We start from the raw sequence: 55215 nt of genomic DNA, 5'->3' as shown, positions 1-55215 counted from the left end.
CATTTTCCGCTCCGGATGGTCAAACCAGGCAGCACAGGCTCTGCCGTATGCGATCCGGGTATCCGGCACCAGGATCTGACGATCGCCCAGTCCCAGGTCACGCTCTGCAACCACTGCGGCTGCACCCTGTTCCAGCATCTCCGCTGCTGCATCGTGGCCATCAAACCGGTTGCCCCGGATACAGAAGAACAGACAGCCTGGCTGCACCTTCCGGGTATCGTCTGCAAGACAGGTGATTTCCTGATCCGGCAAAGCAGTAGCTGTTTCTTCCAATACCTGATATAATTTCATCGTTTCATCCGCACTGCCTGGCAATGCGATCTCCTTTCTGATTTCTTCACGATCAGCCGGTCTGGTGATCGTTTACCGCAAATTCGATTTCCATAACACTCCACTTTGCAACCGTGGATCCCGACTCCAGAGACTGGGACACAATGGTCACGTCGCTCCGGTCAGCGGATGCGCCTGCTGTGACATAGTTCAGACCGTGACTGGTCAGCAGCGCATTGGCCTGGGACAGCTTCATGCCCACCACATTGGGAACATCCACCGTGTTTTCCGTTTCGATTGGCTCGGAATACAGGATCACCGTGCCGCCCTTGGGCACCTGCATACCTGTAATGGGCGTCTGGGAGTATACGTTCTCGCCCTCTCCCACGATCTCATATTTCAGCCCCAGGCTATCCAGCTTGGATTTTGCCGTTTCCACCGATTCATCCTCCAGGAAGGGCACCTTTACACCTAGCTTTGCCTGCTCCTCTTCGGTATATTCAGGATAATATCCCAGATACGGCAGAACCTTTTCCAGAACCTTTCTTGCATAGGGTACGACAACTGTACTGCCGTAGTAGGTAATGGCCTTGTTGGGCTCATCCGCCATAATCAGCATGATGATCTCCGGATCATCTGCCGGAGCAAAGCATGCATAAGAAGCCACATACTGCATATCATCTTCATCTCCGGAGGAAATGCTGCCGCCGATCTTCTGGGAGGTACCAGACTTGCCGCCGATCCGGTAGCCCTTGATGTATGCGTTACTGCCGCCCTTGTTGTTCACCACGTCCTCCAGCGCCTTCCGCATAATCGCACTGGTTTCTTCCGAAACCACCTGGCGCCGGATCTCCGGCTCCGTGGTCTTGATGACGTTCCCGTCCGTGTCCACGATCTTGCTGACCACATAGGGCTTCATCAGGTAGCCTCCGTTGATGGCTGCCGCATAGGCAGTGATCATTTCGATGGGGGTTACAATATTGGTCTGACCAAAGGAGCATACCGCCAGATCCACCGGGCCCATATCCTCCAGGTCTTTATAATAGCTGGGTACCTCGCCTGGCAGATCGATGCCGGTTTTTTCCGTCAATCCGAAGGCGGAGAAGTACTGAAAGAATTTGGTGGCACCCAGCCGCTTGCCGATCTCCATAAACGCCGGGTTACAGGAGTTGGTCAACGCTGTGGTAAAATCCTGTACCCCATGACCGGTTCGCTTGCTGCAGTGGATAGGGGGCACGCCATCCACCACTACTACGCCGCCAGTACAGTTAAAGGTATCCGTCAGCTTGATTACCGACTCCTCAAAGCCCGCAGAGGCGGTTATGACCTTGAATACGGAACCCGGCTGGTACAACTCGGTGATGGCTTTGTTTTTCCACTGCTTTTCCCGGGCTTCCACATAAGCGGTCTTGTATTCCCCCTCGGACAGGGTATCCAGATATTCCTGCACAGCAAGATCCGCAATCACATACGGTTCATTCAGATCAAACCCTGGATAAGTGGCCATGGCCAGTACCGCACCGGTTTTGGCGTTCATAATAATGCCGCAGGCACGGTTGTTGACCTGACACTTGGTCACCATCTCCGCCAGGTTAGATTCCAGATAGGTCTGCAAGGTGGTGTCGATGGTCAGGTACAGAGAGTTGCCATCCTGGGCGTCATAGGTCTTGGAGTACCGGTAGGGCATCTCGTTGCCGTTTACGTCCTTTGCGGAAATGGTCTTGCCGTCCGTACCATGCAGATAATCATCATACAAAGCCTCCAGACCATACAGACCGTCGCCGTCGCTGTTGGTAAAGCCAATGACGGAAGCCGCCATAGAATTCTGGGGATAGTACCGCTTTGTATCACTTTCAGTGGTGATGGAAGCAAAGCTGATGGTACGATCCTTGATCTCCCCCGCTTTGTTGACCTCCTGCCCCACTACGATATTGTTTACATACTCCAGGATCTGATCCGCCGTGGGCTTTTCCACCTGGGTCTTGAGCACATAATACTGGGTATTCTTCTCCATTGCCTCCCGGACGGTTTCTTCCTTGATGTCCAGGGTCCGGGCAAGAAACTGCACCAGCTCATCCTTCTTTGCGTTCATATCCACCGGCGTGTAGCTTTCACCGTTTTTTGCCGCATCCGCCATCCGGTCAGTTTCCTTCTGGGTGTATCCAGAAAGCTCCTTGCGAAACAGCACCGGGTCAATGTAGATCTTGTAAACTGTAGCACTCTGGGCAAGGATCTTGCCGTTTGCGTCGTAGATCGAGCCCCGGTTTGCCGGAATGGTGATCGAGCCGAAGTGGTTGTTGTTTGCCATTTCCTGATATTCTTTATTTTGAATGATGGACACCTTGAACAGGTTGATAATAACCGCCAGCGCCAGCACCATCATGGCACCCAGCACCCAGACGTTCATACGGGTTTTCATCTGCGCCGTGGTTTCATCTCTGTTTGACATGTACTGCTCCTTTCCATAGCCGTTATCTGAATACTCCGGTATCCGGGCAAAGCTTCTGCCCACCGGGAAGCACTCAGATAAGGGTTATTGAAACATAAAGGCAAACAGGCAGGGATATTCCGATCTCCCCGCCTGTTGCCGATGCCTCACGACATCCAATTTGATCGGCGAAGGAACATGGGGCTTGATGCAGTACCCCATATTCAATCGAAGCTTTGGCAGCACATCCCGCACCCGTCGGTGCAGGTCTCGCAGCGTGCCGCCTGCATTCTGTTTACACTCGCCTGTTGTCTTTGCTTTCTTTGTTCCGTACTTTGCAGCTGCGCCGTACATATTCTTCGCCGTTTCGTGCGGGGCTTTTGCCCTCTTTCACCGATGCGGCGTTCATTTTCTTCTGTTCCGGTATTTGCGAATGGTTCTTGCTCTCTTCACTATATGTCTTATCCTTTCAGATATTCCATAAAGCTCTCGAATTTGTCCTTAATCCGGACAAACAGGTTCTTTTCCTCATCGGGAATCTCCACCGAATCATCGGTCTGGAGCTGAATGTACTCAATCTGGGACTGATCCAGTTGCTGAAGACCAAGCTCCTGCTCGGCGTATTCCTCCACGCTCTTGATCGCCACCTTTGCCTCCAGATCGGAGTGCATGCGTACATTCTCACTTTGTACGATTTCGTACTCTTTGGTTTCTCTTGCTATTTCGCCATAGATCTCGTTTGTCTGTACCCTGCCATAAATCACGGCGCCAAGCAGTCCCATTGCAAAGGCTGCCGCCAAAAATGTTTTCGGTGCAGAGCCTTTTTTGTGCGTGCTTCTTCTCATACTTATTTCGGGCGTGCTGATATCGCTTCGTCTGGAACGGTGGATCTCCGGCGTAAATTCCGGCTGAGCTTCCGGCTGCAGCTTTGGCGCAGTATTGCCATGCATGTAGCTCTGCTGACATAAGCGGTAACGCTCTTCGGCTGACAATACGTTATCCTGCTGCAGGAATTCATACATTGCTGCATCGTTTGCCACAACAACACCTAACTCCTTTCTATAATTCTGAGTTTAGCACTTCTGCTTCGGTTGTTCTCTTCCAGTTCTTCCGGCTTTGCTTCAATGGGCTTCCGGTTTACCAGTCTGCCCTGCGGTGTGTGTCCGCATACACAAACAGGAAAATCCGGCGGACAGATGCATCCCTTGCACCATCCGGCAAATTTCTGCTTCACCAGTCGATCCTCCAGAGAGTGGAACGTGATTACTGCAAGTCGTCCTCCCGGCTTCAGACATGCAAAAGCAGCGTCAAGCCCGGACGTCAAATGATCCAGCTCGCCGTTGACTGCAATTCTGATTGCCTGGAATGTTTTTTTACACGGATTTTTCTCACGGCGTGCCTTTGCCGGAACACCGGCTTTAATCAGCTCCGCAAGCTGCAAGGTCGTTTCAATCGGTTCCTTCTGACGTGCTTCCACGATCTCCGCCACGATTCGCCGTGCAAACTTCTCCTCTCCGTATTCAAAGAGAATCCGCACAAGCTCCTCCGGGGAGGCTGTGTTCACCAGATCCCGTGCCGAAACACCGGTCTGGCTCATTCGCATGTCCAAGGGCGCATCCACGTGATAGGAAAAGCCCCGGGAACCCGTATCAAGCTGATGGGATGATACGCCCAGATCCAGCAGAACACCGTCCACCAGGGAAATTCCCAGGCTGTCCAGCACCTGTCTGATCTGTGAGAAATTGCTTTGAACCACCACTGCCGGGTATTGAGCAAGACGCTTGTCCGCTGTCTTTACCGCATCAGGGTCTCTGTCGAGTGCGATCAGCTTACCGCCGTCAGTCAGCAGCTTCGCAATCCGCAGTGCATGTCCAGCACCACCGACTGTTCCGTCTACATAAATGCCGTCGGGCTTCACGCCGAGTCCTTCTATTGTTTCTTCCGGCAGAACCGAAATATGATGAAATTTCATTTCATCTCCATTAGACATTGTACTCACCCATGACCTCCATCAGATCCGCTGTATCGAACGAGCCGTTGAAATCGTCCCATGCCGCCTTGTCCCATATTTCAGCCACATTGCACGCACCGATGACCATCACATCCTTATCCAGACCCGCATACTCCCGCAAGTGCTGTGGGATCAGTACCCGACCCTGTTTGTCAGGGTTCAGTTCACCGGCTCCCGAGAACAAAACACGCCGGATATTGGCGCTTTTTGCCTGGGGCAACTGCGCAACCTTGTTTGAAAGCTTCTCCCACTCTTCCTGGGGATACACTGTCAAACAGTGCTTGTCAATGGTTTTGGTGACATAAAACGTTTCGCCAAGTATTTCACGGAGCTTTGTAGGAAAGCTGACTCTGCCCTTGGCGTCCATATTATGCAGGTATTCACCCATCAAAACGTTCGCCAAGTCCTACACCGCCCTTTCATACTCTTCGCCGGCTTTTTCCCCACTTCGTACCACAGAATGGAGTTACAACACCACTTTTCACCGTGTAATATCATTATACAGTATTTTCACATAGAAAGTCAATAAGATTTCATAGAAAGGGCGCACTAAATCCGCCAAATTTCTATTGTAATTTTTGTGAATCATCCATAAAAATATCCCGCATGCCCTTGTGGGACATGCGGGTAAAAGAAAGCGCACAGATTGCTCTGTGCGCCTCCGATCTATTTCATTAAACCAGCTGGATGATTGCCATCTCTGCTGCATCGCCCCGACGGGGACCTGTCTTAATGATTCTGGTATAGCCGCCGTTCTTGTCCGCATACTTCGGTGCGATCTCATCGAACAGCTTCTTTGCAACGCTCTCCTTGGTCACATATGCAAATACCTGGCGCTTAGAGTGCAGGTCATCGTTCTTGCCGATGGTGATCATCTTCTCAGCAACTGCCCGGACTTCCTTCGCCCGTGTTACTGTGGTCTCAATCTGACCGTTCTCCAGCAGGTAGGTAACCATAGCTCTGAGCATAGCCTTTCTATGATCTGTTGTTCTGCCTAACTTTCTCGTACCCGGCATCGTATATCACTCCTTTTCTGGTTATTCTTCCTCGGAACTCAAGTCAAAGCCCAGGGACTGGAGCTTTTCCTTAACCTCATCGAAGGATTTCTTACCGAGGTTCCGAACCTTCATCATTTCTTCTTCAGACTTGTTGATCAAGTCGTCCACTGTGTTAATTCCGGCGCGCTTCAGGCAATTGAAGGAACGCACGGATAAGTCAAGTTCCTCAATGGTCATCTCAAGGATTTTTTCCTTACCCTTATCGTCTTTTTCAACCAAAACTTCTGCAATGCTTGCCTCTTCAGACAGATCCACAAAAAGTTTCAGATGCTCGTTGAGGAGATTGGCTGCCTGTGACAGCGCTTCCTTTGCGGAAATGGTACCATCGGTCCACACTTCCATCGTCAGCTTGTCATAGTCGGTAACCTGACCCAGCCGAGTGTCCTCAACCGTGTAGTTTACCTTCAAAACAGGAGTATAAATACTATCAACCGCAATGACATCAATCGGAAGGTTCGGCATCAGCTGCTTGTTGCGTTCAGCAGATACATAACCTCTGCCCTTATCAAGGGTGATCTCCATGTAAAGGGAAGCGTCCTTGCCCAGGGTTGCAATGTGCATGCCGGGATCCAGGATGTTTACCTCGGAGTCAGTCTTGATATCGCCCGCAGTGACTTCACATTCACCGGTCGCTTCAATGTAAACAGTCTTCGGGCCGTCTCCATACAGCTTTGCAGTCAGACCCTTGATGCTCAGGATGATCTCAGTGACATCCTCCTTTACACCCGGGATCGTGGACAGCTCGTGGTGTACGCCGTCAATCTTTACAGAATTGACTGCAACACCGGGCAGGGAGGAGAGCAGAACTCGTCTGAGGCTGTTGCCGAGCGTAATGCCGTAGCCACGCTCCAGCGGAGCCAAAACGAATTTACCGTATTTCCCGTCACTTCTCAGTTCGACAGTGTCAATTTCCGGCTTCTCTATTTTTTCCAGCATATAAACCCTCCTATTTCGCAATCACTTTTGTTCTTGTGGGGATTTTGCAATGTACGCCAACAATACGAAAATGATTACTTGGAGTACAGCTCGACGATCAGGTGAGCTTCTACCTCGTAGTCGAGATCCTCGACCTTGGGCATACGCGTTACCTTAACAGAGAAGTTTTCCTTGTTTGCTTCCAGCCACAGCGGAACCGGACGGTTTGCAGTCTGCTCCAGAACGTCCTTGAACTTCTGGCTGGATCTGCTGCCCTCGTACAGAGCGATCACATCGCCTTCCTTTACCCGGTAGGACGGAATGTTGACTCTCTGGCCATTTACGGTGAAGTGTCTGTGTGTTACCAGCTGACGAGCTTCTCTTCTGGTCAGAGCCATGCCCATTCTGTAAGCAACGTTGTCGAGTCTGGATTCCAGCAGAGTGATCAGGTTATCGCCGGCCTTGCCTTCCATCTTCTCAGCGATCTCGAAGTAGTGGTAGAAGGGCTTTTCCAGAACGCCGTAGATGAACTTCAGCTTCTGCTTTTCCTTCAGCTGCATGCCGTACTCAGAAACCTTTTTTCTGCTGTTTGCGTTGGGATTTCTGTTAGAATTCTTGGAAATGCCCATAACCATCGGGCTGATTCCCAGATGTCTGCATCTCTTCAGAATCGGTTCTTTACTTACTGCCATTTCATATACCTCCTATAATACTAGACGCGGCGTCTCTTGGGAGGACGGCATCCGTTGTGGGGAATCGGTGTTACATCCTTGATCAGCTTAACCTCCAGACCAACAGTCTGCAGTGCTCTGATTGCAGCCTCACGGCCGGAACCCGGTCCCTTTACATAAACTTCAACAGACTTCAGACCATGCTCCATAGCAGCCTTTGCAGCAGTCTCTGCTGCGGTCTGTGCTGCGAACGGTGTGGACTTCTTAGAACCTCTGAAGCCCATCTCGCCTGCACTTGCCCAAGAAATAACATTGCCCTGGGTGTCGCTGATGGTCACGATGGTGTTGTTGAATGTAGACTGGATATGAACTGCGCCGTTTTCAATGTTCTTACGCTCTCTGCGTCTTCTCACGGTAGTGATCTTCTTACCCTTTTGCTGTGCCAAAGTTCATTCCCTCCTTTACTTCTTCTTGTTAGCGATGGTCTTAACCGGACCCTTCCGGGTTCTTGCGTTGGTCTTTGTGCGCTGACCGCGAACCGGCAGACCCTTACGGTGACGAACGCCACGGTAGCAGCCGATTTCAACCAGTCTCTTGATGTTGAGCGCAACCTCACGACGCAGGTCACCCTCTACGGTGTAGTGCTTGTCGATGTAATCACGGAGCAGTGCTACATCGGATTCAGTCAGATCCTTTACACGAGTATCCGGGTTTACGCCGGTCTCCTTGAGGATGGTTGCCGCAGTATTGCGACCGATGCCATAGATATAAGTGAGGCCGATCTCGACTCTCTTATTCTTCGGCAGATCCACACCAGCAATTCTTGCCATTGGTTTCTTACACCTCCATTATATTGTCAAGGGATCAACCCTGACGCTGCTTATGCTTCGGGTTTTCACAGATGACCATGACTTTTCCCTTGCGCTTAATAACCTTGCACTTTTCGCAAATCGGTTTTACGGAAGGTCTTACTTTCATTGGAAATACCTCCTTCTTCGTATCAGAAATGCATCAGCATCTCACGTTCCTTGTTGGAGCGATTACTTCGCTCTCCATGTGATTCGGCCCTTGGTCAGATCATAAGGGGACATTTCAATGGTCACCTTATCGCCGGGAACGATACGAATGTAGTTCATTCTCAGCTTTCCTGACACATGCGCCAGAATAATGTGCTTGTTGGGAAGCTCCACACGGAACATTGCGTTCGGCAATGCTTCCAGCACAACACCCTCAAGCTCGATTGCGTCTTCCTTCGACATACATAACCTCCTATCAGCCAGCCTGTTCCCCGTAACTTCTCAACAGGGTTCTCAGCTTCTTATCGGTGATCCCGTTCAGATCCATGACCGTACAGGTCCTTCTCAGATGCTTCCGCCGTTTGTGCTTGGGCTTGTCAAGTTTTCTGCGGTCGCCGTCCGCGATCCATACAAACTCGCCGTCCAATGCAGTCACAACAAAATATCCGTCCGCATCCCGCCCGGCAATCGCCCGAACGATCGTGCCAACCTCCAGTTCCACTGTACACCTCCGTTTAGGGCTGTGTCAGAATCACAGGTCCATTCGGTGTTACGGCGATGGCGTGCTCAAAGTGTGCGGAAAGCGAACCGCTCTGTGTCAGAACCGTCCAGCCATCCTTCAGCACTCTCACACCCTCACCCTTGACGTTGATCATCGGTTCAATACAAAAGGTCATGCCGGATACCAGGCGTACCCCATGTCCCGGCTTCCCGTAATTCGGTACTTCAGGTGATTCGTGCAGTTCCCTGCCGATGCCGTGTCCGCAATACTGCTTCACCACAGCATATCCTCTCGAAACGCAATACTCTTCAACCGTATGGGAAACGTCTCCCATCCGTGCGCCCACAACAGCCGCATCGATTCCGGCATACAGGCTTGCTTCTGTCACTTCGAGAAGCTTTTTTGCCTCATCAGAAATATGTCCCACTGCAAAAGTTGCACAGGTGTCGCCGTGAAAGCCATTGTAACAAGCCCCCACATCCACACTGACAATATCTCCGTCTGCAATTTTCCGCTTGGAGGACGGGATACCGTGAATGACCTCGTTGTTGATAGAGATGCAGGCACTGCCCTTAAAGCCGCCGTATCCTAAGAAGGACGGCGTTGCGCCGCAGCTTACAATGTAGTCATGCACGATTTTGTCCAGTTCCTTGGTGGTCATGCCCGCCCGAACGGATTCCCCAGCCAGCTTCAGGGCACGACCGGCAATTCTGCCGGCTGCACGAAGCTTTTCCAGATCTGTATTGGATTTTACGCTAATCATGCGATTACGCCCCCACAGCCTTCAGCGTCAGCTTAGAAGTTTCGGAAACCTCTTCCTGACCGATTACTGTTTCAAGCTTGCCACGCTTTGCGTAGAAATCCTTCAGCGGAGCAGTCTGCTCGTGGTAAACCTTCAGGCGCTCCAGAACGGTTGCAGGCTCATCATCCTTGCGGATCACGGTGTTGCCGCCGCACTTGTCGCACTTGCCAGCCACCCTGGAAGGCTTGAAATCTGTGTGATAGGATGCGCCGCAGCCCTCGCAGACACGTCTGCCGGACAGGCGCTTGGAAATGGTCTCATCCGGAACATAGATCTCAACGACCTTGTCGATGTTCACACCCATAGCCTCCAGAGCTTCTGCCTGGGGAACTGTTCTGGGGAAACCATCAAGAATGAAACCGTTCTTGCAGTCATCCTGTGCGATGCGATCCTTCAGGATCCCGATTACGACCTCATCGGAGACCAGTGCGCCGCTTTCCATTGCAGCCTTGGCCTTCAGACCGAACTCAGTGCCGTTCTTGACAGCCTCACGCAGAATGTTGCCAGTAGAAATCTGCGGAATGGACAATGCCTCGGAAATGACCTCTGCCTGTGTACCCTTGCCGGCGCCCGGAGCGCCCAAAAGAATCAGATTCATATGCAATGTCCTCCTTAACCCAGGAAGCCCTTGTGATGACGCATCATCATCTGGGATTCCATTGTGCGGACAGTCTCAAGTGCTACGCTGACTACGATCAGGATAGAGGTGCCGCCCATGGACAGACCACTCATATCCGGCAGAGCCCGTGCAAAGAAGATCGGGAAGATCGCAATCAGACCCAGGAAGATCGCTCCTGTCAGAGTAATCTTTGACAGGATTCTCTGAATGTAATCAGAGGTGGGCTTACCGGGACGGATGCCGGGGATACCGCCGTTGGACTGACGCAGGTTGTTTGCGATCTCAACCGGATTGTACTGCATGGAAACGTAGAAGTAGTTGAATGCAACAATCAGGATGAAATACAGAGCTGCATAGCCGTAAGACTGTGTCTTGAAGAATGCGATAAAGTAGTAATAAATCTTTGCACCGACAGATGCGCCCTCCGGATTTGCAACCGGTTCTACGAACAGGCTCAAGGTATTCGGCAGGGACATAAACGCCATTGCAAAGATGATCGGCATAACGCCGCTCATGCAAACCTTGATCGGAATGTGTGTGCTCTGGCCGCCGTACTGCTTTCTGCCAACCACACGCTTTGCGTACTGGATGGGGATCCGGCGTTCAGCCTCGTTCATCAGAACGATGAAAGTAATCATCGCAATGAACAGGATGCCTACCAGCGGAACAACAAACACATACTTCTGGGGGTTTGTAAACATCAGCTCGACTGCGGTGCCTACGTCCTTGGGCATTCTCGCAACGATACCGGCGAACAGGATCATGGAAGTACCGTTGCCGATACCGTTTTCACTGATCCGGTTGCCAAGCCACATAACCAGCATGGAGCCGGCTACGAAGCAGCCGATGATGACGATCGCAGCAAAGATGCCGTAACCGCCGGTTGTATACTTGATTGCCGACACCTTGTTCTTCAGTGTCAGGTAATAAGCAAAGGACATAAAGATGGACAGTCCAAAGGAAACAATCGCCGTGATCTTGTTGAGGGTTTTTCTGCCCTCTTCGCCCTCGCTCTGCAGCCGCTCCAAAGGAGGCAGCGCATAGGTCAGAAGCTGGACGATGATGGAGGCGTTGATGTACGGCGTAATAGACAGGGAAAAAATTGTTGCCTGGGACAGGGCGCCGCCCGTCAGGATGTCCAGGTATTCCAGGAAGTTTCCGCCTGTTGCCGCACTGCTCATCCAAGAAGCGATGAGCTGGTTATCCAGGAACGGGACAGTGATGGCACTGCCCACTCTGAAAATGATAATGATAAATAGTGTGTAGAGTAGCTTTTTACGAAGCTCAGGAATAGCCCATGCCTTCCTTATGGTCTGAAACACACTACATCACCTCTGCTTTCCCGCCAGCTTTCTCGATTTTCTCGATTGCGCTCTGTGAGAATTTAGCAGCCTTTACTGTAAGCTTTGCGGTCAGCTCGCCATTGCCGAGGACCTTTACGCCGTCGTATTCCTTCTTGATCAGACCAGAAGCCTTCAGCAGCTCAGCGTCCACAACGGTGCCGTCAACAAACTTGTTCAGATCTGCAACGTTAACGATTGCAAACTTTGTAGCAAAGATATTGTTGAAGCCTCTCTTGGGGATACGTCTGCTCAGAGGCATCTGACCGCCTTCGAAGCCGATTCTTACGCCGCCGCCGGAACGTGCATTCTGTCCCTTGTGGCCCTTACCAGCAGTCTTGCCCTGACCGGAGCCGTGACCTCTGCCGATGCGCTTGGTAGCCTTGGTAGAACCCTCTGCCGGGGATAATTCGTGTAACTTCATTGTTCGCACCTCCTTGCGTTAAGCGTCCTGTACTTCGATGAGGTGGGAAATCTTATTGATTTTTCCCTCTGTCTGAACATTGTCAGGCTGTACGGTGGAATCACCGATCTTTTTAAGACCAAGAGAATGCGCCGTGTCAATCTGGTCCTGCTTTCTGCCAATCAGGCTCTTTACAAGCGTAATCTGTTTAGCCATGTCGCTCTCTCCTTATCCTAAAATTTCCTTAACGGACTTGCCTCTCTTTTCTGCAACTTCCTTTGCAGTTGTGCAGGAAGCGAGACCGTTGATGGTTGCGCGTACCACGTTGCAGGGGTTGTTGGAGCGCAGGGACTTTGTACGGATGTCCTTGATGCCTGCAACTTCAATGACCGCACGAACCGGACCGCCGGCGATCACACCGGTACCGGGAGCAGCGGGCTTCATCAGTACGCGGCCAGCGCCGAATGCACCGATGATCTCGTGGGGAATGGTAGTACCCTTCAGCGCGATCTTCACCAGATTCTTCTTTGCGTCCTCAATGCCCTTGCGGATTGCATCCGGAACTTCACCGGACTTGCCGATGCCGAATCCAACGGTGCCATTGCCGTCACCCACTACAACCAGTGCAGCGAACTTCATGATACGGCCGCCCTTGACTGTCTTGGATACACGGTTGATTGCAACGACCTTTTCTGTAAGCTCCATAGCGGAAGCGTCAATCATAGCCAACGTGTTTTCCCTCCTTACTTGGAATTGGACGGATTCTCAAAGGAAAGTCCGCCTTCTCTTGCGCCGTCAGCAAGCTCCTTCACACGTCCGTGATACAGGTAACCGCCTCTGTCGAATACCACGTTCTTGATACCCTTTGCCAGCGCATTCTTTGCGATCTGCTCGCCAACCTTCTTTGCGCCATCCTTATTGCCGCCATCTGCGTCAAAATCCTTGGAAAGACTGGAAGCAGAAGCAAGTGTCACACCATTTACATCGTCAATGATCTGCGCGTAAATGTGCTTGGAGGAGCGGAAGACATTCAGACGCGGATAAGCCGGAGTACCGGAAATCTTCGCGCGGACTCTGCGGTGTCTTTTAGCTCTGGCCTTGTTGCTGTCTACCTTTTTTACCATAGCGATTCACTCCTTACTTACTTTTTGCCCTTGCCGGCCTTACCTTCCTTGCGGACGATATGCTCACCGGCGTACTTGATGCCCTTGCCCTTATAAGGCTCCGGCGGACGCTTCTCGCGTACTTCAGCTGCGAACTGACCTACAGCCTGCTTGTCAACACCACTGATGACGATCTTGTTGGGCTGGGGCACTTCAATTGCAATGCCGTTGCCTTCAGAAACGATCACCTGGTGGGAGAAGCCCAGGTTCATAACCAGGTCATGACCCTGCTTTGCAGCACGGTAACCAACACCCTCAATCTCCAGGGTCTTGCTGTAACCATTGGTTACACCCTCGATCATGTTGGCGATCAGAGTTCTGGTCAAGCCGTGGAGGCTTCTGTTTACATTGGTATCGTCCGGACGGGTCACGTGGATCACACCGTCAGCGATCTCAATGTTCATTGCTGTGGATAACTGCTTGGAAATTTCGCCCTTAGGACCCTTCACCGTCATAAAGTTGTCGGCGCACTTCACATCGACACCGGCAGGGACACTAATCGGCATTCTACCTATTCTTGACATTACCGTGTCCTCCTTACCAAATAAATGCGAGTACTTCGCCGCCAACGTTCAGCTCACGAGCCTTCTTGTCAGTCACGATTCCCTTAGAAGTGGAAACGATGGCGATACCTAGACCCTTACGAACCTTGGGCATATCTTCACAGCTAGAATAAATACGCAAACCCGGTTTAGAGACCCGACGCAGGCCGGTGATGATGGGTGACTTGTTGTCGCCGTACTTCAGAGTGATTCTGATGATTCCCTGCTTGCCGTCCTCAATGACCTGGAAGCCCTTTACATAGCCCTCGTCTACGAGGATCTGTGTAATAGCCTTCTTGACATTGGAGGCGGGAACGTCAACCGTGGCGTGCTTTGCAGAATTCGCATTGCGGATTCTTGTCAGTAAATCTGCGATTGTATCAGTAATTTGCATGCCGAATGACCTCCTTTGTTAATTTACCAGCTTGCTTTCTTCACACCCGGAATCTGACCGTCATGTGCAAGCTCTCTGAAGCAGATACGGCAGATGCCGAACTTTCTGAGATAAGCATGCGGTCTGCCACAAATCTTGCATCTGTTGTATGCTCTTGTGGAGAACTTGGGAGCTTTCTGCTGCTTGTTAATCATTGCCTTTTTTGCCATTTCGATGAATCCTCCCTATCACTTCACAAACGGAGCGCCCATCAGTGTCAGCAGCTCTTTCGCTTCTTCGTCTGTGTTTGCGGTTGTAATGAAGTTGATATCCATACCCCGTACCTTGTCGATCTTATCGTACTCAATCTCAGGGAAGATCAACTGTTCCTTAATACCGGTGGAGTAATTGCCTCTGCCATCGAAAGAATTCGGGTTGATGCCTCTGAAGTCACGAACCCGGGGGAATGCAACGTTGAACAGCTTGTCTACGAATTCGTACATCTTTTCGCTGCGCAGCGTTACCTTTACGCCGATCGGCATGCCCTCACGGAGCTTGAAGTTTGCAACGGACTTCTTTGCACGGCAGATCACCGGCTTCTGACCAGTGATTGCAGCGATGTCAGTCATAATTGCGTCGATCACCTTTGCGTTTTCCTTTGCCTCACCGGCACCTACGTTGATGACAACCTTGTCAAGCTTCGGGATCTGCATCACACTCTTGTAGCCGAACTTCTTCATCATTGCAGGAGCGACAGTGCTGACATAATATTCTTTTAATCTTGCCATTCTCGTTCTCCTCCTATCAGAAATGGTGGCCGCAGTCTTTATTCTTGCAGATACGGATCGGCAGCTTCTTCTCTACGCCGGCGCCATTGGTCTTGGTCTCGAAACCGTGGCCAACACGGGTGGGCTTGCCGCACTTGGGGCAAACGACCTGTACCTTGCATGCGTAAATCGGAGCCTCAGCCTTGACGATGCTGCCCGGCTGACCCATTCTGGTGGGCTTTACATGCTTGGTGATCATGTTGATGCCTTCAACGATCACCTTATTCTCGGACGGGCTGACCTCAAGAACCTTGCCGGTCTTGCGGGTCTTGGACTCGTTGTCCACGTACTTATCTTCTCTGCCACCTGTAAGGAGAACGACTGTGTCACCTTTTTTAACGTGTAACTTATTCATCATGACACCTCCATTACAATACTTCGGGCGCAAGGCTCAGGATCTTGAGGTAATCCTTCTCACGAAGTTCTCTTGCGACCGGTCCGAAAATACGAGTCCCCTTCGGGTTCTTATCCTCTTTGATGATAACTGCTGCATTCTCGTCAAAACGGATGTAGGTACCATCTTCTCTCCGCAGGCCCTTTGCGGAACGAACAATCACAGCCTTTACAACGTCGCCCTTCTTAACAACGCCGCCGGGTGTTGCTTTCTTAACAGAAGCCACAACAACATCGCCGATGTTCGCATATCTTCTACGGGTACCGCCCAGCACACGAATGCACATCAGCTCCTTTGCACCGGTGTTGTCAGCGACCTTCAAGTAAGATTGCATCTGGATCACAGCGAGTTCCTCCTTTCAGAAGTTCCCTCGGAACTTCCACTCAATACTATATTACTTTGCCTTTTCAATGATGTTAGTCACACGCCATCTCTTGTCCTTGGACATGGGGCGGGTTTCCATTACTTCTACGCGGTCGCCAATGCGGCATGCGTTCTGCTCATCGTGAGCCTTCAGCTTTACAGTGCGCTTGATAATCTTCTTGTAAAGCGGATGCTGTACGTTATCTGCGATTGCAACAACAACAGTCTTGTCCATCTTGTCGCTTACAACCTTGCCAACTCTGGTCTTTCTCAGGTTTCTTTCAGACACAGCAAACTCCTCCTTCTCTTACTGATTCGCGTCTGCCGCACGAAGAACAGTCTTGATGCGAGCGATATCCTTCTTTACATCCTTCAGACGTGCTGTGTTATCCAGCTGATTGACAGCATGCTGGAAACGGAGAGAGAAGAGCTCTTCCTTCAGGCTGACCAGCTTTTCGTTCATCTCATCAACGGACAGATCTCTGATTTCAGTCGCTTTCATTACTGCTCCCCTCCTTGTTCAGCTTTCTTTACAAACTTGCATTTTACCGGCAGCTTGTGCATTGCAAGACGCAGCGCTTCTCTTGCGGTCTCTTCCGGAACGCCAGCAATCTCGAACATCACTCTGCCCGGCTTTACAACAGCTACCCAGTACTCAGGTGCGCCCTTACCTTTACCCATTCGAGTTCCGAGGGGCTTGGAAGTTACGGGCTTATCCGGGAAAATCTTGATCCATACCTGACCGCCACGCTTGATGTAACGTGTCATTGCGATACGGGCGGATTCGATCTGGTTGGAGGTGATCCATGCAGGCTCCAGAGACTGGAGACCGTAATCACCGTAGGAAACCTTATTGCCTCTGAGTGCCTTACCGGTCATACGACCTCTGTGCACACGACGATATTTTACTCTCTTCGGGAGCAGCATTATCGGTTACCTCCTTCTCTTCTAGAATCACGCGCCTTGAAGCCGCCGTTTCTGTTGTCACGGCCGTTTCTGTCATCCCGGCGCTTTCTTTCCGGTCTTGCTTCCGGCTTCTTTTCGTACTTCGCCTTCTCAGCAGCAGCCTTTGCAGCATCGCCCTTGAGAACCTCACCCTTGTAGATCCAAACCTTTACGCCCAGGCGACCATAAGTGGTGTGCGCCTCAGCGGTGCCGTAGTCGATGTCAGCACGAATGGTCTGCAACGGGATGGTACCCTCGTGATAGGTCTCGCTTCTTGCGATTTCCGCACCGCCCAGACGACCGGAAACACGGGTCTTGATGCCCTTTGCGCCCAGACGCATGGAACGACCGATGGACTGCTTCATTGCACGTCTGAAAGAAACACGGTTCTCCAGATCCAGCGCAATCTTCTCAGCAACCAGCTGAGCATTCATATCAGGCTGCTTCACCTCGATGATGTTCACAGCAACCTGCTTCTTCATCATAGCCTCGAGCTGAGCGCGGAGCTTCTCGATTTCTGCGCCGCCTCTGCCGATTACAACGCCGGGCTTTGCGCAGTGGATGTTGATTCTAACCTTTTCAGCGAATCGCTCAATTTCGATCTTCGGAACACCTGCAGCGTACAGGCTCTTCTTGATGAAGTTACGTACGTTGTAGTCTTCCACCAGTGTATCGCCGAAATCTGCCTTGTTCGCAAACCAGCGAGAATCCCAATCCTTGATAACGCCAACACGCAGACCGTGCGGATTTACTTTCTGGCCCATAGTTAACCTCCTTGGGATTATTCTTTTTCTTTCACAACAAGTGTGATGTGAGATGTTCTCTTCAGGATTCTGAAGGCTCTGCCCTGTGCTCTCGGCATAACCCGCTTCATGATCGGACCGGGGCACACGAAGCACTCGGAAACATACAGGTCATCCTTGTTCATGTTGTGATTGTTCTCAGCGTTTGCCATAGCGGACTTCAACAGTTTTGCCACCATCGGGCTTGCAGCCTTCGGTGTCAATTCAAGTGTAGCCAATGCAATGTCAACAGGCTTGTTCCGGATCAGATCCAGAACGATCTGCACCTTTCTCGGTGCGATGCGAGCATTTCTCAAATACGCTCTAGCTTCCATTTGAACTCCTCCTTCCGCTACTTATTACTTCTTGCCGTTGTTCGATGTCTTGGAACCTGCATGACCCTTATAGGTTCTGGTGGGTGCAAACTCGCCGAGCTTGTGTCCAACCATGTCCTCTGTAACGTAAACCGGAACATGCTTGCGGCCATCGTGAACTGCGATTGTGTGACCTACGAAATCAGGGAAAATCGTGGAAGAACGGCTCCAGGTCTTGAGAACCTTCTTTTCGCCGGCCTCATTCATAGCCATAATCCGCTTCAGCAGAACCTCTTGCACGTAAGGTCCCTTTTTAATACTTCTGCTCATGAATCAGTTCCTCCTTTCCGCTTATTTCCCGTTTCTTCTCTTTACGATATACTTGTCAGTGCGGTTGTGTGTCTTACGAGTCTTATAACCCAGAGCAGGCTTGCCCCAAGGTGTAACAGGACCCGGACGTCCAACCGGCGACTTACCTTCACCACCGCCGTGGGGGTGATCGCAGGGGTTCATAACGGAACCGCGGACTGTAGGTCTGATACCCATATGACGAACACGACCAGCCTTACCGTAGTGTACGTTCTCGTGGTCGATGTTGGAAACCTGACCGATGGAAGCCTTCGCACCGATCGGAACCTTTCTCATCTCGCCGGAAGGCAGACGGATCAGCGCATAATCATTTTCCTTGCCCATCAGCTGAGCCATGTTGCCAGCGGAACGAACCAGCTGCGCACCTCTGCCCGGATAAAGTTCAATGTTGTGAATGAAGGTACCAACCGGAATGTTCAGCAGGGGCAGTGCGTTGCCCGGCTTGATATCAGCGTCAGCACCGGAACGAACAACGTCGCCAACCTTCAGATCGTGGGGAGCCAGAATGTATCTCTTCTCGCCGTCCTCATACTGAACCAGAGCAATGAAAGCGCTGCGGTTCGGATCGTACTCGATGGTCAGAACGTTTGCATTGATACCGTCCTTGTCACGCTTGAAATCAATTACACGGTACTTTCTTCTGTTTCCGCCGCCTCTGTGACGAACGGTGATGCGGCCATAGCTGTTTCTGCCGGAATTCTTCTTGAGGGGCTCAAGCAGGCTCTTTTCCGGATCAACCTTGGACAACTGCGTGTAGTTGGTAACAGTCATGTTACGGCGGGAAGCAGTTGTCGGTTTATAGGTCTTAATTGCCATTTGCGTGTTTCACTCCTTATATAATGCATTTTGCGGGAGCATTCTCCCATACCTGAAGCGCAATTAATACATGCCGTCGAAGAACTCGATGGTGCTCTTGCGCTTCTTGCCGTCCTTACCGGGCTTGGGATCCTTACTTACTGTAACGATCGCCTTCTTCCAGTCAGCGGTCTTGCCCACATATCTGCCGACACGCTTTACACGGCCTCTGCAGTTCATGGTATGAACCTTTTCAACCTGTACATCAAACAGCTCTTCCACTGCCTTGGCAATCTCCAGCTTGTTTGCGTCCTTGGCAACCTTGAAAGTGTACTTGCCGAGGGGAAGGAAATCCATGCTCTTCTCCGTGATGATCGGCTTCAAGATAATATCCTGTGCAGCTTTCATTATGCGTACACCTCCTCGATCTGACCAACGGCATTCTTTACAACGATGAACTTGTCATAGTTGAGAATATCGTAAACATTCAGTGTGTTGACAGCAGCTGTCTTAACGCCGGGGATGTTTGCTGCGCTCTTGATGACCTTCTTGTCTGCCTCAGCAGTTACGATCAGAGCCTTGCCCTCTACGTTCAGTGCCTTGAGCATTGCAACGATAGTCTTGGTCTTGTAGGAATCAACAGTCAGTGCATCCAGCACGATGATGTTGTTCTCCAGAACCTTAGAAGAAAGTGCGGACTTCATAGCCAGTCTGCGAACCTTCTTGTTCAGAGCGTATCTGTAATCTCTGGGCTTCGGACCGAGTGCCACGCCGCCGTGATACCACTGAGGAGCACGGATAGAACCCTGTCTTGCATGACCGGTACCCTTCTGTCTCCAGGGCTTTCTGCCACCGCCGCTGACCTCTGTCCGAGTCAGAGTGGACTGTGTGCCCTGACGCTGGTTTGCCAGGTAGTTTACAACCATTGCGTGCATCACTGCTTCGTTCGGAGTAATACCAAATACAGCATCGGAAAGCTCTGTCTCCGAAACCTGATTTCCTGTCATATCAAATACTGAAACCTTAGCCATTTATGCTTCCTCCTTCCTTAAGCCTTTACACTGTCTGTGATGCATACAACGCCGCCCTTAGGACCGGGAATCGCACCCTTGAGTGCAATCAGATTGTTCTCAACGTCAATTTTCACAACTTCGAGATTCTGAACTGTTACCTTTTCAGCACCCATGTGACCTGCCATGCCCTTGCCCTTGTAAATACGGGACGGAGAGGAGCATGCACCCATAGAACCTGCCTGTCTGTGCACAGGGCCGGTACCGTGAGTTTCCTTGAGTCTGTGCTGATTGTGACGCTTGATGGCGCCGGTGAAGCCCTTACCCTTGCTGGTGCCGCTGACATCCACGATGTCGCCTACAGCAAATGTGTCAGCCTTCAGCAGATCACCCACATTCAGAGCGTCGCAGTCGTCCAGTCTGAATTCCTTCAGGACGCGCTTGTAACCAACCTCGGACTTGTCAAAATGTCCCTTCATAGGCTTGTTGATGCGCTGTGCCTTTACGTCGTCAAAGCCGATCTGCAGTGCAGCGTAGCCGTCATTCTCAACGGTCTTCTTCTGTACCACAACACAAGGACCAGCTTCTACAACAGTTACAGGAATTACTTTTCCTGCTTCCTGGTCGAAAATCTGGGTCATACCGATTTTCTTGCCGATAATACCTTTTTGCATTCCATTTTCCTCCTGTTAGGTTATTGGTTGGCGTATGCCAACTTGACCGATGGCGCCTGCCATCCTCTCTGCATGCCTGATGCAGAGTCAGGGGTTATCGCTGTGCTTACTTGAGCACCATAACGATGTCCACACCTGCGGGGATCTCGAGCTTCTGCAGTGCGTCAGTTGTCTTCTGAGTGGGTCTGATAACGTCGATCAGACGCTTGTGTGTTCTCATCTCAAACTGCTCACGGCTGTCCTTGTACTTGTGTACCGCACGGAGAATTGTAACAACCTCCTTGTCGGTAGGCAGCGGGATAGGACCGGAAACTCTAGCACCGCTGCGCTTTGCTGCCTCCACAATCTTTGCGGCTGCTGCGTCCACTGTTGCGTGCTCATAACCCTTGATCTTGATTCTGATTTTCTCGTTGACTGCCACGTGATTTCGCCTCCTTATAGTATTTCATGATTGGGGGCGGGATTCTCTTTGAGAGTTCCCCTGAGATATCGTCCACGTTCCCGTGTGTATCCTCATCTGCGCATAAAAAAACTCGAAAAACGCAACTGTTTTCCGAGGAAGTTCAGATAGGCACAATTCGGGCATACTCCATGCATACGCAAGCTAGCACAAAGCACAAACTGTGTCCGTTATCTCTTTTCGCCCGGTTTAAAATCGGACATACTCCACGGAAATTCCCTGACATACCGCCAGCAACCTTCCGCTTCCTCGCATATCTGTCGCAATCACCTGTACATTATACCATGCCTTACACCAAATTGCAAGCAATTGCGCATACCGGACTTGTAAAATTTTTATGAACAAAAGTATATCATATTCCGATATTGCTTTTTGAAAAGTACAGCATCCCGAAGGGCATGCACGCCCTCCGAAGCGCTGCCTATACTATTTAAAAAGAATCAATCTGCGTTCACCCGGAGGAATCCGGTGGGATCACAATACATGCCGTTGTAGCGCACCTCGAAATGCAGATGGTTGCCGGTGGATCGGCCAGTGGATCCCACCGCTGCCATACGCTGTCCCCGGGAGACCTCCTGTCCCTCAGAAACATAGATCATGGAGCAGTGTCCATATACTGTCACATAGCCGTTGCCATGATCCACCATCACCAGATAGCCATAGCCTCCTGCATTCCAGCCTGCATAGGTCACCGTGCCTGCATCCGCCGCATAGATCTCCGTGCCTGCCGGCGCTGCAATGTCCAGACCTTTATGGTTCCGGTCACTGATGAATGGGTCGCTGATATAGCCCCCGTCCACCGGCCAACTGAACTGACCGCTGCCCCGGAGCACCGTGTTTTTGGACATGGGCTGCGCCGTGTAAGTGCCGATGCCCACCTGCTCTGTAACCGGTTCGGACAGCACCTCTGACCGGATCACCTTCCGGCTGGCTTCCGCCCCATCCACATACACAATGTCCACAACATTGGATTTCTCCCCCTTGACACCTGGCACCAGAATCTGGGTATCCCCCTTATTGACCGAACTGGTGTTCACCTCAATGGAATCAAAATCAATGAAGCTGGTCAGGGTCATACGCTCCGTATACTGAATGGGCAGAAAGCTGTTTGTCTTGATGACTGTCAGCCGGTCTCCTGCCTGACACTCTCCCTCCTCCAGATCCGGATTCAGCTCCCGCAGCTCCGACTCCGCCATGGAAAACTTTTTTGCCACCTGCACCACGGATTCCCCCTGCTGCACGGTATACTGGGAGCGATACCGCTCACTGGCGGTCAGCTTTTCGATCATCTCCTCCGTGTCCAGCAGGCTATCCTCCAGATACATGCCGCTGCGGAAGGTCACCGCATTCTCATACTGCACATCCGTTGCCCCGGCAGGCGCATTGAAATCTGCCAGCCGCTCCGACAAGGCAAACTCCACCTCCTGGTTGGAGGCAACCGCCCCCACGAATGCGTCGTCCACAAACACACCGCACGCCTTGGTCAGCACTGCGTCCGAACTGGAAAGCATCCGGTCCGCCAGCACGGAGGTAGGCACATAATCACTGGTGTCATTGACGATGGTCAGAGAAAACTTCGGCGTATAGATCAACGGCTCCGCCAGCTCCACATCGGCAATTCGCTTATGCACCTCACTGGCAGCTGCGTCAAATTCCTCCTCAGAGGCGATCACGCCGATCTCCTCACCATTATATTGCACTACCAACCCATACTGCAAATGGGCTCCGTAGAGTACCACCCCTACCAGAAACGCCAGAGAAGCAACGGGCGCCACATAGTGAAAGATGGTGATCATCAACCCGTTCTCGCCCCACAAATAAGTGTGGGCGCTTTTGAGCAGGGCTGCCGCAAAATGCTTCTTCCCCTTGTGGCGGGCTGCCCGCATATTCTGCTGTACCCGGTCTGCATTGCGCATCTGGATCCGCACAGGCTGCATCAGTGCATGCTTCAGCTTCCCCAAGGGAACAACCAGCCCTCTGCACATGTCCAGAATTCCTCTGCCCAGCAGTAAGATCAAGCCGCAAATACCGTACAACAGGTACAGCAGCACACGGACGATCCAGGCACCGCACAATGCTGCTCTGGAAGCCAGCCAGACCAATGGGTTCCGCTTTCTGCGCCGCTTGGTTGTATGCATGCTCTGTCCATTCTCAGTGTCACCGTTGGAAACGTCCTTTGCATGGCTGAGACGTTCCTGATCCATCCTAACAGCTCCCTTCTTCTGATCCGGTAGAGTGCCGGATCTTGTCAGCGGTAATTGTTACAAATCAGTTACACTGTAACCATTATACCAACCGGATCAGAAATTGCAATGGCTTTTCGCCCGTTCGCCAAAAAATGCATTAAAATTCGTCTGAATATACAAAATGTAATAATTATTTTTGGTTATAATGCCATGTATAATCCAGCATTTCCGGGGTATATCCCTGGATAGCGGATAAAAACGGCAGTACTGCCCGCTTTGCTCCAGCCAAGTCGTGCTCCAGGTAATTGCCGCACTCGATCTCGGAGCAGCCGGGGATCTCCCCATCGTAATCCGCAATGAACTGATAGGTCTCCTGCATCAGCCGGATGGCATCCTGGTGGCTGAGTCCACGGGTCAGCAGATAAAATCCGGTACGGCAGCCCATTGGACCAACGTAGACAACGCCTTGACCATATTCCGAATTACGAGCATAGGTGGCAAACAGATGCTCAATGGTATGCATCGCCGGAGTAGGCAGATAGACGCCTCCGTTGGGCTTGCACATGCGGATATCATAGGTTACAATATCCCCGTCCACCCGGGATATGTACATGCCCACATCAATTTTCCGGTGATCCACTTCAAAACTTGCAATCTTCTTCATTTCGATTCCTCCAATCCAATTGTACCGCCGGCACCAACTGCTGCATATCCCTGCGCCAGGGAGAAACGGCACTGCATGCCTGCTTCGTGACCGGATCCCTCCAGAACAGTCTGCCGCAGTGAAGCGCCTGCTGTCCGATGTGCCGACGGCTGCCGCCATACAGGTCATCCCCTGCCAGGGGATAACCCAGATGGGAAAAATGCACCCGGATCTGATGGGTTCTGCCAGTTTCCAGCCGGATCTCCACTGCGGTGTAATCTGCCGAATGCCCCAGCACCCGGTAGTGGGTCACCGCCGGTTTCCCATCCTGCCGGACGCATCGGGTAATGATGGACGCCTCCGTCCGGGCAATGGGTGCAGAGATGGTGCCGTCTCCGGTGAGATGACCGCACAGCACGGCATAATACCGCTTTTCCAGCTTTCCCTGCAAAGCACTGGCGGTGTAAGCATCCTTTGCGATCATGCACAGACCGGAGGTATCCCGATCCAGCCGGTTCACCGCCCGGAAAGTATGCCCCGGCATACTGGCGGCAAAGTAATTGCCCAGCGTATCCCTCCGATGCCTGGCAGAGGGATGCACCGGCATGCCCGTAGGCTTGTCATATACTATGTAATACGCCGTTTCCAATACTGACGGCACATACAGTGCCGGATTCGGCTCCAGACCTTCCTGCTCCGGCATGGTCAGCACCACCACATCCCCGGCACGCACCGGATCCACCGCCCGCACCGGCACCCCGTTGCATAGAATGCCTGCCGGGGTGCGCTTGAGCCGTGCCAGCAGCCGGGCGGATACCCCGATCCTGCGGCGCAGATACTCACACAGCCGCACGGGTTCCGGGGTCTGTATCACAAGTTTCAGCTGTTCCATCTTTCTCCTCCAATAATACCGCCAGCCCCATACACATGGCTGCTGCTCCGCCGGGAATCAACAGCAGCGGCAGCCACCGGAGCAGGTGCAAAAGCAGCAGTCTCCGCTTCCCCTGCATGCGCACAAAGCTCAGACGGCACAGGGCAAAGGGGCTTCGGAAGGGATACACAGCAAACAGCAACACCGCCGGGATCATGCCGCTGAGCAGGTAGCATACCAACCACAGCCACAGTGCCAGCAGTGCCAGCAGCTGGATGCTGCCAAAGAGATACCAGAAGCAATCCGCCTGCTCCAAAGCCATATGCAGCAGCAGACGGATCCCGGCGCCGCATACCCCGGCAGGCAGCAGCAGGGCGCCAGCCGCCAGCCACAGCAGTCCATACAATCTTGCTGCCCGTATATGCAGTGCCGGACTGCGCAGCAGTGTGCAGTAGTCCGAAAGGCTGTTCCCCTCCCCGGCGGCAGCCTGCATGAACCACCAGGCAGCTCCGCTGCAAAACGGAACAGAGCCCAGTGCACCCGCCAGACACCGCAGTCCGGTGATCCAGGGGACAAGACCCGGCATTCCCTGCATCAGGCAGAAATGCCTTCCCAGAAGCTCAAACAGCAGCAGAATGCCCCAGCCCAGCAAGGGTAGGATCAGCACCACCGTACTCTCTCCCCGGCAGCCATGCAGAGCCTGTCCTGTCCGTGCCTCCAGTTCCCTCAGCTTCATGTGACCCTCCCGGCTGCCGGATTTGCCTTGCGGCGGCAGCTATGTATCCGAAGGCGGCATTCCTACTCGGTAAAGGGATCCTCCTCGTCCTTGGTGTAGGGAGTCAGCCCAAGGATCTCAAAGGCCTGGGACTGCTGCCACATCTTAGCAGTGGCCATGATCTCAAAGCCCTCGCCAGGTGCACAGACGATCTCCCGGCGATCCATCTTGGGAAGCCCGAAGCAGGAAAGCATGTTGGTGATGATGCCCGCATGGGTCACCACCGCACTGTGGGTGATGCCCTCATTCATCATATCCATAATCACCTCATGCAGTGCCTTGTAAGTACGCACGCACAGCTCCTCCATGCTTTCTCCCTTGGGAGGCCGTGCCTTCAGTCCGCCCTTGAGCCACTGCTTATAGTCCTCCCGGTCGATCAGGGCGGAGACATCCTTCCCCTCAAAGTCGCCGAAATCCATTTCCTGCAGATCCGACACGGTCAGCAGCTCCCGGTATGGAAACAGGATCTCCGCCGTTTCCATACATCGGCGCAGGGGACTGGAATATACTCTCTGTACCTTGGGATATTCAAACTCATCCAGCTTGGCAGCAAGTTCGCTGCGTCCCTTTTCTGACAGAGGGTAATCCGTTCTGCCAATGTAAATGCCCCTTTCGTTGGCAATGGTCTGTCCGTGGCGGATCAGACTGATCCGATAGCCTTTCATTTGCATCTTCCTTCCTTTTTCGATCTCTTTATTGTGCTTATTGCACGAAAAATCGCAAGTTTTTTCGGCATGCTCAAAAAAGCGACAAAATACGCCCGCAACTTTGGTGCATTTTTTTATTCCTTGCGGTATTTACAAATTATACTAGATGTTATATAATAAAAAAGTACTGCATTTATATTGAGAACGGAGCGGCGATCTGCCGTGTCATGAACCAGCACGGAGCCGCTCCCCATTCCATTGCGAAAGGAGCGGACGGCGGATCTTTCAAGCGGATCTGTCCGTCAAGAACACATGAACTCTGATTTCTCACGCATTATCACACTCCAGCGAAAGGAACGCAAGATCAGTCAGAAACAGGCGGCTTCTGACCTGGGCATTTCCCAGGCTCTGCTGTCCCATTACGAAAAGGGAATCCGGGAATGCGGTCTTGGATTCCTGGTGAAAATTGCTGACTATTATAATGTATCCTGCGACTACCTGCTGGGGCGCACTCCGGAGCCAGAAGGCAAAATCATCACCATTGACGACATTCCGGACGATGACGGAAACAATGTAATGCCCAGCCCGGAGGTCATCACCTTCAACCGGCGCATCATCAACAATTCCATCAGTCTGCTGTTCTCCCTTGCCCAGAAGGCAAACAGCATTACCCTCATCAAGGAGGTATCCTCCTATCTGATGCTGTCCGTGTACAAGCTGTTCCGGATCGTGTACAACGCAAACCCCAAGAACGACCAGAAGCTGTTCAAGATCCCCAAGGTCATTGCCAATGACAGCGCCAACGCCATTATTTCCATGAACGAGGCGGACATCAAGGCAGCCTCCTCCGGCATCCCCATCGGGGAGCACGACTGTGTGACTGACACGGAGACTCTGTATGTGACCACCGCTACCCTGTCCCAGGATTATTCCGAATACTCTGCCTCCCTGCTGAACCTGATTAAGATCAGCGAGGACAGCATCAGCAAAACCCGGAACGATCCGGAACCGGATGCATCGGCACCCAAATAGTATACCACGTTTTGTATGAAAATAAAAGAGAATTTTCGCTTTTTTCTGAAAAAGGCTCCGGCAGTCTGGCTTTGTGCCGCCGGGGTATGGCTCACCGGCTGCGGTAATCAGCCCATGTGGCAGGACACATTCTACACAATGGATACTGTAGTGACCCTCACCCTGCCGGAGTCGGATGCAAATGCTACCCGCAAAAGCCTGGAGGCGCTGAGTCAGCAGCTGAACTGCTACGCCGACCAGGGTGCACTGGCTGCCCTCAATGCATCCGGCACCAGCCAGGATGCAGACCTCCGGGATGTGATCTCCCAGACCATCCTGCTGGAGGATCGATTCGGCACCGGGGTGCAGTTGTCCAGCGGCGCCCTGTCCCGGCTGTGGGGCATCACCTCGGAGCATCCCCGGGTACCAACGGATGCAGACCGGCTTGCAGCCCTGGAAACCCTGGGAGATGACCGGATCCGGCTGGATCGCAGCGGCATCACGCTGCCGGCGGACATGCAGCTGGATCTGGGTGCGGTTGCCAAGGGCTATGCTCTGGATCAGACCGCCCAACAGTGGCAGGATGCGGGGATCGCCTGGGGCATCCTTTCCCTGCGCTCCTCGGTACTGCTGTACGGCAGCAAGCCGGGAGGCGAAGATTTCACCGTACAGATCCAGGATCCCAACGGAACAGGCATCCTTGGCACAGTCACCACCCCTGCATGCTTCCTGTCCACCTCCGGCGGATACGAACGCTTTTTTGAGGCGGATGGCGTGCGCTACTGCCACATTCTTGACCTGACCACCGGCCGTCCCACCGAAACGGATCTGACCAGCGTGACCGTATTCACCGACAACGGACTGAAATCCGATTTTCTATCCACGCTGCTCTTTCTGGAGGGCAGTGAGCATCTGGAACCCCATCTGCATGCAGCGGATTATCAGGTGCTGGCAGTGGACGCTGCCGGGAAGATCTATTACAGCGATGGATTACAGTTCCAAAAGGCAGGTGCATGATGGAACAAAAGCTGCTGAACCGACGGGACGCCATCATTCTCTTATCCCTGGCGGCGGTGGGCATCCTGCTGTGGCTGCTGTTCCAGATCGGCAGCAGGGAGCATGTGACTGCCGAGATCACGGTGGACAGCACCTGCATTGCCCAATATGACCTATCCTCCGCCCCCAAGGGTACCTTTACCCTGCCCCAGGCAGAAGGAGTCGTCTTTGAAATCAGTGACCAGGGCATCCGGATCACAGAAAATGACTGTCCCGGCAGGCAATGCGTCCACACCGGATGGATCTCCCGTCCCAACCAGACCATTGTGTGCCTGCCAAAAAAACTTATGATCCAGTTGACCAGTTCGGAGGATGCTCCCCCGGACGTTGTCATATAACGCTATGAAAAACACAAGATACCTGACCACCATGGGGCTGCTGCTGGCTCTGGCATGCGGCATTTCCTTTCTGGAGACCCTGCTGCCTCTGCCCCTGCCCCTTGGGGTAAAACCCGGATTGTCCAGCATCGTTGTAATGTATGTGCTCCTGTTTCTGGATGCACCCTCTGCATGGCTTCTGACTGCACTCAAATCCGGTTTTGTCTTTCTCAACCGGGGCGTGACCGCCGGGATCATGTCCCTGTCCGGGGGCATCGTGTCCCTTTGCGTTATGCTCCTGCTGCTGCGGTTGCTGCACTGCTCCACCCTGCTGATGAGCATATCCGGCGCAATCAGTCACAACCTGGGGCAGTTGCTGGCAGCCATGCTACTGCTGCAGACCCCTGCGCTGGGGTTTCAGCTGCCGGTGCTGCTGCTTGCCGGCTGGATCGCCGGCACCGGCACGGGACTTTGCTTTCAGGCAATGCTCCCGGCGTTCCGGCGCATTGCAAGGCTTCAACGGAAGGGCTTCGGCTCCTCCGGAAAATAATACGGGCGGCATGCTGCCCGGAACTGGAGGTTACCATGAAAAGACTCAACGGCGTTCATCTTGCGCATAACAAGGGAACCGAGCACATTGCCTGTGTACAGCTGCCGCTGCCGGCAAAGGTGCGGATTCCCATGCTGATGAACATGGGCGCCCCCTGTACGCCTCTCGTCAAAGTGGGGGATCTTGTACAGGTGGGGCAAAAGATCGGGGATACGGAGGTTCCCTTCTCCGTTCCGGTGCATGCCAGTGTATCCGGCACCGTCACAGCCATTACAGAGATTCTGTCCGCCAACGGCAGTACCTGCAAGGCGGTGGAGATCGAACCGGACGGCAAGCAGACCGTTTCCCCGGAGGTGAAGCCCCCTGTATTCTCCGACCGGGCCGGCTTTGTGAAAGCAATCCGGGAAAGCGGTGCAGTGGGGCTGGGCGGCGCTGGCTTCCCCACTCACATCAAGCTGAATCCGAAAACACCCATTGACACTCTGGTCATCAACGGAGCGGAATGTGAACCCTACATCACCTCTGACTACCGGCAGATGGTGGAGGGACCCGAGGAGATCATTAACGGCATCAAGCTCATCATGGAGCAGCTGCAGATTCCCAGAGCCAAGATCGGCATCGAAAACAACAAGCCCCAGGCAGTGAAGGTTCTGGTGGAGCTTGCGGACAAGTATCCGGAGATCGAGATCGCCCCCCTGCCCACCACATATCCCCAGGGAGCAGAAAAGGTCATGATCTACAACACCACCGGCAGGATCATCAAGGAGGGGCAGCTGCCCTCTGATACAGGAGTCATCGTGCTGAACGTGTCCACCGTTGCCTTCCTGTGGCGGTATGCCCAGACTGGTATGCCCTTAGTGGAGCGGCGGCTTACCGTGGACGGGGATACAGTGAAAAAGCCCTGCAATCTGATCGTGCCCATCGGTACATCGGTTGCTGACGTGCTTGCCTACGCCCAGTGCGATATGGACAAGGTACGGATGCTCATCGGCGGCGGTCCCATGATGGGCATGTGCCTGTATACAGCGGATACCCCCATCGGCAAGCCCAACAACGCCATTCTGGCACTGGAGCATTACCAGGAGAATCCGGAAACCGCATGTATCCGCTGCGGCAGATGCATGCACGCCTGTCCCATGCGGCTGATGCCTACCGAGCTGGAAAAGGCATACCGCACCCGGGACGTGGCAGCCCTGCAAAAGCTGAAGCTGTCCCTGTGCATGAACTGCGGCAGCTGCACCTACGTCTGTCCCGCCGGTCGGCATCTTGCAGAAACCAACCAGCTGGCAAAGGCGCTGCTGCCCCGAAAAAAATAACAGGAAAGGACTGATACTGTGAATACACTGCTTGTTGCTCCCTCGCCCCATCAGAAGCATCCCATCACCACACAGCGCATCATGCTCTGCGTACTGGTGTCCCTGCTGCCCGCCGTCATCGCCGGAGGCTATTATTTCGGACTGCGTGCCATTTACCTGGTTCTGCTCTGTACCATCGGCTCCGTTGCCATGGAAGGCTGGTGCCGGATCCTCATGAAGCGCAGTCAGACCATCTCCGACCTGAGTGCAGCCGTGACCGGCATGCTGCTGGCGCTGAATCTGCCGGTGACCATTCCCGCCTGGCAGGCACTCATCGGCTGCTTTGTTGCCATCGTCATCGTCAAGCAGCTGTTCGGCGGTCTGGGACAGAATTTTGCCAATCCCGCCATTGTGGCACGGATCGTGCTGATGCTGTCCTTCACCTCCAATATGACCACCTGGGTGATCCCCCGGTACTGGAAGTCCGATTCTGACGTAATCACCGGTGCCACACCCTTGGTGACCGGCACTGCCTCCTACCGGGATCTGCTGCTGGGCAATACCGGCGGCTGCATCGGGGAAACCTGTGCCATTGCGCTGATCATTGGCGGCGTGTATCTGATGATCCGCCAGATCATCTCCCCCTCCACGCCCCTTGCCTTCATCGGTACGGTTGCCCTGCTGAATCTGATTGCCGGAAATGACGTGATATACCAGCTTCTCTCCGGCGGTCTGCTGCTGGGTGCCTTCTTTATGGCAACGGATTATGTGACCACCCCCATCACCTGGAAGGGTAAGCTGGTATTCGGCATCGGCTGCGGGGTTATGGCCTTCCTGATCCGCCAGTTCGGCGGCTATCCAGAGGGCGTGTCCTTCTCCATCCTGCTGATGAATATTCTGACCCCTTACATAGACCGCTTCACCATGACCCATCCCTTGGGTGCGGTCAAGCCGGCAAAGGAGGGAAAGAGCCATGCGTGAAAAAATCATGCCGCCTCTGGTGCTGACCCTGATCTGCGTCATCATCAGCGGTCTGCTGGTGCTTGCCAATGCTGCCACCAAGGATAAGATCGCCCAGGCACAGCAGGACAAGCTGAACACCAGCCTGGAAGCCCTGTTCGGGGAGGGAGAGTATACCCCGCTGGAGGATCTGCACTACGATGGAGTCACCCAGGTGATCCGCAGCGCAAAAAACGAGGCCATTTTCGAGATTACTGTGGACGGCTACTCCACCGACGGATTGCAGCTGCTCATCGGCATTGATCCGGAGGGCAAGCTGGCCGGCATCAGCTTTGTCAGCATCGGGGAAACCCCGGGTCTTGGCACCAAGGTGCAGGACGACAGCTTCCTGCGTCAGTTTATGGGCATCAGCTCCTCTGACTTTACCATGACGCCTGTCACCGGTGCCACCTACTCCTCCAATGGTATGAAGCACGCTGTGACCATTGCCATGGATACCTATACTGCAAACAAGGAGGCGATCCTCAATCATGGGTAATCTGAAGGAATTTACAAAGGGTCTGCTCAAGGAGAACCCCACCCTGGTGGGACTGCTGGGCATGTGCCCCACCCTAGCGGTCACCACCCAGGCGGTCAACGGTCTGGGCATGGGACTTGCCACCACCTTTGTACTGGTAGGCTCCAATCTGGTGATCTCCCTGCTGCGGAACGTGATCCCCAAATCCGTCAAGCTTCCCTGCTATATCGTCATCATTGCCGGGTTCGTGACCCTCATCGATTTTCTGATGCACGGCTTCGTGCCGGATCTTCACAGCGCCCTGGGCACCTTCCTGTCCCTGATCACCGTCAACTGCATCATCCTGGGCAGAGCGGAAATGTTCGCCTGCAAAAACAAGGTACTGCCCTCCGTTCTGGATGGTCTGGGTATGGGACTGGGCTTCACCTGTTCCCTGTTCACCATGGGCTCCATCCGGGAGATCCTGGGCACCGGCTCCTGGCTGGGGTTCCAGATCCCCGTGGACGTTCAGCCCATGAGCATTTTCATTATGCCTGCCGGCGGATTCTTTGTACTGGGCTGTGTGATCGCTGTGGTCAGCAAGCTCACGAAGAAAAAGCCGCCGCAGAAGATCGGCTGTGCCGGCTGCCCCAATGCGGCAAGCTGCGGTGCGAAGGGAGGGTGTGAAGAATGAGTCTGCTTTCCATTATGTTCGCTGCGGTATTCACCGACAACTTCGTGCTTTCCAAATTCATGGGCATCTGTCCCTTCCTGGGGGTTTCCAAAAAGCTCTCCTCCAGTCTTGGCATGGGAGCAGCGGTCATCTTCGTTATGGCATGTGCCAACGCCTGCACCTTTGCAGTATATCACCTGCTGCTGGAGCCATTCAATCTGACCTATCTGAAAACCATTGCATTTATTCTTATCATCGCCCTGTTTGTACAGCTGGTAGAGATCGTGCTGAAAAAACTGATGCCCCCGCTGTACCGGGCGCTGGGCGTATACCTGCCTCTGATCACCACCAACTGCGCCGTGCTGGGCGTCACCCTGCTGAACATTGACAACGGGTACAGCTTCCTGGAATCCACCGTCAACGCCGTATTTGTAGGCGTAGGCTTTACCCTGGCGCTGATCCTGTTTTCCGGCGTCCGCAGCAAGCTGGAGCATGCGGATATTCCGAAAACCTTCAAGGGCATCCCCAGCACGCTGATCGCTGCGTCCATCGTATCCCTCAGCTTCATGGCGTTTTCCGGCATGCTCAAATAATCAGAAAGGAGAATGACCGACAGGTCATGTGAGTCATTATGTCTTTTGAAACATATGTCCTTCCCATCCTGATCTTTGCGGTGCTTGGGCTGCTGGCAGGGGTGCTGCTTACGGTTGCAAGCAAGGTGTTCGAGGTCAAGGTGGACGAACGGATCGAAAAGATCTCAGAGGTTCTGCCCCAGGCAAACTGTGGTGCATGCGGCTTTGCGGGCTGTGGGGATTATGCCACCGCCATCGTGGAACAGGGTGCTGCCACCAACCTGTGCAAACCCGGAGGCATGGCAACCGCCGCACAGGTCAGCGGCATCATGGGCACCGAGGCAGAGGAAATGGTGCCGGAGGTGGCAGTGCTCCACTGTAACGGCGATTGCAATGCCACCCAGAAAAAGTTTGACTTCAACGGCATCCCCAGTTGCCAGGCTGCCAAGCGGTTCTACGGCGGAACCGGCGCATGCAGCTTTGGCTGTCTGGGCTATGGGGACTGCGTGCATGTATGCGACAACGACGCCATCTCCATCAAAGAAGGCATCGCCCATATTGAAGCTGCCCGGTGCGGTGCCTGCGGCAAGTGCGTCAAGGTCTGTCCCCAGCACCTGATCTCCATACGACCAGTAACCAAACACATCGATGTGCGCTGCTCCTCCGGCGAAAACGGAAAGCTCACCAAGCTGCACTGCAAGAACGGCTGCATCGGCTGCAAGATCTGTGAGAAGAAATGCATCAGCGGTGCCATCACCGTCACAGACTTTCACGCCAGCATTGACTATGCAAAATGCACCGGCTGCGGCGTCTGCTATGAAGCATGCCCGGTGGGTGCTATCACCAACTGCGAAAAATAAAAGTCTCCTTACAGCCGGATCTTCGGATCCGGCTGTTTTTATTTTATGCGTTGTTGATTTCCAGTTGCATTGTACATGTTGTATATTTTTAAATCGCTTTTTTAAATTATTCTTGATATTATCACAGATTTTCATAATTTATTCATATTTGTGTGCTATAATAATAATGCCTGAAGCTCTGATGAGCTCTGCAATATATGGATCCACAGGGAATCCAGATAAATGAAAGGGAGCGTTTATCATGAACCACAGTCTACACAACAAAATCCGGGCAGTTGCCATCAGTGCAGCCATGCTGACCGGCACATTAGCAACCCCCACCATGCTGGCATTCAGCAATGTATATGCCGCTGACAAAACCATCTCCGTCAACAAAAGCTACGCCTGTAAGGAGGGTGACAACACCTACACCGTAAACACAGCCTCTCTGTGCGGCTCCGGTGAAACACTGACCTCCATTACCTGCGTGTTTGAAGCGCCGATTTCTTCCGGTTCCTTCTCCGGCGGTCTGGGCATCGGCGTTACCAAGGATTATTCTCCGGAGTACTGGTACCAAGGCGAATCCTTCAAGCAATCCTTCACCTCCTCCACCTTTACCGTAGTGTATGAGATCCCGAAGGAGGTTCAGCCCTACGTCAATACCACTGCAACCACCAATATCGGCATGTACTACTGCGGTAATTCCGCCACCACCGGTTCCGTAAAGCTGATCTCCGTAACCGGCAACACCAGCGGCAGTTCTACAACGGATCCTACCAAGCCGGAATCCACCGCAAGAAAAAGCGGTACCTGTTCCTTTGTGGACAACAAGGACGGCACGGCTACCATCTCATCCACGCTGACCGCTTCTGTGGAAGATCTGGATATCACCCTGACCCAGGGCTATGATGAAGACTACTATCTGGATGCTGAAACCGGTGAATCTACATATAAGGAAGGCGACCCCCTCAACAGCCATAAAATCACATACAAAGACTTTGGCATCAGTGACCTTTCCGATCTGACCCTGGAATCCTTCACCTTTATTCTGGAGTCTGATTCAGATATGGGTACTGTTATGTACGGCGGCGGCATGAATGTAGCAGCCCAGTCTCCGGCAGATACAGAGTACATCAATGGCAAGGAAGGCTTCTGGTACAACGACCACGGCCCGGAGGATGAAACCGACTATGGCTTTGAAATTGGCAGAGGCACTACCCTGGACAGTGTTGGAAAGTACCAGGAAGTAACCTGGGAGATGCCCGAAACCGTCCGGGAAAATGCTACCACAGCCGGAAATGATGCCGTTTCCATCCAGTACTGGCATGGCGACAACGAAAGCATCAAGCTGACCGGCGCCACCTGCACCTACACCCAGACTGTAACCGTTCCCTATACCGGCACTGCAACCGCAAAGCCGAATGTCAAGTTGACCGCCGGGGACGATACCACCAATGCAGCACATATTGACCTGGCAGATCTGGATCTGACCAACAATGATACCATCCAGGCAATCAAGTTCACCGTTTCCGCAGGCACGGATATCGGCAAATTTGTAGGCGCTTTCGGCATTTCCGTAGATGAAACGCTGGACGAAACCATGTGGTACCAGGGCAACAACTTCGTCATTTCGGATGCAGGCAAGAACATCGAGATCATGTGGATCCTCACGCCTACCGTCAAGAACAATGTAAACGTAGAGTACGGCAATACCATGCTGGGCTTCTGGTATGGAAACGATGTGGACACCATTACTCTGGATTCTGTGGATGTTTACTACTACAGTGAGCCGGAAGTGACTACAACTACCACTACTACCACAACAACTGCAACCACGACGACTACCACGACCACCACAACCACCACCGAACCGGCACCGATTGCCTCCTTGTACGGCGATGTGGACTGCAACGGCAAGGTTGAGATCAACGATGTGGTTCTTCTGTCCCGTTATGTTGCACAGGATGCTACCGCAAAGGCTCTTTCCGCTGAGGGCTTGCTGAATGCAGACTGTTACTATGACGGCACCATCGATTCCGGTGACATCACCGCCATCGCACGTTACCTGGCTCATCTGATCGATGCTTCCGAGCTTGGTCCGCAGGCATAACATCAGTTCACGAATCACTGTTGAAAGAGCGATGCTTCTGCATCGCTCTTTGTTTGTTTTGAACAAATTATTTTTGGTTCAATTGTACATTCTATCTATATTCAACGTATAATTCATGGAAAGTTCAAATTATATATGCTGTTTATTCATTTATGAACGAATGGCATCATGTATAATAGATTTGTATATTACAGCTTTTCATGTTGTATAATCAGAAGGGAATGATTGAATATGCACGCAAAATCCAAGCTGCAGCGTAAATTAAAAACAACTGCATTGAGTGCAGCCATGGCCGTATCCGCCATTGCCGCTCCTCTCGCCTCAATGCCCGCTATGACCGCATCCGCCGGTGATACCGACAACTACGCAAAGCTCCTGCAATACTCCATGTATTTCTATGACGCCAATATGTGCGGTTCCCAGGTAGCCGAGAAATCCGGTATGACCTGGCGTGGCAACTGCCATACCAGCGACAGCGTAGACTGTGGTTTTCACGACGCAGGTGACCACGCCATCTTCGGATTGCCCCAGGGCTACACCGCTTCCACCCTTGGCTGGGGGTACTACGAGTTCAAGGACTCCTATGACAGTCTGGGACTGACGGAGCACTACAGAACCATCGCAGATTACTTTGCAGCCTTCTTCAAGAACAGCACAAAGCTCAGCGGTGATTCCGTGTCCAGCTTCTGCTATCAGCTGGGAGACGGCAATGTGGATCACAGCTACTGGAACACACCGGAGGCACAGGAACAGCAGCAGGGCGTTCAGAAGGAATACTGGACCAGTTCGACCGCAAGTGACATTGCGGCGGAATATGCTGCGGCATTGGCAATCAACTACATCAACTTTGGCAATGAGGAAGATCTGAAGTACGCAAAGGCTCTGCTGAACTATGCAACCCGGGTAAACTCCGTTGCAACGGACGGCCCCAACGGCTTCTATGGCTCTGACGACTATAAGGATGATGTAGCATGGGCGGCAGGCTGGCTGTACCTGGCTACCAAGGACACCACCTATCAGAACATCATGAACCAGAATATTCCCCAGTATATTGGCTGGGTACACTGCTGGAACAACGTTTCCCTGGGCGCACACATTGTCAAGGCTCACATTACCGGCGACTGGTCTATGGTAAACTCCTACATCGACGGCAAGGTGAATTCCACCTCCAACTCCTACTACTTCCAGAACGCCTGGGGATCCTGCCGCTACAATACCGCACTGCAGCAGTGTGCACTGGCTGCAACCAAAAACTCCAGTGCAGACTACTCTGCATGGTGCAAGTATCAGATGACCTATATTCTGGGGCAGAATCCGGCAAACAAGTGCTTTGTGGTTGGCTTTGCGGACAATTCCGCCAAGTATCCTCACCATAGAGCCGCTTCCGGACTTACCAACTGGGATGAGTTCAACAACAGCGGCGGTGTGTGCCCCAACGGTCATGTGCTGATAGGCGCTCTTGTAGGCGGTCCCACGGATCAAGGCGGTTCTTATGTGGACTCCGTCAAGGATTATCAGGCAAATGAGGTTGCCTGCGACTACAATGCAGCACTCAGCGGCGCAGCAGCAGGTCTGTATTCTATTTACAAGACCGGTTCCACCGTTACTTCCATCGAAGGCGTAAAGCCCTTCACTTTGACTCCCGGCGGCGAGACCACTACCACCACAACAACAACTACCACAACGACCACTACAACGACAACAACTACTACCACTACTACCACTACAACAACTGCTCCGGAGGCTACCACATCCGCAACCACTACAACCACTATAGTGCCCCAGCCCATCCCGGCTAGCAAGTATGGGGATGTGGACTGCAACGGTGTCATCGAGATCAACGATATTGTACTTCTGTGCCGGTATGTGGCGCAGGACAGCACCCTTCCGAACCCGCCCACAGAATATGGACTTGCCAATGCAGACTGCGTTCGGGACAACAGCATTGACTCCGGTGATATCACCGCAATTTCCCGTTACCTGGCGCATCTGATTGAAGAATCCGATCTGGGACAAACCCCATAACAGCAAGGGCATCACTTTGGTGATGCCCTTCTTTTTTCATGCAGCGATGGGATACGATGGGATACGATGGGATACAAAAAAAGAGGATACCCTTTGGTATCCTCTTTTGCTTCACTATGCTTATTCTTCATTATTGCGTTCTGCATCGATCCAGACTGTGTAGGATCCGGATGCCCAAACCTTGCTGTAATCCGGCGCAGTCACCGTTACTTCATGCTCAAAGGACGCATCCTTCACGGAATAGCCGGTCAGATCCGCCGTCACCAGCAGATCCTTTTCGGTCAGATCCTTGATATCCTCCTCAGGACCGATCACTGTGATACTCAAGCTCCTGGTCACTACGCTGTACTTGTAGGAGGAGGGCGCATTCACCACCGGAATATCTGTTACCCGGATGGTCTTACTTGCAAGCCCTTCTGTATCCAGCGCAACCTGCACTGTGGTGATGCCGGACAGGTTGTTGAACTGTCCGCGGGTATCAATTTCAAAGGTTTTCTGATAATGGAGATCAACGGTGCTTAAAACAATGGAACCCAGGTTCCAGCTGGTCAGATCCTTAATGTTGCTGTTCTGCGCAGCCAATGTGATCTCATCCATACTGAATTTCAGCCGATTCCGCAGGAACTCCGTATCAAAACCGGTAGGCACATAGGTCAGACTCACATCCAAGGGCAGCGTCACCTTGGTGAACACCGGCACCTTTACATTAAAACCGTTGCCAATGGCAAGCTGCAATGCGCTCTGGTCGATCTCCGCACCGTCTTTGTCGTAAAGCATCACATTTGTACAGTTGGTAAAGGTGTAGGTACTGCTCAGTTCCATGGTATCCGGCACATTGACCACCGCATGGTCAATCAATTCCAGCGTGGTTGCCGGCCCGGTAATGCTCAGCTTTTCCGGTGTGCACTCTATTCCCTGGGTATCCAGCGTCAGATTTTCCGCCGCCGTCACATTTGGCAGACTCGCCTGCACTGGGATATCGTGCACGGTCTGGATCCGGTCAAAGGTTACGTCAATGGTTTTGGGACTCTGGGAATCCACCGTAAACGCCACACCTTCCGGATTGGTCACCAGAATGGACAAGGTGTACTCTCCGGCCTCCGTGATGCTCTGCGGAATCACCGCCTCAGCCACCAGGTTTTCCGCCGTAAAGCTGCCGATCTGGGATCGGCTCCCGGTAATGGTCACATCCACCTTCACCTGATCCAGATCCTCGGTAATGATGCTCAGTCCATTTTCCTCCGCCGCCGTATCTGCCAGAGAAATGGTCAAGGGAATGTCCCGGATAGTCTTGGGGGTGGTGGGATAAATGGTCACAGAAATCAGAAACCAGGCGAAAATCGCAATGACCGCTGAGTACACCAATGACCGGAATTCATTCCGGATCAGCCAGCTGATCTTCCTTTTCAGAGAACGAAATACATTCATTTCCCATCGCCTCCTTTTGCGAGCTTCTCCCTGCGGAAGGGATTCTTCCGGGGCTTGCGGCTCCAGCTATCAGAGGGATTGGGCAAAATCTGCTCCATCAAATGCTGCTTCAGCTTGTCCTTGGTATAATCCCGCACCAGCACACCATTCTCCGCAACGGAGATCTGACCGGTTTCCTCGGAAACCACCACGACGATGGCATCGGAGACCTCGCTCATACCAATGGCAGCCCGGTGCCGGGAGCCGAGCTTTTTGTTGATCAGCTCCTCCTTGGAGGGCTTGGGCAGGAAGCATGCCGCCGCCAGGATCTCTCCGTCCCGCATAATAACTGCGCCATCGTGCAGGGGGGTCTTTGGGTAGAAGATGTTTCCGAACAACTCCTTGCTGGGAGCCGCATGCATAACGGTACCCGTATCAATCTGCTCACCCAGCTTGGTCTGGCGCTCGATGACGATCAAGGCACCGGTGCAGGTGGAGGAAAGCTCCGCACAGGAGTCACAAATGGCGTTGATGGCGTGGCTCCATTTGGAAGTTACCTCATCCACGGTTTCACCCAGACCGAACAACCGGACACCCAGTTGGGTTCTGCCCACCTTCTCCAGTGCCCGCCGCAGCTCCGGCTGGAACATGACGATCAGTGCCACCAAGCCGATATCCAGCATCCTGTCGATGATATAGGTGATTGCCTTCAGCCCTATGTTCTTGCTGATCAGGTATGCAATGATAAACAGGATAATCCCCTTGATCAGCTGACCGGCTCTGGTTTCCCGCATCAGTTTGATAAACAGATAAACCAGATAGGTCAGTAGAACCATATCCACAATATCAATTGGAGTGATGGACAAAAGCACGTTCCATGCAGAATTCAGCGCATCCTTTATAGAATCGTACATGCTTGCAAACATCCAGTCTCACTCCCTTCGATTATGTAGGAGGGTCGCCCCTCCTTTGTGCGCATATGCACGTATATCCCACAAGATCTGTACGGTATTACCTATTTTATATTATAGCACAACGGCCCTCGCATTTCAAGAACTGTATTTCAGTTTCCTGCGATTTTTTTCAGTTGTTCTACCAATCCATCCACTTCGGATTCCCGATTGAACACGGAGGGCGCAAACCGCACCGTACCATCCCGGGTGCCCAGACTGGTATGGGCAAGGGCAGCACAGTGGTACCCGGCACGAAGACAATAGCCCTGCATGCTCAGCAACTCTGCCACCTGCTCCGGCTGTCGCTGTGCAAGATTGAAGGACAGCAGAGGCACATAGGATGCTGCCGGATCCCGATAGATCACCGCACCGGGAATCCTCTCAAGTCCCGCCTGAAGCCGTCGGCACAGTCCGCTTTCATAAGCATGAATCCGTTCCAGACCCAGCCGCTGCAAAAAGCGGATGCCTGCCCGCATGGACGCTGCCCCAATGGTATTGACCGTACCGCTTTCCAACGCATCCGGCAGAAAATCCGGTTGGGACAGATCCAGAGAGGTGCTGCCGGTGCCCCCCTGCATCAGAGGACGGATCTTGACACTCCCGTCGGTCATCAGCAGCCCCGTGCCAGGCGCTCCGTACAAGCCCTTATGTCCGGCGGTACAGAGAATATGGAATCCATCCTCCAGCGCAACCGGCAGAATGCCGCAGACCTGGGCGCCGTCTCCGATGCAGCAGATACCCCGCTCCCGGCACAGCTTTGCCAGGGCACGCCAGGGCAGCACCTGTCCGGTCACGTTGCTGGCAAGGGTGAATACCATAGCCTGGGTGCGTGACGTAATAAGGCTCCGGAAGGATTCCACCGTCCGGGCATCCTCCGGATACACATGTGCAACGCTGTAGGTGATCTTCCCTGCCCGGGCAAGCGCCTCCACCGGTCTTGCCACAGAATTATGCTCCAGATCGCTGATGATAAAATGACCGCCCCGCCGGGCAACGCCCTGAATCGCAAGGTTCAGCGCATGGGTACAGTTGCTGGTGAAGATCACATTTTCCGGCTGAGCGCCGAAGAAATTTCCCACTGTTTCCCGGGCGGCATATACCGCCTCTCCTGCCGCCATGGACAAGGGATGACCGCCCCTGCCCGGATTGCCTCCCTGCTTTTCCAGCGCATAGCTGACCGCAGCATACACCTCCGGAGGCTTGGGAAAGGTGGTTGCCGCATTATCAAAATTGACCGGCTGCGCCATACCTACTCCTCCGTATAACTGAGAAATGGCACAGCGCTTTGCTCCAGCAGCCGCAGCACAGAAGCCGCACCAGCCTGCACCTGCAAGCTATAGCCGCAGCCCTGGGCATTGCCCTGCTTGGTCTTGTGTACCTGTGTATGATAGCCTGCCGCCTGTAATACCTTCTGTCCCTTCATAGCATGTGTCAAAGACGGCATCGCAATGGTCGTGGTCATAGGGATCACCTCACTCATAGGATTGACATGCCCATATACAGGAATGCCATTACTTCATCCTATGCGTTTCGACAGAAAATGCTACCGGGATCCCGTCACTCCTTACAGCTCCGTCAGCAGCACCACACAGTGGGCAGCAATCCCCAGCTTTTCGCCGGTAAAGCCCAGTTTTTCCTCTGTGGTGGCTTTCACGCTCACATCCTCCCGGTCAATCCGGCACACATCTGCAATTCGTTCCTGCATGGCAGGAATAAAGGGCGCCAGCTTGGGTGCCTGTGCCAGAATGGTGGCATCCAGATTGCCGATCCGGTAGCCCTTGTCCCGGATCAGATCATTTACAAATTCCAGTAGCTTCATGCTGTCTGCCCCGCTGTAGGTGGGATCATCGTCCGGAAACAGATGCCCGATATCTCCCAGTGCCAGCGCACCCAGCATGGCGTCCATCAGGGCATGCACCAGTACGTCTGCGTCCGAATGTCCCAGCAGACCCTTATCGTGGGGGATCTCTACGCCGCCCAGAATCAGCTTGCGCCCCTCTGTCAGCCGATGTACGTCATATCCGTGTCCAATTCTCAGTTTCATGCCTGTTCCTCCTGCTGTTTCAAAATTGCCTGTGCGATTGCCGCATCCTCCGGTGTGGTGATCTTGATGTTGGTGTAATCCCCCACCGTCATGTATACCTTGCCTCCGATGGCCTCCACCAGCTGACAGTCATCCGTAAAGTCCAGCCCGTGCTCCAGGGCGAAATCCACCCCTTCAAAATACAGTCGGCGGCGGAACACCTGGGGAGTCTGGGTCAGATACAGGGTATGCCGGGGAGGCGTATCCGTAATCAGCCCATCGCTGACTGCCTTAATAGTATCCTTCACCGGTGCCCCAAGGGTTGCACCCCCGAACACCCTTGCATCATGAATGGTTCGTTCGATCTGCTCCGGCTTCACCAAAGGCCGTGCCCCATCGTGAATGGCAACATACTCTGTGCTTCTGGACAGTTTTCGCAGTCCGTTCTGCACGCTTTCCTGTCGGGTATGTCCCCCTATGGTGATGGCGGTCAGTTTTTGAATGCCAAGCCGTTCTGCGGTCTGTTCGATCTCCTGCCGGTCACAATCCCGGCACACCAGGATGATCTCCGCCACACTGGGGCATGCTTCAAAGGCACGCATGCTCATGCCGATCACGTTGGTATCCCCCAGAGGCAGCAGGATCTTGTTAACCCCCTGCATCCGGGTGGCATTCCCTGCGCAAACGATAATTGCCGATGTATCCAATGCAATGCTCCTTCCTTCACAGGGCAACACCGCACATTTCTTATACAGCGCTGCCATAGAAAATCCGCAGAAGCTGCCTCCTGCGGATTTTGCAGATTTTGTATTACTCATCCCCGAAGGAGACGCCAATGTGCTTTGCGGTCATAACCAGCTCCCCCTTGGGATCCACAAACTTGGTCAGTCCTGCGATATCCGCCAGCTTGTTGGAGGTCACCTTGCCGCCAACAATGGCAACAGAACGGCCATAACGCTCCTGTGCGATCAGCTTTGCCGCATGCACACCCAGCTTTGTGGCAAGCAGACGGTCATAGGCATTGGGACTGCCGCCCCGGAGCATATGTCCCGGTACGCATACCCGGGTGTCAATGCCCGTGGATGCCTGCACCTGTGCCGCAATCCGGCTGGTGGCAGTCAGAATCCCTGCTTCTGCACGCTTCTGAGCACGCTGCTTTTTCTTCAGCTTGGCTTCCTCCACGTCAAATGCGCCCTCAGCCACTGCCATAATGGAAAAGCTCTTACCGTTTGCCGCACGCTTCAGCAGTGCCTCGCAGACCTTTTCAATGTCATAGGGGATCTCCGGAATCAGGATAATATCCGCACCGCCGGCAATGCCTGCGCTCAGGGTCAGCCAGCCAGCCTTGTTCCCCATGACCTCACACACCAGGATCCGGGAATGGCTTGCTGCCGTGGTATGCAGCCGATCAATGGCATCCGTGGCAATATCCACTGCGGTCTGATAGCCGAAGGTCACATCCGTGCCATAAATATCGTTGTCGATGGTCTTGGGCAGACCGATCACGTTCAGCCCCTCCTGTGCCAGCAGGTAGGAGGTCTTGTGGGTGCCGTTGCCCCCAAGGGTCAGCAGGCAGTCCAGCTTCTGCTTTTTGTAGGTTTCCTTCATATTCTTGACCTTGTCCACGTTGTCCTCCCCGATGACGGTCATCATCTTGAAGGGCTGCCGCTTGGTACCCAGAATGGTGCCCCCCTGGGTCAGAATACCGGAAAAATCCGAGGGATTCATATCCCGGCATAGGTTGTGGATCAAGCCATAGTAACCGTTGGAGATCCCCACGATCTCTACCTTGTCCGTACCGAACTGCTGGAAGCATGCCTTGGCAACGCCCCGAATGGTGGCGTTCAGTCCGGGGCAGTCCCCGCCGCTTGTTAAAATACCAATTCTTTTCATGATCGATTCCGGTTTGCCGGAAAGCAAACCATCCTCCCTTCCTGTATTTTTTCTGCCCATGCAGATGGGATTCTGATCAAGTCAATGCCAGCAGGATCGAGAAATACTGAAAGATGCTGCCGGCAATGACGAACAAATGCCAGATAGAATGCATATACCGGGATTCCTTCATCTGATAGAACAAAACACCACCCGTGTAGAGTACCCCGCCGATCACCAGAAATACCATGGGCAGCGTACCGATCACCTGCCACAGGGGCTTGATGGCAATGAGGATCACCCAGCCCATGGCAATGTAGCAGATCATGGACAGCTTCTGGAACCGGCGCAGACTGATGGAGGAAAAAACGATTCCCACAATAGCCGCCGCCCAGACGATGCCGAACAAAGTCCAGCCCAACGCCCCGCCCAGACACGCCAAAGTATATGGGGTATAGGTGCCGGCGATCAGCAGATAGATGGTCACATGGTCAAACACCCGGAACACGGCTTTTGCCTTTTCGTTGGCAAGGGCGTGATACAGGGTGGACATGGTGTACAGGATAATCAAAGTGGTGCCGTAAATGGCGGAACTGACTGCTGCAACGCTGTCGCCCAGCTGATGACATCTGACCAGCAGTACCACGCAGCCCGCCACAGAAAGCAGGGCGCCGATGCCGTGGGTAATGGCGTTGAACAATTCCTCACCCAGTGTGTATTTGCGTCTGAGAAAGTCCATGTTGATTCCTCCTTGCAATCAGTAAACCTGGCGCTCTGTCACATTACGCCGCATAAATTCCTCAATCTCCTTGGGGGGCATGGGCTTGCCATACAGATAGCCCTGGGCATTGTCACAGCCGGCGATCCGCAGCAGCCTTGCCTGCTCCGGGTGCTCGATGCCCTCCGCAATGGTTTCAATATGCTTGGACTTGGCAATGCGGATCACCGCTGCCACAATCTCTCTTGCAATCTCATCCTGCTCCAGATTCACCACAAAGCTGCGATCCAGCTTCAACAGGGTAATGGGCAATACCTGCAAATAGCTCAGTGAGGAGTACCCGGTACCGAAATCGTCCATCGCCAGACGCACGCCCATGGCACGCAGCTGGTGCATCTGCTCCAGTGCCATATCCAGATCCTTCAGAGCCAGGGATTCCGTCAGCTCGATCTCCAGCCACTGTGCCTCCAGACCAGTCCGTGCCAGAGCTTCATACACTGCCTCGCACACGTTGGTTTGATAGAAATCCGCCGAAGTCAGGTTGATGGACATGATGATATTGGGCAGTCCCATCCGCTGCCAGATCCGGTTCTGCTCACATGCCTCGGACAGAACATAATCGCTGATTTTCCGGATCAGCTGGGAGGTTTCCGCAATGGGCACAAAGCTGCCTGGCTGCACCACCGTGCCGTCCGGCCGGATCCAGCGGATCAATGCCTCCACACCGATAATCCTGCCGTTGGTCAATGCGATCTTGGGCTGATAGTACAGCCGCAGTTCCCCATTGTCAATGGCATCGGACAACTGCTTTTCCAGCTCGCTCTCCCCTACAATGGTATCATGCATACTACTGTTGTAGCCTACCACCGTGCCCTTCCGGTGCTCCGCAGAGGACAGGGCAAATTCCGCATGCTCCAGTACCTCCGCAAAGGATTCACCGTCCTGGGGCATCCGGGAATAGCCGGCGGAGCAGGTCAGCGCCTTGGCGGAAAGCTCCGTCATACCCAACTGGGCAAGATCCGCCTGGATCCGTTCCATGGTCTTGACCGGCAGCTCCTCATCCCCGTAATCCCGGAGGATCAGCGCAAAGTTGTCCGCAGAGATCCGGGCACCAAAGCCCCCGAAGGACAGATACTTATACATAATGTGGGCAAAATCCTGTAAGGTCTTGTTGCCGCATTCGTAGCCGTAGGCATCATTCACCAGGTGGAACCGGTCAATGTCCAGCACCATGACAAAGTAGGTAATCCCCAGCTCCAGGGAACATACATAGGTCTCCTGTCCCATAAGCATCAGCTTGTTCCGGTTGGAAATGCCCGTGACCTCGTCCACATAAGCCAGCCGCTCGATCAAAGCGTCCTTTTCCTTTTCCGTGTCCATGTTGATGAAGGAGCCGCCGATGATGGGGGTATCCGCCCCAACCAGCTTTGCCGCCTTGTAGCGATAGTTGTACCAGTGATATTCCCCGTCCGCCGAACGAAGCCGCAGCTCCATGGAGTGGATCTGATCCTCCGGATCCTCCTGCATCTGGGGTAGCCGCTCCACACTGCGCATAAAGGTGTCGTAGATCACCGTGTCATTGGGATGCACCATCCGCCGGAAGGCAGCGAAGGATACAGAGGCTTCATCCAGCCCAAGCATGCGCTGCAGCTCCGGAGAAATGAAATACTTGTCCCCCTGGGTCAGCAGAATGCCGATCTCTGACAGCTCCATGGACAGGGAATACCGCCATTCAGAGGCTGCCAGCTGATTGGAGAACATCTCGATCTCCGACTGCATCTGCCGGGTCTCCGTCACGTTCACCCCGATGGTCATGAACAGGCAGGTGTTTTCCGTCTGCTGCATGCCGGAGGTGCTCCAGACCATGGTGACCGCCTGACCGCTGCGGGTATGGATCACAAACTCTGCATTCCGGCTCCGGAGAATATCCTGAATGTCCTGCTCCTTCCAGTCCTGCCGCTCAAACAGTGCCGGGAACTGCTCTTTTGTAAGGGTCTCCCCCTCTGCAAAGCCCAGCACCTGTCGCAGGCTGTCATTGATCCGGATATGCTCCAGGGCATTGTCCCACAGCAATGCCGGCGTGTTGATATTGTCAATAAAATAGGCAATGCGGCGGCGGTTGGCTTCCATCGCCCGGGCAGAGCTGCTCTGCCAGTACACGGTCAGCGCCACGCTGAGCACTGCCACCACCAGTACATATGAAGTAAAAATTAAAAATGCATCCTGCCGGTTCATAGCCGCATAGGCAATGACGATACCGGTGGCAAGGGTAAAAACCCCCTCACAGATCAACCATCTTTTTCTTTTCAATGCTATCCTGTCCTAACCGGATCTGCGCTGTGCGCATTCCCCTGACTCTCCGCTTCCGATGCGGAGGACGCCCCATTTATATATACATTGATTATACCAAAAATGCACGCAAATGTCAATGATTCCGCTTCAAATCCTGGCTGTTTGTGCAAACTGCTCAAGAATTCTCCCGGAATCTTTTTTTGCCCGTCACAGTTTTTTCACAAGGGCTTGATATACTGGCATCAGTATGGTATGATACAAGCAGCAAACCAAGAAAGGAGTGCGGCTCAACAGGGCACGCAGACAAGCTTATGAAACGGTTACTGATCGTGGACGACGAGGCCAACATCCGGCTGGTCGTCAAGGAATACGCAGAATTTGAAGGCTATGAGGTTGCAGAGGCAGAGGACGGTATGCAGGCAGTGGAATTGGTCAAGAGCCAGGACTTTGATGTAATCATCATGGATATTATGATGCCCCGTCTGGACGGTTTTTCCGCATGCAAGGAGATCAAAAAGTATAAAAACATTCCGGTCATCATGCTTTCTGCCCGGGGTGAGGAATACGACAAGCTGTTCGGCTTTGAGCTGGGCATTGATGACTATGTGGTCAAGCCCTTCTCCCCCAAGGAGCTGATGGCACGGGTCAAGGCAGTCATCAAGCGCAGCGAGCATGCGGCACCCGCCAACCCGGACCGGCTGAAATTCGAGGGACTGGAAATCGACATGGCTGGCAGAGAGGTCTATGTAAACGGCAAGCGGGTATCCATGACCCCCAAGGAGTACGACCTGCTGTTCTACCTGGTAAAAAACAGCAACATTGCCCTGACCCGGGACAAGCTGCTGGAGGAGGTCTGGGGCTATGACTTTTTCGGAGACGACCGGACGGTGGATACCCACATCAAAATGCTCCGGAACAGCCTGGGAGAATACCGGAAATTCATTGTAACCCTCCGGGGAATGGGGTATAAGTTTGAAGTTCGCTGAACGGCACCGCCGGACAGGCGGCGAAAGCATGGCACTGCACTTCTGGTGTTATTTTATGTTCTTCATCCTGGTGGTATTTCTCCTGCTGTGGGGATTCCAGATCATCTTTCTGGAAAAGTTCTATGACCGGATGAAGACATCGGACATCCAGAAGGTTGCCGCCCATATGTTGAACATTTACGGCACGGAGAACTACGAAGAAACCTACGATGAACTTGCCTATGACAACGATCTGTGCATCGTGGTGGTGGACAAGTACTACCGGACGGTATATTCCAAGGATCTGATGGGCAACGCCTGCCTGGTGCACGGCTTTGCCAACTACACCAGTGCCTTTATCTCACAGATCCGCTCCAGCAAGACCGGCACCATCTGCGGAGATATCATGAACGAACACATCCGCACCAATACTCTGGTGTACGGTACGGTGATCGGCACCATGGACAATCCCAAGGGCTATCTGCTGCTGAATACGCCACTGGTGCCGGTAGGCTCCACGGAAGCCATCATCAAGCGGCAGCTGCTGATCATCTCTGCCATTCTGCTGATGCTGGGTCTGCTGCTGTCCATTTATCTGTCCCGCCGGCTGGCACGACCCATTGCAAGCCTGACCAAATCCGCCAAGCAAATGGCAAAGGGCAACTACAACGTGCAATTTGACGGGGGCAGCTACCTGGAGCTGCAGCAGCTGGCAGGGGCGCTGACCTATGCGGCACAGGAAATCTCCAGAGTGGATACCCTCCAGCGGGATCTGATCGCCAACGTGTCCCACGATCTGCGCACGCCGCTGACCATGATGAAGGCATATGCGGAAATGATCCGGGATCTGAGCGGAGACAATCCGGTAAAGCGTGCGGAGCATCTGAATATCATCATTGAAGAAACCGATCGGCTGGCACTGATGGTCAATGACATTCTGGATCTGTCCAAGCTGGAAAGCGGCGGACTGGCGCTGACCCCCTCCACCTTCGGCATCCGGGCAAAGCTGTCGGAAATCATCGACCGGTATCGGGGGCTGTCCGCCAAAACCGGCTACCACATCCACTTTACGCCGGACGAAGAAACCATGGTCACCTGCGATGCAGGAAAAATCGAGCAGGTGATCTGCAACCTGATCAACAACGCCGTCAATTACACAGGCCCGAACAAGCAGATCTTTGTCCGGCAGATCAACACTCCCAACGGCGTCCGCATCGAGGTGCAGGACACCGGTGCAGGCATTGACAAGGAGAATCTGCGAATGATCTTTGACAAGTACTACCGCAGCGAAAACCACAAGCGGGAGGTTGTGGGTACCGGCTTGGGACTGTCCATCGTGAAAGCCATTATGAAGCTGCACAATTACTCCTACGGCGTGGACAGCACCCTTGGGAAGGGCTCCACCTTCTGGTTTGTGATCCACCAGGATAAAAAGGAGGAAACGCATCATGCAGGGACTGGAAGCCATTGAGGGCATGGAGCTTCTGTACCGGACGCTGCCCCCGGACTTACAACACTGGCACTGCTTTGGCAAAATCCTTTCTCTCACATACGGTACCCGCTTTGACGAGAGCCGACTGGAGGAAATTCCGGTGCTTTCCATGCTTCTGACCCATCAACAGGGAAAATACCGGATCCGGCTGACCTTGTACAACATTTCCGGTACCGTCAGCTTTGATGTCGCAAACGGCTTCTTCAGCGGACTCACCATTGACGATTTTGCCAATTGCGGCTATGAAGCAGACAGCCGGTTTCGGGTATCCTCCCTGGAACAGAATCTTGCCTTTACAATCTACTGTGCCCGGATCCGGGCAGAACTCCTTTCGTAAGACAGCGCCGTCCCCCATGGGACGGCGTTTTTTCTGCATCCGCCAAAATAAAGTGACAAAATTCTTTTTTCCTCTTGCTTTTTATACGCAAACAGGGTAAAATAGAAATGATATGATTTCATACAGAGATTAGGACTGGAGGAAATAAGAAAATGCCGATTAAGTACGTATTCGTCACCGGCGGTGTGGTTTCCGGACTTGGAAAGGGCATCACTGCCGCTTCCCTGGGACGTTTGCTCAAGGCCAGAGGCTATAAGGTCACCATTCAGAAATTTGACCCGTATATCAACGTGGATCCGGGTACCATGAGCCCCTATCAGCACGGCGAGGTATTCGTCACCGATGACGGTGCGGAAACAGACCTGGATCTGGGGCACTACGAGCGCTTTGTAGATGAAAACCTGAGCGTAAACTCCAACGTGACCACCGGCAAGATCTACTGGAATGTACTGAACAAGGAGCGCCGGGGCGATTACCTGGGCGGCACAGTGCAGGTCATCCCCCACATCACCAACGAGATCAAGGAAAAGATCTACAGGGTGGGCAAAGCCACCTCTACTGACGTGGTCATCACGGAAATCGGCGGCACAGTGGGCGATATCGAAAGTACCCCCTTCCTGGAGGCGATCCGTCAGTTCGTCACCGAAGTAGGCAGAGAAAACGCCATGTACATCCATGTAACCCTGGTACCCTTCATTGCAGGCTCCAATGAGCTGAAATCCAAGCCCACCCAGCATTCCGTCAAGGAACTGCTCTCCCTGGGTATCCAGCCTAACATCATCGTATGCCGCACGGAAATGGAGATCCCGGAGGAGATGGCTGAAAAAATCAGCCTGTTCTGTAATGTGCGCCGGGAGGATATCATCCAGAATACCACTGCGCCTTCCCTGTATGAAGTGCCTTTGATGCTGGAAAATGAGGGACTTGCAAATGCTGTGTGCCACCATCTGCATCTGGACAACCCCAAGCCGGATCTGCACGAGTGGATCGAAATGGTGAACCGGCAGAAGAATGCCCACAAGGAAGTGACCATCGGTCTGGTGGGCAAGTACGTTGCCCTGCCGGATGCATATCTGTCCGTTGCAGAGGCACTGCGGCACGGGGGCATCGTCAATGATGCAAACGTGAAGATCCTCTGGATCAATTCTGAAGAGATCACAGCGGAAACCGCCGACGGCATGCTGAACATGTGTGACGGCATCATCGTACCCGGCGGCTTTGGCGACCGGGGCATTGAGGGCATGATCGAAGCGATCCGCTATGCACGGGAGCATCAGATCCCCTTCTTTGGCATCTGCCTGGGCATGCAGATGGCGGTGGTAGAATTCGCACGCAATGTGGCTGGTCTGACCGATGCAAATTCCTCCGAATTCACACCGGACGGCAAGAACTGCGTCATCGACATTATGGACGACCAGAAGGATATCACCGACAAGGGCGGTACCATGCGACTGGGTCTGTACCCCTGCAAGCTGGCACCGGATTCCCTGTGCGCAAAGCTTTACGGGGATCCGCTGATTTACGAGCGGCATCGGCACCGTTGGGAATTCAACAACAGCTACCGGGAGCTGCTCACCCAGAAGGGATTGTCCATCGCAGGGCTCTCTCCGGACGAGCGGCTGGTGGAGATCATCGAGCTGAAAAACCATCCCTGGTTCATCGGCGTACAGTTCCACCCGGAATTCAAGTCCCGTCCCAACAAGCCCCAGAAGCTGTTCGCAGACTTCATTCGGGCATCCCTGGCAAACAAGGAAAAATAAAAGCAGCGGTATCATCCAATGGGGTGATACCGCTTTTCGTTGCTTAATAAAAATCAAATTCTGCAATCTGGGACAGATTGATCTGAAGCCGGGAGAACCGGTTTCCTGCATAATCCAGCTTGGGAGAGCAGCAAGCCAGCAGTTCCGCATCCTCCGAGCTTGCCAGGGGCAGCCGTAGCTGCCAGCCCGCCTCCCCTTGCTCCAGTGTGCCACCGAACACGCTGCAATACCGACGGATCAGATACGCCTCTGAATCCAGGGGATTTCCCGGATGCAGCGGTTCCAGCTTGTCATGCCGCACCCGGTGTGCCGGCTTTTCCGGTGCATCCGCTTCTGCCGGCAGCATGGAAATACAAAGCTGCTCCCGCTGACACACTGCACGGATGCGCAGGGAGGCACATGGACCCGAGCCACAGCTCAGCAGCAGCATGGACTGGATGCAGGCAGAAAAACGCTCCGGATCCGATACAATGTATACCGGCTCTGTGTCCTCCAGAGTCACCTGCATATGTCCCTGTAGCAGCTCCGTACATGCCTGGGCAAATTCCTGCAAAAAAGCGCACACGTCAATGCGGACACGCTGCACAGGCGCTTCCGCATACCGGAGCAGCTCCGTGGTATGCGCCGTACTCCGCAGCAGGCGGAAGCAGTTGCTGATGCCCACATTCAACAACTCCCGAGCCGGTTCATCCTGATTGATGCGGAGCCGCTGGGCAAGCTGTCCGCTGACTGCGGTAATCCCGGATACCGCCTGGCGAATGGTGCCGGACTGATTTTCTAAAAATTCCCGGATCATGCTGTCATGGAGGAATGCCGCAAATACATCCTCTCCTGCCATCTGGATCACCAGCAGATCCTTTGCCTGATCCTCCGGATCCGGATACCGCAGCAGGCTGTAGGAATACGTCAGTCCATCCAGGGTACAGGTATATCTGCCGCTGCACAGCCGCATGCCCCGATGAGATCGGAGCAGCTTTCCAATGTCCAGATCCCGGAACGCCCCCGGCAGACTGTCATGGCTGCACCACAGCACCTGGCAGGACAGGTCTGCGATCCACACATATTGATGGGAGTGTTTGAAAATATCCTGCAGCACAGCCAGCTGCGTCCTTTGTTGTTCTGTCTGCATCATGACCCCTCCATGTTATTGTACATGTATGTATTATACAATATTTTCTCCCATTTGTACACCACTTTTTTCAGATTCTCCGCAATTGTCGCTTTTGCACAAAAAGCACACTTGAAACAATGGATTTCCTTGCAGAATGCAAATGCACCGAAAAATAATAGTTATTTTCCTGACAAAGCACTTGAAAAATGCGCCCGGATGGTGTATAATAGAACCATAAAATATTAGGAGGTACATTCCAATGGCAGTTAAAGTAGCAATCAATGGTTTTGGCCGTATCGGCCGTCTGGCTTTCAGACAGATGTTCGGCGCTGAGGGCTATGAGATCGTAGCAATCAACGATCTGACAGACCCCAAGATGCTGGCACAGCTTCTCAAGTATGACACCGCTCAGGGCGGTTACTGCGGCAGAATCGGCCAGGGTCTCCACACTGTAGAGGCAGGCGAAGGCTGCATCATCGTTGATGGCAAGAAGATCACAATCTACGCTGAGCCGAAGGCAGCTGAGCTGCCCTGGGGCAAGATCGGTGTTGACGTTGTACTCGAGTGCACCGGCTTCTACTGCTCCAAGGAGAAGTCCCAGGCTCACATCGATGCAGGCGCAAAGAAGGTTGTTATTTCCGCTCCCGCCGGCAACGATCTGAAAACCATCGTATTCTCCGTAAACGAGAACACTCTGACCAAGGATGACACCATCATCTCCGCTGCATCCTGCACCACCAACTGCCTGGCTCCCATGGCAAAGGCTCTGAACGACTACGCTCCCATCCAGAGCGGTATCATGAGCACCATCCACGCTTACACCGGCGACCAGATGATCCTGGATGGTCCGCACAGAAAGGGCGACCTGAGAAGAGCAAGAGCAGGTGCTGCAAACATCGTTCCGAACTCCACCGGTGCTGCTAAGGCAATCGGCCTGGTAATTCCGGAGCTGAACGGCAAGCTGATCGGTTCCGCACAGAGAGTTCCGGTTCCGACTGGTTCTACCACCATCCTGACCGCAGTTGTTAAGGGCAAGGACGTAACCAAGGAAGCAATCAACGCTGCTATGAAGGCTGCTGCTTCTGAGTCCTTCGGCTACAACGAGGATCAGATCGTTTCTTCCGACGTAATCGGCATGAGATACGGTTCTCTGTTCGATGCTACCCAGACCATGGTTGCACAGATCGCTGAGGATCTGTACGAGGTTCAGGTTGTTTCCTGGTATGACAACGAGAACTCCTACACCAGCCAGATGGTTCGTACGATCAAGTACTTCGCAGAGCTGGGCTAATCGTTTTACGATTGCAAAACGCCGTTTCTTTCGGGAAACGGCGTTTTCTTTTTATATGGATGAAACATAATACATCGCTCAACAAGGAGGGAAAAATGCATACAGCATCTGAAAAGAGTTTTTATGAGATCAAAGAGATCAATCAGAATGGGATTACTTTTACAAACGGCGAAAAAATCGTTTTTCAGGCGTGCATCAAACAAGGCAGCAACGGTAAAACTTGTATCGCAGAAAGGGATCTATTTGCCCAACCTCCTTATTTTCTGTTTTTTACTGCTGATAGACCCACCAAAATTCTTTTCAACAAAAAAGGCATATTCTCAAAATCTGAAAACCGGAAGCATTTTCGAGAACTGCAAAGGATGATAATCGAATTTGGCTATTCATCGTACGATTTAGGTTGATGCATCCCATTTATGCCCAAATGTCATATGCAAATAAGCCCGGAAGCAGTTCAATCAAACCACTTCCGGGCTAAATACTTCTAATCTGCGCCGACACGTTTTATTTGTCTGCAAGATCCTCCGCAAGGTGCGCCGCTTTGATCATAATGGCACACTCCAGCCGCTTTTTCTGAAGCTGACAGGAGAACTTGTGGGCATTGTGGATATCCCCCGCATACTGGTAGTTGTTGGCGTTACATCCGCCGCTGCAATAAAATTTTGCCCAGCACTGCTTACATTCCGGTTTGGTGTATACATGCGCCGCAGCAAACTCCGCCTTGATATCCAGATTAAAGGTTCCCTCATCCAGGTTCCCCATCTTGTATTCTTCCATGCCTACAAACTGATGACACGGGTAAATATCTCCGTCCGGCGTGATGGCAACATACTCATTGCCGCAGCCGCAACCCCGCAGCCGCTTGATGGCGCAGGGGCCCTGATCCAGGTCGATCATAAAGTGGAAGAAGTTGAACCGCTTT

Annotated in this window: 71 protein-coding genes (1 of these 71 running past the window's edge); 18 read left to right on the top strand and 53 right to left on the bottom strand. The window is 53.1% G+C overall.

Translation table 11 applies throughout. From position 1 onward, the window contains the following. From RUM_RS07310 to RUM_RS07095, 42 genes are all read right to left on the bottom strand, one after another. Positions 1-291 carry the 5' portion of a UDP-N-acetylmuramoyl-L-alanyl-D-glutamate--2,6-diaminopimelate ligase gene (locus RUM_RS07310; protein WP_041326343.1) on the bottom strand. The gene continues 1173 nt to the left of window position 1, outside the view, so 291 of the gene's 1464 nt are visible here — the first part of the coding sequence; it begins with the start codon at positions 289-291; its stop codon lies off the left edge, out of view. 52 nt (positions 292-343) lie between these two features. Beyond that, complete coding sequence (locus RUM_RS07305; RefSeq protein ID WP_041326342.1) at positions 344-2719, bottom strand: penicillin-binding transpeptidase domain-containing protein; 2376 nt, start codon at positions 2717-2719, stop codon at positions 344-346. Positions 2720-3159: 440 nt separating this feature from the next. Next, positions 3160-3738 (bottom strand): hypothetical protein, encoded by a 579-nt coding sequence (locus tag RUM_RS12105; RefSeq protein ID WP_022357347.1) that lies wholly within the window; start codon positions 3736-3738, stop codon positions 3160-3162. Between the two features lie 8 nt (positions 3739-3746). After that, complete coding sequence (rsmH, locus tag RUM_RS07290) at positions 3747-4670, bottom strand: 16S rRNA (cytosine(1402)-N(4))-methyltransferase RsmH (protein WP_015558502.1); 924 nt, start codon at positions 4668-4670, stop codon at positions 3747-3749. Between the two features lie 10 nt (positions 4671-4680). After that, positions 4681-5112: a division/cell wall cluster transcriptional repressor MraZ gene (gene mraZ, locus RUM_RS07285; protein WP_460092905.1), complete on the bottom strand. Its 432-nt coding sequence runs from the start codon at positions 5110-5112 to the stop codon at positions 4681-4683. Positions 5113-5383: 271 nt separating this feature from the next. Further along, entirely contained in the window at positions 5384-5725 is a 342-nt protein-coding gene (rplQ, locus tag RUM_RS07280) for a 50S ribosomal protein L17 (protein ID WP_041326340.1), read from the bottom strand. Positions 5726-5746: 21 nt separating this feature from the next. After that, complete coding sequence (locus tag RUM_RS07275) at positions 5747-6703, bottom strand: DNA-directed RNA polymerase subunit alpha (protein ID WP_015558499.1); 957 nt, start codon at positions 6701-6703, stop codon at positions 5747-5749. A gap of 74 nt (positions 6704-6777) precedes the next feature. After that, positions 6778-7374, bottom strand: coding sequence for a 30S ribosomal protein S4 (gene rpsD / locus RUM_RS07270; protein ID WP_015558498.1), 597 nt, complete (start codon positions 7372-7374; stop codon positions 6778-6780). Between the two features lie 20 nt (positions 7375-7394). Next, positions 7395-7799 (bottom strand): 30S ribosomal protein S11, encoded by a 405-nt coding sequence (gene rpsK, locus RUM_RS07265; RefSeq protein ID WP_022357350.1) that lies wholly within the window; start codon positions 7797-7799, stop codon positions 7395-7397. A gap of 15 nt (positions 7800-7814) precedes the next feature. Continuing rightward, positions 7815-8183, bottom strand: coding sequence for a 30S ribosomal protein S13 (rpsM, locus tag RUM_RS07260; protein WP_015558497.1), 369 nt, complete (start codon positions 8181-8183; stop codon positions 7815-7817). A 34-nt stretch (positions 8184-8217) separates the two neighbouring features. Then, complete coding sequence (gene rpmJ / locus RUM_RS07255) at positions 8218-8331, bottom strand: 50S ribosomal protein L36 (RefSeq protein WP_000868342.1); 114 nt, start codon at positions 8329-8331, stop codon at positions 8218-8220. Between the two features lie 62 nt (positions 8332-8393). Continuing rightward, positions 8394-8612 carry a translation initiation factor IF-1 gene (infA, locus tag RUM_RS07250; RefSeq protein ID WP_015558496.1) on the bottom strand — a complete coding sequence of 73 codons (219 nt, stop codon included), beginning with the start codon at positions 8610-8612 and terminating at the stop codon, positions 8394-8396. 13 nt (positions 8613-8625) lie between these two features. Beyond that, positions 8626-8871 (bottom strand): KOW domain-containing RNA-binding protein, encoded by a 246-nt coding sequence (locus RUM_RS07245; RefSeq protein ID WP_022357351.1) that lies wholly within the window; start codon positions 8869-8871, stop codon positions 8626-8628. A 13-nt stretch (positions 8872-8884) separates the two neighbouring features. Then, positions 8885-9634 (bottom strand): type I methionyl aminopeptidase, encoded by a 750-nt coding sequence (gene map, locus RUM_RS07240; RefSeq protein WP_015558495.1) that lies wholly within the window; start codon positions 9632-9634, stop codon positions 8885-8887. A gap of 4 nt (positions 9635-9638) precedes the next feature. After that, positions 9639-10271: an adenylate kinase gene (locus RUM_RS07235; protein ID WP_015558494.1), complete on the bottom strand. Its 633-nt coding sequence runs from the start codon at positions 10269-10271 to the stop codon at positions 9639-9641. A gap of 14 nt (positions 10272-10285) precedes the next feature. Beyond that, the gene (gene secY / locus RUM_RS07230) at positions 10286-11614 is read right to left on the bottom strand and encodes a preprotein translocase subunit SecY (RefSeq protein WP_041326339.1); all 1329 of its coding nucleotides are present in this window, start codon (positions 11612-11614) and stop codon (positions 10286-10288) included. Between the two features lies 1 nt (position 11615). Further along, positions 11616-12056: a 50S ribosomal protein L15 gene (gene rplO / locus RUM_RS07225; RefSeq protein WP_015558492.1), complete on the bottom strand. Its 441-nt coding sequence runs from the start codon at positions 12054-12056 to the stop codon at positions 11616-11618. Between the two features lie 18 nt (positions 12057-12074). Beyond that, on the bottom strand, positions 12075-12251 hold the full coding sequence (gene rpmD / locus RUM_RS07220) for a 50S ribosomal protein L30 (protein WP_015558491.1): 177 nt from the start codon (positions 12249-12251) through the stop codon (positions 12075-12077). Between the two features lie 12 nt (positions 12252-12263). After that, positions 12264-12764 carry a 30S ribosomal protein S5 gene (gene rpsE, locus RUM_RS07215; protein WP_022357354.1) on the bottom strand — a complete coding sequence of 167 codons (501 nt, stop codon included), beginning with the start codon at positions 12762-12764 and terminating at the stop codon, positions 12264-12266. Positions 12765-12778: 14 nt separating this feature from the next. Then, a complete protein-coding gene (rplR, locus tag RUM_RS07210) occupies positions 12779-13159 on the bottom strand; it encodes a 50S ribosomal protein L18 (protein WP_015558489.1) in 381 nt (126 codons plus the stop codon). A 17-nt stretch (positions 13160-13176) separates the two neighbouring features. Then, positions 13177-13722 (bottom strand): 50S ribosomal protein L6, encoded by a 546-nt coding sequence (gene rplF, locus RUM_RS07205; RefSeq protein WP_022357355.1) that lies wholly within the window; start codon positions 13720-13722, stop codon positions 13177-13179. 13 nt (positions 13723-13735) lie between these two features. Further along, the gene (rpsH, locus tag RUM_RS07200) at positions 13736-14134 is read right to left on the bottom strand and encodes a 30S ribosomal protein S8 (RefSeq protein WP_015558487.1); all 399 of its coding nucleotides are present in this window, start codon (positions 14132-14134) and stop codon (positions 13736-13738) included. Between the two features lie 23 nt (positions 14135-14157). After that, entirely contained in the window at positions 14158-14343 is a 186-nt protein-coding gene (locus RUM_RS07195; RefSeq protein ID WP_015558486.1) for a type Z 30S ribosomal protein S14, read from the bottom strand. Positions 14344-14361: 18 nt separating this feature from the next. Further along, on the bottom strand, positions 14362-14901 hold the full coding sequence (gene rplE / locus RUM_RS07190) for a 50S ribosomal protein L5 (protein ID WP_015558485.1): 540 nt from the start codon (positions 14899-14901) through the stop codon (positions 14362-14364). Positions 14902-14917: 16 nt separating this feature from the next. Further along, a complete protein-coding gene (rplX, locus tag RUM_RS07185; RefSeq protein ID WP_041326338.1) occupies positions 14918-15295 on the bottom strand; it encodes a 50S ribosomal protein L24 in 378 nt (125 codons plus the stop codon). Between the two features lie 13 nt (positions 15296-15308). After that, positions 15309-15677 (bottom strand): 50S ribosomal protein L14, encoded by a 369-nt coding sequence (gene rplN, locus RUM_RS07180; protein ID WP_022357357.1) that lies wholly within the window; start codon positions 15675-15677, stop codon positions 15309-15311. A 51-nt stretch (positions 15678-15728) separates the two neighbouring features. Further along, positions 15729-15986, bottom strand: a complete 258-nt coding sequence (gene rpsQ / locus RUM_RS07175) for a 30S ribosomal protein S17 (RefSeq protein ID WP_022357358.1) — start codon at positions 15984-15986, stop codon at positions 15729-15731. A gap of 18 nt (positions 15987-16004) precedes the next feature. Further along, positions 16005-16199 carry a 50S ribosomal protein L29 gene (gene rpmC / locus RUM_RS07170; RefSeq protein ID WP_015558484.1) on the bottom strand — a complete coding sequence of 65 codons (195 nt, stop codon included), beginning with the start codon at positions 16197-16199 and terminating at the stop codon, positions 16005-16007. After that, positions 16199-16624, bottom strand: coding sequence for a 50S ribosomal protein L16 (gene rplP, locus RUM_RS07165; RefSeq protein ID WP_015558483.1), 426 nt, complete (start codon positions 16622-16624; stop codon positions 16199-16201). Before rplP ends, rpmC begins: the two co-directional genes overlap by 1 nt. Continuing rightward, positions 16624-17406: a 30S ribosomal protein S3 gene (gene rpsC, locus RUM_RS07160; protein WP_015558482.1), complete on the bottom strand. Its 783-nt coding sequence runs from the start codon at positions 17404-17406 to the stop codon at positions 16624-16626. Before rpsC ends, rplP begins: the two co-directional genes overlap by 1 nt. A 17-nt stretch (positions 17407-17423) precedes the next feature. Continuing rightward, complete coding sequence (gene rplV, locus RUM_RS07155) at positions 17424-17759, bottom strand: 50S ribosomal protein L22 (RefSeq protein WP_015558481.1); 336 nt, start codon at positions 17757-17759, stop codon at positions 17424-17426. 24 nt (positions 17760-17783) lie between these two features. Beyond that, on the bottom strand, positions 17784-18068 hold the full coding sequence (gene rpsS / locus RUM_RS07150) for a 30S ribosomal protein S19 (RefSeq protein ID WP_015558480.1): 285 nt from the start codon (positions 18066-18068) through the stop codon (positions 17784-17786). Positions 18069-18089: 21 nt separating this feature from the next. Continuing rightward, complete coding sequence (gene rplB / locus RUM_RS07145; RefSeq protein WP_015558479.1) at positions 18090-18923, bottom strand: 50S ribosomal protein L2; 834 nt, start codon at positions 18921-18923, stop codon at positions 18090-18092. A 63-nt stretch (positions 18924-18986) separates the two neighbouring features. Beyond that, on the bottom strand, positions 18987-19310 hold the full coding sequence (rplW, locus tag RUM_RS07140; protein ID WP_015558478.1) for a 50S ribosomal protein L23: 324 nt from the start codon (positions 19308-19310) through the stop codon (positions 18987-18989). Continuing rightward, complete coding sequence (gene rplD, locus RUM_RS07135) at positions 19310-19933, bottom strand: 50S ribosomal protein L4 (RefSeq protein WP_015558477.1); 624 nt, start codon at positions 19931-19933, stop codon at positions 19310-19312. Before rplD ends, rplW begins: the two co-directional genes overlap by 1 nt. Positions 19934-19950: 17 nt before the next feature. Next, positions 19951-20586 (bottom strand): 50S ribosomal protein L3, encoded by a 636-nt coding sequence (gene rplC / locus RUM_RS07130; protein WP_015558476.1) that lies wholly within the window; start codon positions 20584-20586, stop codon positions 19951-19953. 106 nt (positions 20587-20692) lie between these two features. After that, positions 20693-21007: a 30S ribosomal protein S10 gene (rpsJ, locus tag RUM_RS07125; RefSeq protein ID WP_022357360.1), complete on the bottom strand. Its 315-nt coding sequence runs from the start codon at positions 21005-21007 to the stop codon at positions 20693-20695. A 479-nt stretch (positions 21008-21486) separates the two neighbouring features. Then, positions 21487-23250, bottom strand: coding sequence for a M23 family metallopeptidase (locus RUM_RS12100; protein WP_015558475.1), 1764 nt, complete (start codon positions 23248-23250; stop codon positions 21487-21489). A 172-nt stretch (positions 23251-23422) separates the two neighbouring features. Next, positions 23423-23896: an S-ribosylhomocysteine lyase gene (locus RUM_RS07115; RefSeq protein WP_015558474.1), complete on the bottom strand. Its 474-nt coding sequence runs from the start codon at positions 23894-23896 to the stop codon at positions 23423-23425. Further along, the gene (locus RUM_RS07110) at positions 23874-24767 is read right to left on the bottom strand and encodes an RluA family pseudouridine synthase (RefSeq protein ID WP_041326337.1); all 894 of its coding nucleotides are present in this window, start codon (positions 24765-24767) and stop codon (positions 23874-23876) included. The genes RUM_RS07115 and RUM_RS07110 overlap by 23 nt, the downstream gene beginning before the upstream one ends. Next, positions 24715-25482, bottom strand: a complete 768-nt coding sequence (locus RUM_RS12665; protein WP_015558473.1) for a hypothetical protein — start codon at positions 25480-25482, stop codon at positions 24715-24717. Before RUM_RS12665 ends, RUM_RS07110 begins: the two co-directional genes overlap by 53 nt. 62 nt (positions 25483-25544) lie before the next feature. Beyond that, positions 25545-26186 carry a histidine phosphatase family protein gene (locus RUM_RS07095; protein WP_015558472.1) on the bottom strand — a complete coding sequence of 214 codons (642 nt, stop codon included), beginning with the start codon at positions 26184-26186 and terminating at the stop codon, positions 25545-25547. Positions 26187-26480: 294 nt separating this feature from the next. On the opposite strand from RUM_RS07095, the gene RUM_RS07090 reads away from it, so the two are divergent. The 12 genes from RUM_RS07090 to RUM_RS07035 all read left to right on the top strand — a co-directional run bounded on the left by RUM_RS07090 (position 26481) and on the right by RUM_RS07035 (position 38072). Then, entirely contained in the window at positions 26481-27200 is a 720-nt protein-coding gene (locus RUM_RS07090) for a helix-turn-helix domain-containing protein (RefSeq protein WP_015558471.1), read from the top strand. A gap of 15 nt (positions 27201-27215) precedes the next feature. After that, positions 27216-28196, top strand: coding sequence for an FAD:protein FMN transferase (locus RUM_RS07085; RefSeq protein ID WP_015558470.1), 981 nt, complete (start codon positions 27216-27218; stop codon positions 28194-28196). Then, on the top strand, positions 28193-28573 hold the full coding sequence (locus RUM_RS07080) for a NusG domain II-containing protein (RefSeq protein ID WP_081460019.1): 381 nt from the start codon (positions 28193-28195) through the stop codon (positions 28571-28573). Before RUM_RS07085 ends, RUM_RS07080 begins: the two co-directional genes overlap by 4 nt. Before the next feature lie 4 nt (positions 28574-28577). After that, on the top strand, positions 28578-29102 hold the full coding sequence (locus RUM_RS07075) for a Gx transporter family protein (RefSeq protein ID WP_015558468.1): 525 nt from the start codon (positions 28578-28580) through the stop codon (positions 29100-29102). A gap of 35 nt (positions 29103-29137) precedes the next feature. Then, on the top strand, positions 29138-30418 hold the full coding sequence (rsxC, locus tag RUM_RS07070) for an electron transport complex subunit RsxC (protein ID WP_015558467.1): 1281 nt from the start codon (positions 29138-29140) through the stop codon (positions 30416-30418). A gap of 18 nt (positions 30419-30436) precedes the next feature. Next, positions 30437-31378, top strand: coding sequence for an RnfABCDGE type electron transport complex subunit D (locus RUM_RS07065; RefSeq protein ID WP_041326333.1), 942 nt, complete (start codon positions 30437-30439; stop codon positions 31376-31378). After that, the gene (locus RUM_RS07060; protein WP_015558466.1) at positions 31371-31895 is read left to right on the top strand and encodes an RnfABCDGE type electron transport complex subunit G; all 525 of its coding nucleotides are present in this window, start codon (positions 31371-31373) and stop codon (positions 31893-31895) included. The genes RUM_RS07065 and RUM_RS07060 overlap by 8 nt, the downstream gene beginning before the upstream one ends. After that, the gene (rsxE, locus tag RUM_RS07055; RefSeq protein ID WP_015558465.1) at positions 31888-32547 is read left to right on the top strand and encodes an electron transport complex subunit RsxE; all 660 of its coding nucleotides are present in this window, start codon (positions 31888-31890) and stop codon (positions 32545-32547) included. Before RUM_RS07060 ends, rsxE begins: the two co-directional genes overlap by 8 nt. Next, a complete protein-coding gene (locus RUM_RS07050) occupies positions 32544-33119 on the top strand; it encodes an electron transport complex protein RnfA (RefSeq protein ID WP_015558464.1) in 576 nt (191 codons plus the stop codon). The genes rsxE and RUM_RS07050 overlap by 4 nt, the downstream gene beginning before the upstream one ends. Before the next feature lie 38 nt (positions 33120-33157). Then, entirely contained in the window at positions 33158-33958 is an 801-nt protein-coding gene (locus RUM_RS07045) for an RnfABCDGE type electron transport complex subunit B (RefSeq protein ID WP_015558463.1), read from the top strand. 241 nt (positions 33959-34199) lie between these two features. Next, positions 34200-36047, top strand: coding sequence for a DUF5620 domain-containing protein (locus RUM_RS12660; RefSeq protein WP_015558462.1), 1848 nt, complete (start codon positions 34200-34202; stop codon positions 36045-36047). A gap of 231 nt (positions 36048-36278) precedes the next feature. Further along, positions 36279-38072, top strand: a complete 1794-nt coding sequence (locus tag RUM_RS07035) for a glycoside hydrolase family 9 protein (RefSeq protein WP_015558461.1) — start codon at positions 36279-36281, stop codon at positions 38070-38072. Positions 38073-38192: 120 nt separating this feature from the next. Here the strand turns inward: RUM_RS07035 and RUM_RS07030 are convergent, their stop codons facing one another. The 9 genes from RUM_RS07030 to RUM_RS06990 form a co-directional block, all read right to left on the bottom strand. Continuing rightward, positions 38193-39500 (bottom strand): CdaR family protein, encoded by a 1308-nt coding sequence (locus tag RUM_RS07030; protein ID WP_015558460.1) that lies wholly within the window; start codon positions 39498-39500, stop codon positions 38193-38195. After that, complete coding sequence (gene cdaA, locus RUM_RS07025) at positions 39497-40393, bottom strand: diadenylate cyclase CdaA (RefSeq protein WP_041326682.1); 897 nt, start codon at positions 40391-40393, stop codon at positions 39497-39499. The genes RUM_RS07030 and cdaA overlap by 4 nt, the downstream gene beginning before the upstream one ends. Before the next feature lie 149 nt (positions 40394-40542). After that, positions 40543-41679: an aminotransferase class V-fold PLP-dependent enzyme gene (locus tag RUM_RS07020; RefSeq protein ID WP_015558458.1), complete on the bottom strand. Its 1137-nt coding sequence runs from the start codon at positions 41677-41679 to the stop codon at positions 40543-40545. 2 nt (positions 41680-41681) lie between these two features. After that, a complete protein-coding gene (locus RUM_RS07015; RefSeq protein ID WP_081460017.1) occupies positions 41682-41912 on the bottom strand; it encodes a putative Se/S carrier-like protein in 231 nt (76 codons plus the stop codon). A gap of 84 nt (positions 41913-41996) precedes the next feature. Further along, positions 41997-42476 carry a 2-C-methyl-D-erythritol 2,4-cyclodiphosphate synthase gene (gene ispF, locus RUM_RS07010; protein WP_015558456.1) on the bottom strand — a complete coding sequence of 160 codons (480 nt, stop codon included), beginning with the start codon at positions 42474-42476 and terminating at the stop codon, positions 41997-41999. Beyond that, positions 42473-43162, bottom strand: a complete 690-nt coding sequence (gene ispD / locus RUM_RS07005) for a 2-C-methyl-D-erythritol 4-phosphate cytidylyltransferase (RefSeq protein ID WP_041326680.1) — start codon at positions 43160-43162, stop codon at positions 42473-42475. The genes ispF and ispD overlap by 4 nt, the downstream gene beginning before the upstream one ends. A 103-nt stretch (positions 43163-43265) precedes the next feature. Then, positions 43266-44351, bottom strand: coding sequence for a 6-phosphofructokinase (locus RUM_RS07000; protein ID WP_041326679.1), 1086 nt, complete (start codon positions 44349-44351; stop codon positions 43266-43268). A gap of 73 nt (positions 44352-44424) precedes the next feature. Continuing rightward, positions 44425-45066 (bottom strand): PAQR family membrane homeostasis protein TrhA, encoded by a 642-nt coding sequence (gene trhA, locus RUM_RS06995; RefSeq protein ID WP_015558454.1) that lies wholly within the window; start codon positions 45064-45066, stop codon positions 44425-44427. Between the two features lie 18 nt (positions 45067-45084). Further along, positions 45085-47355 carry a putative bifunctional diguanylate cyclase/phosphodiesterase gene (locus tag RUM_RS06990; RefSeq protein ID WP_147645589.1) on the bottom strand — a complete coding sequence of 757 codons (2271 nt, stop codon included), beginning with the start codon at positions 47353-47355 and terminating at the stop codon, positions 45085-45087. A 293-nt stretch (positions 47356-47648) separates the two neighbouring features. On the opposite strand from RUM_RS06990, the gene RUM_RS06985 reads away from it, so the two are divergent. The 4 genes from RUM_RS06985 (at position 47649) to RUM_RS06970 (ending at position 51891) form a co-directional block, all read left to right on the top strand. Next, positions 47649-48323 (top strand): response regulator transcription factor, encoded by a 675-nt coding sequence (locus RUM_RS06985; protein WP_015558452.1) that lies wholly within the window; start codon positions 47649-47651, stop codon positions 48321-48323. A gap of 28 nt (positions 48324-48351) precedes the next feature. After that, entirely contained in the window at positions 48352-49773 is a 1422-nt protein-coding gene (locus RUM_RS06980) for a sensor histidine kinase (RefSeq protein ID WP_015558451.1), read from the top strand. Next, complete coding sequence (locus tag RUM_RS06975) at positions 49751-50131, top strand: hypothetical protein (RefSeq protein WP_015558450.1); 381 nt, start codon at positions 49751-49753, stop codon at positions 50129-50131. The genes RUM_RS06980 and RUM_RS06975 overlap by 23 nt, the downstream gene beginning before the upstream one ends. Positions 50132-50283: 152 nt before the next feature. Next, positions 50284-51891 (top strand): CTP synthase, encoded by a 1608-nt coding sequence (locus RUM_RS06970; protein ID WP_015558449.1) that lies wholly within the window; start codon positions 50284-50286, stop codon positions 51889-51891. 43 nt (positions 51892-51934) lie between these two features. Here RUM_RS06970 and RUM_RS06965 read toward each other — a convergent pair whose 3' ends face one another. Then, the gene (locus RUM_RS06965; RefSeq protein ID WP_147645588.1) at positions 51935-53023 is read right to left on the bottom strand and encodes a HAMP domain-containing histidine kinase; all 1089 of its coding nucleotides are present in this window, start codon (positions 53021-53023) and stop codon (positions 51935-51937) included. 238 nt (positions 53024-53261) lie between these two features. On the opposite strand from RUM_RS06965, the gene gap reads away from it, so the two are divergent. Beyond that, positions 53262-54293 carry a type I glyceraldehyde-3-phosphate dehydrogenase gene (gene gap / locus RUM_RS06960; protein WP_015558447.1) on the top strand — a complete coding sequence of 344 codons (1032 nt, stop codon included), beginning with the start codon at positions 53262-53264 and terminating at the stop codon, positions 54291-54293. Positions 54294-54388: 95 nt separating this feature from the next. Continuing rightward, positions 54389-54697, top strand: a complete 309-nt coding sequence (locus RUM_RS06955; protein WP_015558446.1) for a hypothetical protein — start codon at positions 54389-54391, stop codon at positions 54695-54697. A 100-nt stretch (positions 54698-54797) separates the two neighbouring features. Here RUM_RS06955 and RUM_RS06950 read toward each other — a convergent pair. Further along, a partial coding sequence (locus RUM_RS06950; RefSeq protein ID WP_147645651.1) for an SPASM domain-containing protein occupies positions 54798-55215 on the bottom strand: 418 nt, incomplete at its 5' end.

The organism is Ruminococcus champanellensis 18P13 = JCM 17042 (assembly GCF_000210095.1).
Taxonomy (GTDB): Bacteria; Bacillota; Clostridia; order Oscillospirales; family Ruminococcaceae; genus Ruminococcus_F; species Ruminococcus_F champanellensis.
This window is presented reverse-complemented; position numbering and strand designations above follow the sequence as displayed.

Bases quoted from the DNA above. Each gene is read 5' to 3' on its own strand.
- RUM_RS12665 (WP_015558473.1), bottom strand. From the start codon at position 25,482: ATGAAGCTGAGGGAACTGGAGGCACGGACAGGACAGGCTCTGCATGGC.
- rplO (WP_015558492.1), bottom strand. From the start codon at position 12,056: ATGAAGTTACACGAATTATCCCCGGCAGAGGGTTCTACCAAGGCTACC.
- RUM_RS06985 (WP_015558452.1), top strand. From the start codon at position 47,649: ATGAAACGGTTACTGATCGTGGACGACGAGGCCAACATCCGGCTGGTC.
- rsmH (WP_015558502.1), bottom strand. From the start codon at position 4,670: ATGAAATTTCATCATATTTCGGTTCTGCCGGAAGAAACAATAGAAGGA.
- RUM_RS06955 (WP_015558446.1), top strand. From the start codon at position 54,389: ATGCATACAGCATCTGAAAAGAGTTTTTATGAGATCAAAGAGATCAAT.
- RUM_RS07075 (WP_015558468.1), top strand. From the start codon at position 28,578: ATGAAAAACACAAGATACCTGACCACCATGGGGCTGCTGCTGGCTCTG.
- rplX (WP_041326338.1), bottom strand. From the start codon at position 15,295: ATGAATAAGTTACACGTTAAAAAAGGTGACACAGTCGTTCTCCTTACA.
- rpmC (WP_015558484.1), bottom strand. From the start codon at position 16,199: ATGAAAGCGACTGAAATCAGAGATCTGTCCGTTGATGAGATGAACGAA.
- rplP (WP_015558483.1), bottom strand. From the start codon at position 16,624: ATGCTGCTCCCGAAGAGAGTAAAATATCGTCGTGTGCACAGAGGTCGT.
- gap (WP_015558447.1), top strand. From the start codon at position 53,262: ATGGCAGTTAAAGTAGCAATCAATGGTTTTGGCCGTATCGGCCGTCTG.
- RUM_RS06970 (WP_015558449.1), top strand. From the start codon at position 50,284: ATGCCGATTAAGTACGTATTCGTCACCGGCGGTGTGGTTTCCGGACTT.
- rpsD (WP_015558498.1), bottom strand. From the start codon at position 7,374: ATGGCAGTAAGTAAAGAACCGATTCTGAAGAGATGCAGACATCTGGGA.
- RUM_RS07030 (WP_015558460.1), bottom strand. From the start codon at position 39,500: ATGAATGTATTTCGTTCTCTGAAAAGGAAGATCAGCTGGCTGATCCGG.
- rpsH (WP_015558487.1), bottom strand. From the start codon at position 14,134: ATGCAAATTACTGATACAATCGCAGATTTACTGACAAGAATCCGCAAT.
- trhA (WP_015558454.1), bottom strand. From the start codon at position 45,066: ATGGACTTTCTCAGACGCAAATACACACTGGGTGAGGAATTGTTCAAC.
- rsxC (WP_015558467.1), top strand. From the start codon at position 29,138: ATGAAAAGACTCAACGGCGTTCATCTTGCGCATAACAAGGGAACCGAG.
- RUM_RS07085 (WP_015558470.1), top strand. From the start codon at position 27,216: ATGAAAATAAAAGAGAATTTTCGCTTTTTTCTGAAAAAGGCTCCGGCA.
- RUM_RS12100 (WP_015558475.1), bottom strand. From the start codon at position 23,250: ATGGATCAGGAACGTCTCAGCCATGCAAAGGACGTTTCCAACGGTGAC.
- rpsS (WP_015558480.1), bottom strand. From the start codon at position 18,068: ATGAGCAGAAGTATTAAAAAGGGACCTTACGTGCAAGAGGTTCTGCTG.
- rpmJ (WP_000868342.1), bottom strand. From the start codon at position 8,331: ATGAAAGTAAGACCTTCCGTAAAACCGATTTGCGAAAAGTGCAAGGTT.
- cdaA (WP_041326682.1), bottom strand. From the start codon at position 40,393: ATGTACGATTCTATAAAGGATGCGCTGAATTCTGCATGGAACGTGCTT.
- RUM_RS06965 (WP_147645588.1), bottom strand. From the start codon at position 53,023: ATGATGCAGACAGAACAACAAAGGACGCAGCTGGCTGTGCTGCAGGAT.
- rplB (WP_015558479.1), bottom strand. From the start codon at position 18,923: ATGGCAATTAAGACCTATAAACCGACAACTGCTTCCCGCCGTAACATG.
- rplE (WP_015558485.1), bottom strand. From the start codon at position 14,901: ATGGCAAGATTAAAAGAATATTATGTCAGCACTGTCGCTCCTGCAATG.
- RUM_RS07095 (WP_015558472.1), bottom strand. From the start codon at position 26,186: ATGAAAGGCTATCGGATCAGTCTGATCCGCCACGGACAGACCATTGCC.
- rplF (WP_022357355.1), bottom strand. From the start codon at position 13,722: ATGTCAAGAATAGGTAGAATGCCGATTAGTGTCCCTGCCGGTGTCGAT.
- RUM_RS07060 (WP_015558466.1), top strand. From the start codon at position 31,371: ATGCGTGAAAAAATCATGCCGCCTCTGGTGCTGACCCTGATCTGCGTC.
- rsxE (WP_015558465.1), top strand. From the start codon at position 31,888: ATGGGTAATCTGAAGGAATTTACAAAGGGTCTGCTCAAGGAGAACCCC.
- RUM_RS07235 (WP_015558494.1), bottom strand. From the start codon at position 10,271: ATGAATCTGATTCTTTTGGGCGCTCCGGGCGCCGGCAAGGGTACACAG.
- RUM_RS06975 (WP_015558450.1), top strand. From the start codon at position 49,751: ATGCAGGGACTGGAAGCCATTGAGGGCATGGAGCTTCTGTACCGGACG.
- rpsC (WP_015558482.1), bottom strand. From the start codon at position 17,406: ATGGGCCAGAAAGTAAATCCGCACGGTCTGCGTGTTGGCGTTATCAAG.
- RUM_RS07045 (WP_015558463.1), top strand. From the start codon at position 33,158: ATGTCTTTTGAAACATATGTCCTTCCCATCCTGATCTTTGCGGTGCTT.
- RUM_RS06980 (WP_015558451.1), top strand. From the start codon at position 48,352: ATGGCACTGCACTTCTGGTGTTATTTTATGTTCTTCATCCTGGTGGTA.
- RUM_RS07305 (WP_041326342.1), bottom strand. From the start codon at position 2,719: ATGTCAAACAGAGATGAAACCACGGCGCAGATGAAAACCCGTATGAAC.
- RUM_RS07035 (WP_015558461.1), top strand. From the start codon at position 36,279: ATGCACGCAAAATCCAAGCTGCAGCGTAAATTAAAAACAACTGCATTG.
- RUM_RS12660 (WP_015558462.1), top strand. From the start codon at position 34,200: ATGAACCACAGTCTACACAACAAAATCCGGGCAGTTGCCATCAGTGCA.
- infA (WP_015558496.1), bottom strand. From the start codon at position 8,612: ATGTCGAAGGAAGACGCAATCGAGCTTGAGGGTGTTGTGCTGGAAGCA.
- RUM_RS07090 (WP_015558471.1), top strand. From the start codon at position 26,481: ATGAACTCTGATTTCTCACGCATTATCACACTCCAGCGAAAGGAACGC.
- RUM_RS07080 (WP_081460019.1), top strand. From the start codon at position 28,193: ATGATGGAACAAAAGCTGCTGAACCGACGGGACGCCATCATTCTCTTA.
- RUM_RS07050 (WP_015558464.1), top strand. From the start codon at position 32,544: ATGAGTCTGCTTTCCATTATGTTCGCTGCGGTATTCACCGACAACTTC.
- RUM_RS07020 (WP_015558458.1), bottom strand. From the start codon at position 41,679: ATGGCGCAGCCGGTCAATTTTGATAATGCGGCAACCACCTTTCCCAAG.
- rplD (WP_015558477.1), bottom strand. From the start codon at position 19,933: ATGGCTAAGGTTTCAGTATTTGATATGACAGGAAATCAGGTTTCGGAG.
- RUM_RS07015 (WP_081460017.1), bottom strand. From the start codon at position 41,912: ATGAGTGAGGTGATCCCTATGACCACGACCATTGCGATGCCGTCTTTG.
- rpmD (WP_015558491.1), bottom strand. From the start codon at position 12,251: ATGGCTAAACAGATTACGCTTGTAAAGAGCCTGATTGGCAGAAAGCAG.
- RUM_RS07195 (WP_015558486.1), bottom strand. From the start codon at position 14,343: ATGGCAAAAAAGGCAATGATTAACAAGCAGCAGAAAGCTCCCAAGTTC.
- rplV (WP_015558481.1), bottom strand. From the start codon at position 17,759: ATGGAAGCTAGAGCGTATTTGAGAAATGCTCGCATCGCACCGAGAAAG.
- rplC (WP_015558476.1), bottom strand. From the start codon at position 20,586: ATGCAAAAAGGTATTATCGGCAAGAAAATCGGTATGACCCAGATTTTC.
- RUM_RS07275 (WP_015558499.1), bottom strand. From the start codon at position 6,703: ATGCTGGAAAAAATAGAGAAGCCGGAAATTGACACTGTCGAACTGAGA.
- ispF (WP_015558456.1), bottom strand. From the start codon at position 42,476: ATGAAACTGAGAATTGGACACGGATATGACGTACATCGGCTGACAGAG.
- RUM_RS07110 (WP_041326337.1), bottom strand. From the start codon at position 24,767: ATGGAACAGCTGAAACTTGTGATACAGACCCCGGAACCCGTGCGGCTG.
- map (WP_015558495.1), bottom strand. From the start codon at position 9,634: ATGATTAGCGTAAAATCCAATACAGATCTGGAAAAGCTTCGTGCAGCC.
- rpsM (WP_015558497.1), bottom strand. From the start codon at position 8,183: ATGGCAAGAATTGCTGGTGTGGATCTGCCGAAGAATAAGAGAGTCGAG.
- rplQ (WP_041326340.1), bottom strand. From the start codon at position 5,725: ATGCCGGGTACGAGAAAGTTAGGCAGAACAACAGATCATAGAAAGGCT.
- rplR (WP_015558489.1), bottom strand. From the start codon at position 13,159: ATGGTAAAAAAGGTAGACAGCAACAAGGCCAGAGCTAAAAGACACCGC.
- RUM_RS07115 (WP_015558474.1), bottom strand. From the start codon at position 23,896: ATGAAGAAGATTGCAAGTTTTGAAGTGGATCACCGGAAAATTGATGTG.
- rplW (WP_015558478.1), bottom strand. From the start codon at position 19,310: ATGAAAGCTGCACAGGATATTATCTTGAAGCCGATCATCACGGAGAAG.